This window comes from Picosynechococcus sp. PCC 8807, assembly GCF_001693295.1.
Classification (GTDB): domain Bacteria; phylum Cyanobacteriota; class Cyanobacteriia; order Cyanobacteriales; family MRBY01; genus MRBY01.
In genome coordinates this window covers 2,450,426-2,507,686 of sequence record NZ_CP016483.1, presented here as the reverse complement: position 1 = coordinate 2,507,686, position 57,261 = coordinate 2,450,426, and the positions used below count along the sequence as shown (strand labels likewise).

Annotated in this window: 55 protein-coding genes and 1 pseudogene (2 of these 56 only partly in view); 24 read left to right on the top strand and 32 right to left on the bottom strand. The window is 49.8% G+C overall.

Annotated features, from left to right (window positions below; all coding sequences use genetic code 11):
• Window positions 1-575, bottom strand: partial view of a glutamate synthase large subunit gene (gltB, locus tag AWQ24_RS12200; protein WP_065716969.1) — the 5' portion only. 4,060 nt of this gene lie to the left of the window's left edge; only the first 575 of its 4,635 coding nucleotides appear in the window; its start codon is at window positions 573-575; the stop codon falls past the left edge of the window.
• A 439-nt stretch (window positions 576-1,014) separates the two neighbouring features.
• Between gltB and AWQ24_RS12195 the strand changes: the two genes are divergently transcribed.
• Window positions 1,015-2,802 carry a phosphodiester glycosidase family protein gene (locus AWQ24_RS12195; protein WP_065716968.1) on the top strand — a complete coding sequence of 596 codons (1,788 nt, stop codon included), beginning with the start codon at window positions 1,015-1,017 and terminating at the stop codon, window positions 2,800-2,802.
• Window positions 2,803-2,836: 34 nt separating this feature from the next.
• Complete coding sequence (locus tag AWQ24_RS12190; protein ID WP_065716967.1) at window positions 2,837-3,184, top strand: c-type cytochrome; 348 nt, start codon at window positions 2,837-2,839, stop codon at window positions 3,182-3,184.
• On the opposite strand, the gene AWQ24_RS12185 is transcribed toward AWQ24_RS12190, so the two are convergent.
• Window positions 3,181-4,683 (bottom strand): MBOAT family protein, encoded by a 1,503-nt coding sequence (locus AWQ24_RS12185; protein WP_065716966.1) that lies wholly within the window; start codon window positions 4,681-4,683, stop codon window positions 3,181-3,183. The two genes, AWQ24_RS12190 and AWQ24_RS12185, sit on opposite strands and share 4 nt — an antisense overlap.
• 49 nt (window positions 4,684-4,732) lie before the next feature.
• Entirely contained in the window at window positions 4,733-5,563 is an 831-nt protein-coding gene (locus tag AWQ24_RS12180) for a BMC domain-containing protein (protein WP_012307985.1), read from the bottom strand.
• A gap of 110 nt (window positions 5,564-5,673) precedes the next feature.
• Between AWQ24_RS12180 and AWQ24_RS12175 the strand changes: the two genes are divergently transcribed.
• Together AWQ24_RS12175 and AWQ24_RS12170 are read left to right on the top strand one after the other, a co-directional pair.
• Window positions 5,674-6,753: a RuBisCO accumulation factor 1 gene (locus AWQ24_RS12175; protein ID WP_065716965.1), complete on the top strand. Its 1,080-nt coding sequence runs from the start codon at window positions 5,674-5,676 to the stop codon at window positions 6,751-6,753.
• 152 nt (window positions 6,754-6,905) lie between these two features.
• On the top strand, window positions 6,906-7,106 hold the full coding sequence (locus tag AWQ24_RS12170; protein ID WP_065716964.1) for a hypothetical protein: 201 nt from the start codon (window positions 6,906-6,908) through the stop codon (window positions 7,104-7,106).
• Between the two features lie 89 nt (window positions 7,107-7,195).
• Here the strand turns inward: AWQ24_RS12170 and AWQ24_RS12165 are convergent, their stop codons facing one another.
• Complete coding sequence (locus AWQ24_RS12165) at window positions 7,196-7,867, bottom strand: pseudouridine synthase (RefSeq protein WP_065716963.1); 672 nt, start codon at window positions 7,865-7,867, stop codon at window positions 7,196-7,198.
• Here AWQ24_RS12165 and AWQ24_RS12160 point away from each other — a divergent pair.
• From AWQ24_RS12160 to AWQ24_RS12140, 5 genes are all read left to right on the top strand, one after another.
• Entirely contained in the window at window positions 7,855-8,169 is a 315-nt protein-coding gene (locus AWQ24_RS12160) for a hypothetical protein (RefSeq protein ID WP_065711231.1), read from the top strand. The genes AWQ24_RS12165 and AWQ24_RS12160 overlap by 13 nt on opposite strands.
• Before the next feature lie 350 nt (window positions 8,170-8,519).
• The gene (locus tag AWQ24_RS12155; protein WP_012307980.1) at window positions 8,520-9,860 is read left to right on the top strand and encodes an OB-fold nucleic acid binding domain-containing protein; all 1,341 of its coding nucleotides are present in this window, start codon (window positions 8,520-8,522) and stop codon (window positions 9,858-9,860) included.
• Between the two features lie 47 nt (window positions 9,861-9,907).
• The gene (locus AWQ24_RS12150; RefSeq protein WP_065716962.1) at window positions 9,908-10,600 is read left to right on the top strand and encodes an NrtR DNA-binding winged helix domain-containing protein; all 693 of its coding nucleotides are present in this window, start codon (window positions 9,908-9,910) and stop codon (window positions 10,598-10,600) included.
• A gap of 65 nt (window positions 10,601-10,665) precedes the next feature.
• Window positions 10,666-11,445: an ABC transporter permease gene (locus AWQ24_RS12145; protein WP_012307978.1), complete on the top strand. Its 780-nt coding sequence runs from the start codon at window positions 10,666-10,668 to the stop codon at window positions 11,443-11,445.
• A gap of 81 nt (window positions 11,446-11,526) precedes the next feature.
• Window positions 11,527-12,996 carry a TM0106 family RecB-like putative nuclease gene (locus tag AWQ24_RS12140; RefSeq protein WP_065716961.1) on the top strand — a complete coding sequence of 490 codons (1,470 nt, stop codon included), beginning with the start codon at window positions 11,527-11,529 and terminating at the stop codon, window positions 12,994-12,996.
• Window positions 12,997-13,005: 9 nt separating this feature from the next.
• Here AWQ24_RS12140 and AWQ24_RS12135 read toward each other — a convergent pair whose 3' ends face one another.
• The 10 genes from AWQ24_RS12135 to AWQ24_RS12090 form a co-directional block, all read right to left on the bottom strand.
• Window positions 13,006-13,668 (bottom strand): Na(+)/H(+) antiporter subunit B, encoded by a 663-nt coding sequence (locus AWQ24_RS12135; RefSeq protein WP_012307976.1) that lies wholly within the window; start codon window positions 13,666-13,668, stop codon window positions 13,006-13,008.
• Complete coding sequence (locus AWQ24_RS12130) at window positions 13,665-14,261, bottom strand: DUF4040 domain-containing protein (protein WP_012307975.1); 597 nt, start codon at window positions 14,259-14,261, stop codon at window positions 13,665-13,667. Before AWQ24_RS12130 ends, AWQ24_RS12135 begins: the two co-directional genes overlap by 4 nt.
• Window positions 14,248-14,532 (bottom strand): monovalent cation/H(+) antiporter subunit G, encoded by a 285-nt coding sequence (locus tag AWQ24_RS12125; protein ID WP_041443973.1) that lies wholly within the window; start codon window positions 14,530-14,532, stop codon window positions 14,248-14,250. Before AWQ24_RS12125 ends, AWQ24_RS12130 begins: the two co-directional genes overlap by 14 nt.
• Window positions 14,533-14,537: 5 nt before the next feature.
• Window positions 14,538-14,789 carry a hypothetical protein gene (locus AWQ24_RS12120; RefSeq protein WP_065716960.1) on the bottom strand — a complete coding sequence of 84 codons (252 nt, stop codon included), beginning with the start codon at window positions 14,787-14,789 and terminating at the stop codon, window positions 14,538-14,540.
• A complete protein-coding gene (locus AWQ24_RS12115; RefSeq protein ID WP_030006875.1) occupies window positions 14,786-15,175 on the bottom strand; it encodes a cation:proton antiporter in 390 nt (129 codons plus the stop codon). Before AWQ24_RS12115 ends, AWQ24_RS12120 begins: the two co-directional genes overlap by 4 nt.
• Window positions 15,172-16,608, bottom strand: a complete 1,437-nt coding sequence (locus tag AWQ24_RS12110) for a cation:proton antiporter (protein ID WP_065716959.1) — start codon at window positions 16,606-16,608, stop codon at window positions 15,172-15,174. Before AWQ24_RS12110 ends, AWQ24_RS12115 begins: the two co-directional genes overlap by 4 nt.
• A 41-nt stretch (window positions 16,609-16,649) precedes the next feature.
• A complete protein-coding gene (locus tag AWQ24_RS12105; protein WP_065717375.1) occupies window positions 16,650-18,083 on the bottom strand; it encodes a cation:proton antiporter in 1,434 nt (477 codons plus the stop codon).
• Entirely contained in the window at window positions 18,083-18,433 is a 351-nt protein-coding gene (locus tag AWQ24_RS12100) for a cation:proton antiporter subunit C (RefSeq protein WP_315862306.1), read from the bottom strand. The genes AWQ24_RS12105 and AWQ24_RS12100 overlap by 1 nt, the downstream gene beginning before the upstream one ends.
• 62 nt (window positions 18,434-18,495) lie before the next feature.
• A complete protein-coding gene (locus AWQ24_RS12095) occupies window positions 18,496-19,914 on the bottom strand; it encodes a cation:proton antiporter (protein WP_012307968.1) in 1,419 nt (472 codons plus the stop codon).
• A 178-nt stretch (window positions 19,915-20,092) separates the two neighbouring features.
• Window positions 20,093-21,793 (bottom strand): SulP family inorganic anion transporter, encoded by a 1,701-nt coding sequence (locus tag AWQ24_RS12090; protein WP_065716957.1) that lies wholly within the window; start codon window positions 21,791-21,793, stop codon window positions 20,093-20,095.
• Between the two features lie 331 nt (window positions 21,794-22,124).
• Here AWQ24_RS12090 and AWQ24_RS12085 point away from each other — a divergent pair, with 331 nt between their 5' ends.
• The gene (locus AWQ24_RS12085) at window positions 22,125-23,273 is read left to right on the top strand and encodes a murein transglycosylase A (RefSeq protein WP_065716956.1); all 1,149 of its coding nucleotides are present in this window, start codon (window positions 22,125-22,127) and stop codon (window positions 23,271-23,273) included.
• 79 nt (window positions 23,274-23,352) lie between these two features.
• On the opposite strand, the gene AWQ24_RS12080 is transcribed toward AWQ24_RS12085, so the two are convergent.
• Window positions 23,353-23,916 carry a hypothetical protein gene (locus AWQ24_RS12080; protein ID WP_065716955.1) on the bottom strand — a complete coding sequence of 188 codons (564 nt, stop codon included), beginning with the start codon at window positions 23,914-23,916 and terminating at the stop codon, window positions 23,353-23,355.
• Between the two features lie 309 nt (window positions 23,917-24,225).
• On the bottom strand, window positions 24,226-24,549 hold the full coding sequence (locus AWQ24_RS12075; RefSeq protein WP_012307964.1) for a co-chaperone YbbN: 324 nt from the start codon (window positions 24,547-24,549) through the stop codon (window positions 24,226-24,228).
• 109 nt (window positions 24,550-24,658) lie between these two features.
• On the opposite strand from AWQ24_RS12075, the gene fabG reads away from it, so the two are divergent.
• The gene (gene fabG / locus AWQ24_RS12070; RefSeq protein ID WP_012307963.1) at window positions 24,659-25,423 is read left to right on the top strand and encodes a 3-oxoacyl-[acyl-carrier-protein] reductase; all 765 of its coding nucleotides are present in this window, start codon (window positions 24,659-24,661) and stop codon (window positions 25,421-25,423) included.
• A gap of 14 nt (window positions 25,424-25,437) precedes the next feature.
• On the opposite strand, the gene AWQ24_RS12065 is transcribed toward fabG, so the two are convergent.
• Complete coding sequence (locus tag AWQ24_RS12065) at window positions 25,438-26,037, bottom strand: methyltransferase domain-containing protein (protein ID WP_065716954.1); 600 nt, start codon at window positions 26,035-26,037, stop codon at window positions 25,438-25,440.
• A gap of 179 nt (window positions 26,038-26,216) precedes the next feature.
• Between AWQ24_RS12065 and AWQ24_RS12060 the strand changes: the two genes are divergently transcribed.
• The 3 genes from AWQ24_RS12060 (at window position 26,217) to AWQ24_RS12050 (ending at window position 30,154) form a co-directional block, all read left to right on the top strand.
• A complete protein-coding gene (locus AWQ24_RS12060; RefSeq protein ID WP_065716953.1) occupies window positions 26,217-27,335 on the top strand; it encodes a HAMP domain-containing sensor histidine kinase in 1,119 nt (372 codons plus the stop codon).
• Window positions 27,336-27,368: 33 nt separating this feature from the next.
• Complete coding sequence (locus tag AWQ24_RS12055) at window positions 27,369-29,177, top strand: bifunctional diguanylate cyclase/phosphodiesterase (RefSeq protein ID WP_012307960.1); 1,809 nt, start codon at window positions 27,369-27,371, stop codon at window positions 29,175-29,177.
• An 86-nt stretch (window positions 29,178-29,263) separates the two neighbouring features.
• The gene (locus AWQ24_RS12050) at window positions 29,264-30,154 is read left to right on the top strand and encodes a S1 RNA-binding domain-containing protein (RefSeq protein WP_065716952.1); all 891 of its coding nucleotides are present in this window, start codon (window positions 29,264-29,266) and stop codon (window positions 30,152-30,154) included.
• A gap of 109 nt (window positions 30,155-30,263) precedes the next feature.
• Here the strand turns inward: AWQ24_RS12050 and AWQ24_RS12045 are convergent, their stop codons facing one another.
• Window positions 30,264-30,608, bottom strand: coding sequence for a DUF760 domain-containing protein (locus AWQ24_RS12045; protein WP_012307958.1), 345 nt, complete (start codon window positions 30,606-30,608; stop codon window positions 30,264-30,266).
• A 204-nt stretch (window positions 30,609-30,812) separates the two neighbouring features.
• Between AWQ24_RS12045 and AWQ24_RS12040 the strand changes: the two genes are divergently transcribed.
• Genes AWQ24_RS12040 through rsmI form a run of 3 tightly spaced genes read left to right on the top strand, consistent with a single transcriptional unit; the run spans window position 30,813 to window position 33,723 of the window.
• Window positions 30,813-31,736: a class I SAM-dependent methyltransferase gene (locus AWQ24_RS12040; protein WP_065716951.1), complete on the top strand. Its 924-nt coding sequence runs from the start codon at window positions 30,813-30,815 to the stop codon at window positions 31,734-31,736.
• 3 nt (window positions 31,737-31,739) lie between these two features.
• Window positions 31,740-32,843 (top strand): FAD-binding oxidoreductase, encoded by a 1,104-nt coding sequence (locus AWQ24_RS12035; protein WP_065716950.1) that lies wholly within the window; start codon window positions 31,740-31,742, stop codon window positions 32,841-32,843.
• Between the two features lie 34 nt (window positions 32,844-32,877).
• Window positions 32,878-33,723 (top strand): 16S rRNA (cytidine(1402)-2'-O)-methyltransferase, encoded by an 846-nt coding sequence (gene rsmI, locus AWQ24_RS12030; protein ID WP_065716949.1) that lies wholly within the window; start codon window positions 32,878-32,880, stop codon window positions 33,721-33,723.
• A gap of 2 nt (window positions 33,724-33,725) precedes the next feature.
• On the opposite strand, the gene AWQ24_RS12025 is transcribed toward rsmI, so the two are convergent.
• The 5 genes from AWQ24_RS12025 to AWQ24_RS12005 all read right to left on the bottom strand — a co-directional run bounded on the left by AWQ24_RS12025 (window position 33,726) and on the right by AWQ24_RS12005 (window position 38,550).
• Window positions 33,726-34,559, bottom strand: coding sequence for a RodZ domain-containing protein (locus tag AWQ24_RS12025; protein ID WP_065716948.1), 834 nt, complete (start codon window positions 34,557-34,559; stop codon window positions 33,726-33,728).
• Window positions 34,556-35,335, bottom strand: coding sequence for a pseudouridine synthase (locus AWQ24_RS12020; protein ID WP_012307953.1), 780 nt, complete (start codon window positions 35,333-35,335; stop codon window positions 34,556-34,558). The genes AWQ24_RS12025 and AWQ24_RS12020 overlap by 4 nt, the downstream gene beginning before the upstream one ends.
• Before the next feature lie 191 nt (window positions 35,336-35,526).
• A complete protein-coding gene (locus AWQ24_RS12015) occupies window positions 35,527-37,011 on the bottom strand; it encodes a TldD/PmbA family protein (protein ID WP_065716947.1) in 1,485 nt (494 codons plus the stop codon).
• Window positions 37,012-37,041: 30 nt separating this feature from the next.
• A complete protein-coding gene (locus tag AWQ24_RS12010) occupies window positions 37,042-38,274 on the bottom strand; it encodes an NAD(P)/FAD-dependent oxidoreductase (RefSeq protein WP_012307951.1) in 1,233 nt (410 codons plus the stop codon).
• A 6-nt stretch (window positions 38,275-38,280) separates the two neighbouring features.
• The gene (locus AWQ24_RS12005) at window positions 38,281-38,550 is read right to left on the bottom strand and encodes a hypothetical protein (RefSeq protein ID WP_198158652.1); all 270 of its coding nucleotides are present in this window, start codon (window positions 38,548-38,550) and stop codon (window positions 38,281-38,283) included.
• Window positions 38,551-38,586: 36 nt separating this feature from the next.
• Here AWQ24_RS12005 and leuB point away from each other — a divergent pair, with 36 nt between their 5' ends.
• Window positions 38,587-39,672: a 3-isopropylmalate dehydrogenase gene (gene leuB, locus AWQ24_RS12000; RefSeq protein WP_012307950.1), complete on the top strand. Its 1,086-nt coding sequence runs from the start codon at window positions 38,587-38,589 to the stop codon at window positions 39,670-39,672.
• Between the two features lie 205 nt (window positions 39,673-39,877).
• On the top strand, window positions 39,878-42,472 hold the full coding sequence (gene clpB, locus AWQ24_RS11995) for an ATP-dependent chaperone ClpB (RefSeq protein WP_065716946.1): 2,595 nt from the start codon (window positions 39,878-39,880) through the stop codon (window positions 42,470-42,472).
• 112 nt (window positions 42,473-42,584) lie between these two features.
• On the opposite strand, the gene AWQ24_RS11990 is transcribed toward clpB, so the two are convergent.
• Window positions 42,585-43,961 carry a choice-of-anchor I domain-containing protein gene (locus AWQ24_RS11990; RefSeq protein WP_157094622.1) on the bottom strand — a complete coding sequence of 459 codons (1,377 nt, stop codon included), beginning with the start codon at window positions 43,959-43,961 and terminating at the stop codon, window positions 42,585-42,587.
• Between the two features lie 442 nt (window positions 43,962-44,403).
• Here AWQ24_RS11990 and AWQ24_RS11985 point away from each other — a divergent pair, with 442 nt between their 5' ends.
• Window positions 44,404-45,237: a DUF3598 family protein gene (locus AWQ24_RS11985; RefSeq protein WP_065716944.1), complete on the top strand. Its 834-nt coding sequence runs from the start codon at window positions 44,404-44,406 to the stop codon at window positions 45,235-45,237.
• On the opposite strand, the gene AWQ24_RS11980 is transcribed toward AWQ24_RS11985, so the two are convergent.
• Window positions 45,200-46,174: a CHAD domain-containing protein gene (locus AWQ24_RS11980; protein WP_030006850.1), complete on the bottom strand. Its 975-nt coding sequence runs from the start codon at window positions 46,172-46,174 to the stop codon at window positions 45,200-45,202. The genes AWQ24_RS11985 and AWQ24_RS11980 overlap by 38 nt on opposite strands.
• Window positions 46,175-46,304: 130 nt before the next feature.
• A complete protein-coding gene (locus tag AWQ24_RS11975; protein WP_030006849.1) occupies window positions 46,305-46,709 on the bottom strand; it encodes a DUF4332 domain-containing protein in 405 nt (134 codons plus the stop codon).
• Window positions 46,710-46,781: 72 nt separating this feature from the next.
• On the opposite strand from AWQ24_RS11975, the gene def reads away from it, so the two are divergent.
• The 4 genes from def (at window position 46,782) to AWQ24_RS11955 (ending at window position 50,887) form a co-directional block, all read left to right on the top strand.
• On the top strand, window positions 46,782-47,345 hold the full coding sequence (def, locus tag AWQ24_RS11970) for a peptide deformylase (RefSeq protein WP_065711210.1): 564 nt from the start codon (window positions 46,782-46,784) through the stop codon (window positions 47,343-47,345).
• Window positions 47,346-47,947: 602 nt separating this feature from the next.
• Entirely contained in the window at window positions 47,948-48,814 is an 867-nt protein-coding gene (gene bchL, locus AWQ24_RS11965; RefSeq protein ID WP_012307943.1) for a ferredoxin:protochlorophyllide reductase (ATP-dependent) iron-sulfur ATP-binding protein, read from the top strand.
• Between the two features lie 183 nt (window positions 48,815-48,997).
• Window positions 48,998-49,351, top strand: coding sequence for a DUF5331 domain-containing protein (locus AWQ24_RS11960; RefSeq protein ID WP_012307942.1), 354 nt, complete (start codon window positions 48,998-49,000; stop codon window positions 49,349-49,351).
• A gap of 117 nt (window positions 49,352-49,468) precedes the next feature.
• Window positions 49,469-50,887, top strand: coding sequence for a ferredoxin:protochlorophyllide reductase (ATP-dependent) subunit N (locus tag AWQ24_RS11955; RefSeq protein WP_065716943.1), 1,419 nt, complete (start codon window positions 49,469-49,471; stop codon window positions 50,885-50,887).
• A gap of 58 nt (window positions 50,888-50,945) precedes the next feature.
• Here AWQ24_RS11955 and AWQ24_RS16765 read toward each other — a convergent pair.
• The 6 genes and pseudogenes from AWQ24_RS16765 to AWQ24_RS11930 all read right to left on the bottom strand — a co-directional run.
• Window positions 50,946-51,017 (bottom strand): annotated as a pseudogene (locus AWQ24_RS16765) (DUF3370 family protein); the annotation flags it as partial.
• Between the two features lie 23 nt (window positions 51,018-51,040).
• Window positions 51,041-53,911, bottom strand: a complete 2,871-nt coding sequence (locus AWQ24_RS11950; protein WP_071932324.1) for a type I restriction endonuclease subunit R — start codon at window positions 53,909-53,911, stop codon at window positions 51,041-51,043.
• Window positions 53,908-54,237 (bottom strand): DUF86 domain-containing protein, encoded by a 330-nt coding sequence (locus tag AWQ24_RS11945; RefSeq protein WP_065716942.1) that lies wholly within the window; start codon window positions 54,235-54,237, stop codon window positions 53,908-53,910. Before AWQ24_RS11945 ends, AWQ24_RS11950 begins: the two co-directional genes overlap by 4 nt.
• Window positions 54,234-54,527 carry a nucleotidyltransferase family protein gene (locus tag AWQ24_RS11940; RefSeq protein ID WP_065716941.1) on the bottom strand — a complete coding sequence of 98 codons (294 nt, stop codon included), beginning with the start codon at window positions 54,525-54,527 and terminating at the stop codon, window positions 54,234-54,236. The genes AWQ24_RS11945 and AWQ24_RS11940 overlap by 4 nt, the downstream gene beginning before the upstream one ends.
• Window positions 54,528-54,616: 89 nt before the next feature.
• Complete coding sequence (locus AWQ24_RS11935) at window positions 54,617-55,855, bottom strand: restriction endonuclease subunit S (protein WP_065716940.1); 1,239 nt, start codon at window positions 55,853-55,855, stop codon at window positions 54,617-54,619.
• A 15-nt stretch (window positions 55,856-55,870) separates the two neighbouring features.
• On the bottom strand, window positions 55,871-57,261 hold the 3' portion of the coding sequence (locus AWQ24_RS11930; RefSeq protein ID WP_065716939.1) for a type I restriction-modification system subunit M. Its footprint extends 214 nt past the window's final position; only the last 1,391 of its 1,605 coding nucleotides appear in the window; its start codon lies beyond the right edge, outside the window; the stop codon is at window positions 55,871-55,873.

Sequence of the window (57,261 nt, the reverse complement as noted above, 5' to 3'; positions counted from 1 at the left end):
TCGGTGAGGTGCTTCCCAATTTCCGAGCGGGCAATGTAAAGGGCTTTATCCAGTTCATCGCCAGTCAATCCCTGTTCCGAGACCACAAACACCTGCTTCATCTGGGGTTGGTTTTCCCGGGCCTGAATACCTAGGGTTTCTGGGGCCACAGGTACATCCCGCCACCCTAAAATTTTGAATTGACGACGGGTTAGCACATCTTCAACTAACGCTTTTGCCGCTGCACATTCTGCTTCAGCCTGGGGGAGGAACACCATCCCAACGCCGTAGGTTTCGGGGGCTGGCTGGGTAATCCCTTCCGCTTGGAACCATTCAGCAAATAATTCGTGGGGCAATGCCGTCATCACCCCTGCACCATCACCGGATTCACGGTCGGCGGTACAGCCCCCCCGGTGCTCCATGCAGCCGAGGGCTGTCAGGGTTTGTTCAATTAATTTATGGGTTTTGCGACCATCTTTATAGGCCAAAAAGCCAACACCACAGGCATCCCGTTCTTCCACAAGCCAACGGGGACCGGTGTAGTAGTTTGTTGTTTCTTGATGATTGTTTTGGGAGAAGGTGCCTTGATGGTTCATTATGTCTCGGTCCATAGGTTAGGAATTTTAGGGTAGAAAAAACCTGGTGTGCTGTGGGGAGGGGACGTATTTTTGGGGACGACTGGCCTCTACACGAACCCACTGGAAATGCTTGACTAGAAATCTCCGTTGGGCTTATTTAGAATAGCGATATTTTGTCGGACGTCAAGTTTTGGGGACGATGATCTCTATCAACTGCTGATCATTCGTGGCTTTGGGCAGGATTTTAGCGACTGCATTTCCCCAGGGGATGACGTTAACGCTCTTTAATTTTTAACTTGACAAAATCTGCGCTAAAGACAGCGTAGCAATATTATAGGAAATAAATTCATTTAACAATAGGGAATACCGTTAAAGGACAGTCGTTTGGGGGGCGTGAAACATTTCCCCTGGGATAAAGTCAGTGTTTGTTGATGTTGTAAGGAAAGAGTAGGCTTTGATGGGATTACGTCGTTGGCAATGGTTCTTGGGGACAGTGGGTTGTTTTGGGCTGAGTTTTGGGACACCTAATTTGCTGGTGGGAGACTTGGCAAGTCCGCGGGCGATCGCCAATCCCGTGAGCCTTAATACCCAAATCCAAGCCAAGGGTAGTCAAATTCGCCTCAATGGTCAAACCCTCCGGGGAGCCTGGGCTCAGTGGTCAGAAAATGGCACGGTGCGTCTGGGGATTGAGTCAATGACCTTGGAAAAAACCCTGGGGATGGAATTGGGGAATGGCCTCGATTTGGGACAACAACCAGTCACCTGGTTTGACAATACTCCCTACCAATTGCCGATTCGCTTTGCCGCTCCCTACCGTTACCTCGATGTGACCGCTTTGGCTGCAGCGCAACGGTGGCAGGCCAGGCCCAACGGCAATGTCCTTGAGCTGACGACGCCCAAGGGGCAAATTTTGAATGTCCGTCAGGGGCAACAGACCTGGGGCACGCGCTTGGTCATTGATCTAGACCGGCCTGTGCTCTGGCAAAAGGTGAGCCCCACAAAACTGCGGCTCCAGAGTGATTATGGAGTGACGGCCCAACGGCTTAGGGCGCAATTAACGGCGAATGCACTGCCGTTTACCCTCAACGATAGCAACGGTTTAACGGAACTTGTCTTTAAAGCGGGGGCCCCAGAGATCCAGGTCTTTAGTTTGGCGAACCCACCCCGCCTAGTGGTCGATTTACGATCACAACCAGAAAATCAAAATCGGTCTGTGCAATGGCTCCCTGGGGTGCAGTGGCGACAGGAAAATTTTGCGGCCAGTTCTGGGCCTGTGCGGGTGACTTGGCTCGAAATTGACCCCACCCAACGGCAACTCCAGCTTAAGCCGATCACCCCGGATAACAACACAATTGTGGGGTTAGCGCCCCTGTTGATCCAGGCAGACACCAATCAGGCGATCGCCGCCATTAATGCGGGCTTTTTTAACCGCAATAACCAATATCCCCTGGGGATTGTCCAAGGCAATCGAGCTTTACGTTCGGGGCCGATTCTCAATCGGGGGGCGGTGGCCTGGGATAATGCGGGCCGCTGGGAATTTGACCGCCTCAAGGTCGAAACCGATATTGTTGCGGGCAATGGCGAACAGGTTGGGGTTGAACTGATCAATAGCGGCTATGTGAAAGCCGGGGCCGCCCTGTATGACCGCGCCTGGGGCAGTCGTTACACCACAGCCGTTGATAATGAAATTGTGCTGACGGTGATGACCTCCGGGGGCCGTGACCAGGTCATTCGCCAGGAAACAGCGGGGAAAGCGGGCCAAAATAGCTATGAAATTCCCCAGGGTGGTTATTTGTTGGTCTTCCGCTCCTTTCGCACTGGGGCAGCCAAATTTCCCGTGGGGGTGACCCTAGAACGGCGACCCAGATTTACCCCCAATAGTTTTGCGACGTTACCGAATATTGTCGGTGGTGGGCCGCTCCTCCTGAAGAATGGTCAGGTTGTTCTCAATGGCCAAGCAGAACAGTTTAGTACGGCCTTCAATATCCAGTCAGCTTCCCGCAGTGCGATCGCCAGAACCCGAGACAACAAAATATTGCTGGTGACCCTCCATGGGGCAGCAGAAGAAACGGCCGGGGCAACCCTCAACGAATGGGCGAATATTCTCCGCCGTCTGGGGGCCACGGATGCCTTGAATTTGGATGGGGGCGGATCTTCGGCCCTTGCCCTTGGTGCTAATTTAAGCGATCGCCACCCCACTACCGCCGGACGGGTTAACAACGGCATCGGCTTGTTTTTAGAATAGAATCGACGCACACTAATCCCTGCCCGAATTACCGATGAATAAACGCCTTGTCCAAGTCATTGTCTTTGTGATGATCGTTCTGTTGCTGGTGCCCCTCCTGGCAACCCCCGCTTTCGGTGCTGATCTCGACCAGGGAGCCCAGATCTTTGAAGCCCATTGTGCCGGCTGTCATCTCAACGGTGGCAATATCGTCCGGCGCGGCAAAAATCTTAAAAAACGGACCATGGCGAAAAATGGTTATACCTCTGTAGAGGCGATCGCCAACCTTGTTACCCAGGGGAAAGGCAATATGTCCGCCTACGGTGACAAACTCAGCTCCGAAGAAATCCAAGCAGTTGCTCAATACGTTCTCCAGCAATCCCAAACCGACTGGAAATCCTAAAAATCAAAGTAAATGTAAGGAATATTCCCCTCTGGCCCAAAAATCAAAATACCGTAGAAACAGAGGGGAATCAGCGCCACTTTAAGGCCCCAATTCAGTTGCAGTTGCCATTGGCGCTGCACTAGATATGCGCCTCCCATGCCCAATAGGAGCAAACTCAACAGCACCAAAAAATCAGGTCTTGCTAAGCCAAGCCCCTCCAAATAAATTTTTTGGGTAAATTGCAAATCCCCCGGATAATGCCACAGATGTCGCAAAAGCAAGACAGCACGGGGGCCATCTGGTAAACGGAAGGGAATCCAACTCAAAAACACGAACGCCTGGGTCAAGAGCCATGCCCCCAGTATTCCCGGCAGCGACGCCCAGAAATTCTCTAACCACAGCCAACGATTCGCAAACCATTGTCCCAATCGATGAATCCCTAGGCCCAAACCATGGAGACAACCCCAGAGGACATAACCCCAGGCGGCCCCATGCCACAATCCGGCCAAAAACATCACCACAAAAAGATTGGCACAGGTGCGCCCCAAACCTCGCCGAGAGCCTCCCAGGGGGAAATACAGATAGTTGCGTAGCCAATCGCCTAGGCTGATGTGCCAACGTCGCCAAAATTCTGCCAAACTCGTTGAAAAGTAAGGGAAATCAAAATTTTCGGGGAGCTGAAAACCGAGCAACTTAGCACTGCCGAGGGCCAGATCCACATAGCCGCTAAAGTCAAAGTAAAGCTGGAGGCCATAGGCCAGGACAAAAAGCCACAGATCGCCGCTGCCTGCCCGTTCGAGGTTATTGGCACAAAGTTCCACAAAAACCCCCAGATTGTCGGCGATGAGGACTTTTTTTACCGCCCCGCTGGCGATGAGCCATAATCCTTCGACCCCTTCGTCGAGTAATAAGCCTGCGGTTCTACGGCTTTGCCCAGAAAAGATATGAAAGCGAGTAATCGGCCCCGACAGGAGTTTAGGAAAAAATAATTTATAGCTGCTGAATGTCAATAGGGACTGGGCCGCGGGAGCCCCCCGGTACACATCTACCAGATAGGCGATACATTCGAAGGTAAAAAAGGAAATCCCCAGGGGCGCGATCAGAGTTTCTGGGAAGGCGATCGCCCATTGTTCTAGTCCAGGCCAGGGCCAGAGCCACGCTAGATTCTCCAGGGTAAAAGGAATATATTTAAACCCAAAGAGCACCGCCAGATTTAGAAAAATACCTAAGCCCAGCCAATACCCAGGCTGCCATTGCCACAATCGAAAAGCTTGCCGCAAAGACTGGGGGCGATCGCCCGATGGGCCTTGGCGCACGAGGAGTTTACCCCAAAAAAAGTTCAAGACCGTCAGACCTACCAGCAATGGTAAAAATTGCGGTTGTAGCAGGCTATAAAACAAGACACTAGCCAGTAGCAGCAGCCAGCGTTGCAAAGGTGGCCAAAACCATCCCAAACCCCAATAGCTCACCACTGTTCCCAGGAGGAAACAGCCATAGCCGAAGGATACCAGCCTCATTGGTTCGTCAAAAAAACATCAGGGTCACCATAGCAGCCCTGTCTCAGAATTAATAGCCCTGGCCCGGATCAAAAGGTTCTACAATTTCGACTTCAACGGCCTTTTCAATTTCTGGTTCCGCCTCAATGACCAAAGGAGCCGACACGGGTTCTAGTTCCGGTAAGGCGATGCGCTGGGGTGCTTTTTCTTTCACAAGGTCTGGCATTGGTTCTGCCTTATCTAGCCAGTATTCCGCCACCGGTAACGTGTGCTCTAGATCCTCTAGCAGTCGCGGAATAATCATCACCGCGTGGAGCTCACCGATCCGTTCTGCTTCGTGCATCCCCGCATCAATGGCCATCGCTACGTTGGAAACAGTCCCGCGAATAATCGCCGTACAAAGCCCATCACCAATGGTTTCATAGGAGGCCAGTTGTACATCAGCGGACTTTAACATCGCGTCGGCGGCCCCCACCATCGCCGGAAAACCACGGGTTTCTAGGAGACCGATAGAACGATTACTCAGGCGACTATAACCCCGTTGCTGCTGGGCAATTTCTGCCAAGTGACTGCCAATGGGAAAAATGGCTTCGAGGTTTGGCAACGGTCGGGGAATGACTAATTTAGAAACGTATTGATCAAACTGAGCAGCGGTGCGTGCCCCCTCTTCGACGGCCAGGCGGACATCTGCTGTTTTCCCCCGAACCACGGCTGTACAGTAGCCGCCCCCAGTTTTTTCATAGCCGACAAGGGTAACTGCCGCTGACTTGAGCATCATGTCCGCAGTGCCCACAATTGCCGGAAAGCTCTTAGTGGAAACGAGTCCCAAGGCACAATCTTGAAACGGATGCGCACGGTGGGGTGCTTGGCGGAGGGGTTGCCGACGGGCAGGAAAATTCATAGGAACTGGGGGAAGGATCGGTTTAGAACAGTCTCGCTTTATGATTAAGTTTATCGGGCAAATACTGATTTACCTATCATTTTACGTTATTCCACTTTTGATTCGGCTTTATGATTGGACAACCGCAATCTCCAGAATACAAACTCTCCCCTGAAGAAACGGACGCTTTATTCCGGTCACTACTCCACAAGGAAGGGACTTGGGTCGAGTGGGGCGTCGGTTGCCAACAACTCCAGCAGTCAGGCCATAGCGCCCAGGAAATTTTTGAGCAGACAGGTTTCCAGACGGCCCAGCAAAATATGATCATTGTGGCGGCCCAGGTGTACCAAAGCATCGCAAGTAGTGGTGTGCCCGAAGATCTGCTGGCCTATTGCCGTGGCCCCCGTTCTGATGTGCTGTATGAGCTACGGATCTTGAGTCATAGCCAAAGGGCGATCGCCGCCCAGGTGTGCCAGGCCAAAAGCCTTGAATTTGATGGAGCAAAGGAACTGGCCCGGGCGATGCAAGAGTTTGCCCGCTTACCCCAAATTCCCGATGGTTTCACGGAACACCCTGGGGATGCCGTTGCCTACCAAGCCTGGCGCTCCGCCAAGCAAAAAAAAGATTTACAAGACCGCACCCGCCTCATCGCCAAGGGATTAAAATTTGCCCATTCTGCCACCGCCCGGCAAAAAATCGAGCAACTCCTCAGTGACCTCACCACCAGCCCCACCAAGGCGGCTCCACTCCTCCCCCTCTACCGTTACGACGAAGATACCAATGTTCCCCTGCTAATTCCGGTAGCGGGATCTTTACCGTTAGAAAGCGATCGCCTGTTGAGCGTGCCTCCCCTCAAGCAAGCGTCTCCTTTTAATCTCGTGACAGTTGCCGCAGCGACAAGTCTGGTGCCGCTACCCAGTTGGCAAAATGTACTGACAGCGGGAGATCCGGTAGTGATCTTCCACCAAACCGATCAACTGCCCCAGCCCATTCCCGGTAAGCCAGAACCCGTTTTGATTTTGCTTGATCGTCAACAAACTGTTTGGAATGACAACAGCTATTTTGCGGTGGATGCCGACGGCAAGGTGGAATTGGGTTGGTTTGCCGAAGCACCGATCGCCAAAATTTTAGGCCAAGTCCTCTTGGTGATGCGCCCGAAAAAAATTCTCGATGAGAATAACCTCCGGGAACCCTGGCAAATGGACGATTAAGCGCAAAAAATGCTGCTTTTGCCCGAATTCCTCTCTATTTAGCGCCAAAATTTTTATCGGGAAATTTCCCCTAACGGTGTACTAGATAGCATTACTTTTCTGGGCGATTGCGTTACAGTATGAAATACAGAGCGTTATTCCTGAGGTGAAAAATGCCGCACTCGACCACTGCCTACACTGAAGCATCCCCAGATCACGCCATTTGGGATAGCCTGAAGCAGGCGATCGCCCGCAGTTCTGGTTTCAAGCGCTGGTATGCAAACCATTGCGAAATCCTCCCCCTTGAGAACCTCAGCGTCGATCAGCAAGTCACCATTTACCTCAAGGAAACCCTAGAGACCCTCGCTTATTAAGCGCCCCTCTCAATGGGGATCTGGTGGGAAACTACCAGCAAATCTTCAAGTTTCGTTTTCGTTCCAAATATCTTTCAAGATCAAAATAGTCAGTAGCGTTTTCCCTTCGGTTTGCGGCTGGCTGTTTTTTTGTGGGGCGATCGCTGGTTTGGCTTGGCTTTTTTTACCAGGTTTTGTAAGGCTCCAATTTCCGCCGTCGTTAAATGCCGCCATTCCCCCGGCCCTAGACCAGTGAGGGTTAATTTCGCTGGCCCTGTACCTATGGCGACGCGCATAAGGCGTAATGTGGGATGCCCCACTGCGGCGGTCATCCGGCGCACCTGACGATTTCGCCCTTCCGTTAGGGTCAGTTCTAACCAGGCTGTCGGGACATTTTTCCGGAAGCGGATCGGGGGTTCTCGTGCGGGGACGGTTGGCTCAGGGATCAAGAGATTGGCGATCGCCGGCCGCGTTTTTTTCCCTTGCACCATTACCCCCTGGCGCAACTGTTCTAACGCCTGCCCGTCCGGAATATTTTCCACCTGTACCCAATAGGTGCGGGGGTGGGCAAATTTCGGTTCGCAAAGATAATGCTTCAAAGGAGCATCATTGGTCAATAATAAAAGCCCTTCGCTATCCAAATCTAAACGACCTACAGAATAAATATCTGGCACAGGCACAAAATCCTTCAACGTTTGCCGCTGTGACCCTTGGGGGCTATTATCAGTAAACTGACAAAGGACGTTATAAGGCTTGTGGAGCAAAACGTATGAGTGCTGCATTAGAACAAGAGATGACTACTAACATCATGCCCGAAGTCACCTCCCAGACACCAGAAAAAATCCAACTTCAGGAAACCCAACCCAGCCCCCTTGCGACTGCCCCGGCGGTGGTTCCTGAAACAAAAGCAGGGGAAAGTCCTCTCCTTGGCTTACTTTTGCTAGTGCCCTTTATTTTTCTGATTTTGATTGCAGCCGTTGTCGTTGAGCGCCTGATTAAATGGGGTTTGCGAAAATTCTTTGCGCCCCAAACCTCTCCAGCAACTTCAATGCCGTCGTCTCCCTTTGCCATCTCCCGTGGCTGACCCCCATTTTTGTTAAAAACGAAAAGTTTTCATGGAGTCACCCTCTCTCTTTTTTAAAGATTAGAAAAAGTTTGTTTATGATGTCGCCATAGCAATGCTTAAAATTTAAAGCCAAACTATCGAAAAAGGGAATTTTTTATTGCCTTGTGGCTTGCGCAAACTAAAAAATAGAACAATTGGCCCTTTGTCCTCTGTGACTCCGTGAAAATGCGGAGACTTACTTTACAAAAAAGATGAAGTAACGGGATCAAGTGGGTCGCTGTCGGCTGAAAGTGTGCCAGGACAAAACTGAAAAATATGACTTTTTTTATATAGAATAGGGTTGATCTCGACCTAAGGTTCTCGCAGTTTTGGTTAAAATCATTCGCCGTAAGTTCATTGGCCATGCGCCGACCTATGATATTGGACTCAGTCAAGACCATAATTTCTTATTGGGTCAGGGTCTTATTGCGGCTAACTGTTTTAATAAATCCCACTCAACGGCCTATGCCTACGTCACTTACCAGACTGCTTACCTGAAGGCAAACTATCCCGTTGAATACATGACGGCACTGCTCAGTGCCAGCAGTGGAAATAAGGATAAAGTCCGCAAGTACCGGGAAAATGCCGAGCGCATGGGTATCCTGGTCTTGCCACCGGATATTAACGAGTCAGACCTGGATTTTAAGCCCGTAGGTCAAGGGATTCGTTTTGGTTTGTCAGCGGTTCAAAACCTTGGTGAAAATGCGATCAATGCCATTTTAGCGGCCCGGGAAGCGGGGCCTTTTTTAAGTTTGTCTGACCTTTGTTCTCGGTTAGATTTGCGTGTTGTGAACCGCCGCGCCCTAGAAACTTTAATTACCTGTGGTGGACTGGATTCACTCCATGATAATCGCCAGGCAATGCTGAAGGGTCTGGATTTAATGATGGATTGGGCACAGTTGAAAGCGAAAGAAAAGGCCAGTGGTCAAACGAATTTATTTGAAAGTCTGGGAGATACGGCAGCGGCATTTGATGAAGCCCCTGTGTTACCCAAGGTGGCTGATTTAACCTTAGAAGAAAAGCTCCGGCAAGAAAAAGAATTGCTGGGATTTTATGTCTCTGAACATCCTTTAGAAAAGCTGCGGTCAACGATTTCGCCGATTTTATCGCCCATTAGCCTTACGGCGATCGCCAATCACATCAATAAAAAAGTCAGCGCCGTGGCGATCCTCACGGACATGCGCAAGATTTTTACGAAGGCCAACAATGAACCTATGGCCTTTATTCAATTAGAAGATATTTCGGGTCAAGTAGAAGGGATTGTCTTTCCCCGCACTTATCAGAAAGTTGAGCAACTCTTACAGCTTGATAGCCGTGTCATTGTGTGGGGCAAAGTGCAACAAAAAGAGGATCGAACGCAACTGATTGTGGACGATCTCGAACCCATTGAAGAGGTGCGAATGTTGATGATTCGCCTCTCTCCGAGTGAGCTTCATCACACCCAAAGTCAGCAGCGACTGAAGCAAATTTTGTCACAGCAGGCTGGGGATAAGAAGAAGCGGGGGCGGATCCCGGTGATCGTGATCGTTGGGAGGGGTGGCGATCGCACCTTTATTCGCCTTGGGCAAGACTATTGGGTCGAGGACGATCACCAGGCCCTCTTGGCACTCCGACAGGGGGGCTTCCATGTCTACCGCGAAAACCTGATTCCCCAGGCCCAAGCGAGCTAACCATTACTTCTACTTTTTAAAAGAAACCCATAAAACCCATAAATCCTATGTCTTACACTTACGAATATCCAAAACCGAGCGTTACCGTTGACTGTGTTGTTTTCGGCCTCGACGCCACCCATACCCTGAAAATGATGCTGATTCAGCGGGGCGTTGAACCCTTTAAAGGGGAATGGGCCTTACCGGGGGGTTTTGTACGCCTTGATGAATCCCTCGAAGAAGCGGCCATGCGCGAACTCCGGGAAGAAACGGGCGTCGAAAAAATATTTCTAGAGCAGCTCTATACCTTCGGTGCTCCGGATCGTGACCCCCGCGATCGGGTGATTACCGTGGCCTACTATGCTTTGATTAACCTAGAGGATCACCCAATTCATGCCCAAACGGATGCCGATGCTGTGGCTTGGTTCTCGCTGGATGAACTGCCCAATGTTGCTTTTGATCACCAGCAAATCATTGATGTGGCGACCCGACGGCTCCAGGGTAAACTCCGCTATGAACCCATTGGCTTTGAGCTGCTGCCCCGCAAATTTACCTTGACCCAACTCCAAAAACTCTACGAGCAGATTTTAGGAACCCAATTGGATAAGCGGAACTTCCGGCGCAAAATCCTTAAAATGGATCTCTTGATTAAATTAGATGAGTTGCAAACTGGGGTCGCCCACCGTGCGGCACGGCTTTACTCCTTTGATGAGGCTAAATATCAACGGCTCAAGGAGGCTGGCTTTAATTTCGAGCTTTAAGGCAGGTTTGGAGATCGTTCAGTTTGTCAGAGTCGCATCATTTTGAAGGCGATCGCCAAAAGTAGATGGAACCCATCGAGGAAAAACGCGATCCGAGTCTCTGGTATCGGCTTTACTGCGCAGGCTTAATGCTGGGCCAGGTGCTATGGCGTCTCCTGCGCGGGAAACTCCGGCGTGACCAGATCACGGAACAAATGCTAACGGCGGGACCGAAGGCGTTGGTGCCAGTGTTGCTGGTCGCTTTTTTTGGGGGCATGATCTTTACGATCCAAACTGCAAGGGAACTCACTACCTTTGGGGCCGAAAGTTTTGTCGGGGGGGCGTTTGCGATCGCCTTTTGTCGAGAACTGGCCCCGATTTTGACCGCGAGTATCATTGCGGGTCAGGTGGGGTCGGCCTTTGCGGCGGAATTAGGCTCGATGAAAATTACCGAACAGATCGATGCTCTGTATATGCTCCGGTCTAATCCCGTTGATTATCTGGTGATGCCCCGGGTGGTGGCTTGCTGTTTGATGTTGCCGATTTTAACGGTCTTTGCCTTGGTGGTGGGGGTGATCGGGGGTACCGGAGCCGCCTATCAGTTCTATGATCTTGCCCCCATTAATTTTTTAACGTCCGTACAAACTTTTCTTCAGCCCCGAGACCTGATTAATGTCGGCGTCAAAGGGATTCTGTTTGGGCTATTGGTGGGGATTATCGGCTGCAGTTGGGGTCTGACAACCGTCGGCAGTACGCAGCAGGTGGGTCGCTCTGCCACTTCAGCGGTGGTGACGACTTGGATCGGTATTTTTATGTTGGATTTCTTTTTATCGCTCCTGTTGTTTCACCAATCTCCCCTGGGTTAAGGGAGTCCGCAAAGATTTACTCAGCCTGAGGTCAGGGGGATATGTTATTTTCCAAGGAGATTCTTTTATTCCGAGTGCTACATGTTACTGAGCGATGATCTGTTGTTGAATTTTAAGCGGTGTGAACGTCGGGCTTTTTTAGACCTGTATGGCGATCGCACTGAGCAGACATCGGAAAAAGATTTTCTCCAAAAATTACGTAAAGAAAACCAGCGCCAAATTCAGGAATATCTGGGTCAACGCCCTTACCACGAACCCGCCGCCGCCGATTGGGAAACCTGTGCCGCCGAAACAGAAGCCCTGATGGCCGCAGGGGTCGAATGCATTTATCGGGGGGTCTTACTCTATCACTTCGACCAATGGCCCGGTACCCCTGTTGAACAGTTAACCCTGGTGGGGAAACCCACGGTTCTCTTGCGACAGGCTGGCCCTTCCCGCTGGGGCAAGTGGCATTATCGACCGATCAGCGTCAAATTAGGCCAAAAACCAAAGCCAGAATACAAGCTGGTGGCGATGTTCCACACTTTTCTATTAGAGGCCATCCAAGGGCGATCGCCTCGGTTAACCCAACTCATTTTGCGGGCTCGCCGTCCCCACCGGGTTGATGTAGACCTCTGGAGCGACAAACTCCAGGAGACGATTACCGACTGCATCAACCTTTTATTACCCGAATTAGAGCCGGAAGTTTTTATTTCCCGGCAACGCTGTCACCTCTGCTCTTGGCACAAGCATTGCTATGCGATCGCCCAAGCCGATAATCATTTATCCCTCGTGCCCGGCGTCACCCCCAACCGCTACGAATCCCTCCAGGGCATCGGTGTTAATACCCTCGAATCCCTCGCCCAAACCTCCCCCAAACACCTGGGCCAACACCTAGGCGCCGATATCGCCATGCAACTCCAACAACAGGCGCGGGCCATTGTCCACCAAGAAGTCGTCTGGCGCATCAATCGTCCCAACAAAACCCAACCCATTCCCCAGGGAACCGTCGAACTTTTTTTTGATATCGAAGCAGAACCCGACCGCAACGTTGATTATCTCCTGGGGGTGTATTTGGTCGATCACCAAAACCAACGGGAAAAATTTTATGGTTTTGTGGCAGAAACGCTAGAGGAAGAAGGCAAAATTTGGCAAGAATTTGTGGAATTTGTCACGCAATTTCCCGAAGCACCGATTTTCCATTTTTCTCCCTACGAACGGGATACCCTCAATCGCCTAGGGAAAAAATATGGCACACCGCCCCAGCAACTGCAAAAAATTGTGGGTCGCCTGATGGATATTCACCAATGGGTGACAAAATATCTCGTGTTTCCCGTAGAAAGTTATTCCCTCAAGGCCCTGGCCAATTGCCTCGGCTACCAATGGCGCGAAAAGGGGGTCAGCGGCGATCAAACCGTGTGCTGGTATGACCAATGGTTAGAAACGGGCGATCGCCAATTATTAGAGGCCATTGTCCGCTACAACGAAGATGATTGTCGGGCAACCCATCACCTCAAACAATGGATCACCAGCTTTCTAGAATCCCAGCAAAAAACCATGGTTTTACGTTGATCCCGTGGGCTACAGTAAACCGCGATAGCGAATAAACATTAAAATCGCCGCCCAGGAACCCAGGGCAACCTTGACCGCCACGATGATATTGAGGATCGTGATCCAACCACCACTAAATAACGTGCCAAATTCACCGTGGGGGAGCTGGAAGCCCATCAGGGACAATGCTGCTAAGAGGAAAAAGACCAGTACCGAAATTTTTTCGAGAATCGCTGCATTCCACTTTTTATAAATGGCATCCATCCATTGGGGCGAAGAGACGATCGCCACCAAACCAATGGCCGTCCCCCCCGCAACACCAGCGGCAAAACCACCCCCAGGGCTGAGGTGTCCCCGAATGGCCAGTTCAATCCCAATCAGGGCCGCAATGGTCGCCCCCAACCGCGCCAGGACAATGGAAGGGGAATCGGTAAATTGCTTAACTTCCTTCGAGGGGTGTTCGTCGGCCAGTAAAAAACGCACGCCCATGATCGCCAGGGTAAAAACCATCACTTCAAAGCCGGTGTCGTAGAGGCGATTGCGCAAAATAATCCCCGATACAGCATTGGGTACCCCCGCTTCGGCGGCCACCACTTCGGCGATCGCCCCAATCTCCCCTTCCATCGCAAAATTCGGGAAGACGAGCATTTTCACAAATAAAGAAATACCAAAGGCAAGGTAAACCCACTTCATGATTGATGATTCTCCATAAGGGATTGCGGCGACGATGGCCCAACGACTTCAGGGGTAGGCTGTGGCTCTAGCAGTTGCAGTTCGATCACATCCGTCAGGGCTGAGGTTTTAAAGATTTCATAGAGCCGTGGTACACGGGTTTTCAGGACATGAAGGTGCCCATCGCCATCCACCTGCAAAATACAGTGCACATTTTTCTGCGCCAGGGCTTGACCCAGGGCTTGGGTATCTTCAAATACCACGGGTTCCAGGCGTAAATGATATTTGCCCAGTACCTGCTTGAGCAGCGGGTTGATTTTTTGGATGAGATTAACGGTATCTGTGCCAGTGGCCAAAACCCCTAAACGCATACTCATCGAAGAACGCACGGCCACCGCATAGAGGGTAATGGACAGCATCGTCCCCACCAACGCTTCGGTTAAAGCCACATCCGCCGCCCCGAACATTGCATAAAGGAGCGCGGCGATCGCCCCCAGGATCCCCCGAATCACCAACGCATAGTAAGGATTTTTTTGGGCGACTAATAATCCCCCCGTCACGGGCAATAACAAGGCGATCGCCCCCACAAACCAGTCAAAATTAGATCCGTTCATCACCGCCTCCACGACTCGAACAATAGGCCAGCACATACCCCAGTACCGTATTCCAAATGGCGAGGGCAATAATCGCCAAAATCAGCAGGGGCCATTCCCTGGGGATTTTTAGCAGTAGTCCCGCCATAATCGCCATCGAACCCAAGGTGTCAGAGACCGACAGAGTATGCAATTTAAACAACACAGAACGATTACCCAGTAGCGGCGCAGTGCCCCAAAACCAGAAAATCACCCCCACAATGATGCAGCCGTAGCTGAGAATATTGATCAAAGTGCTCATGGTAAATTCACCCGCCTCAAAATGTGAGCTAGCAGCATTAACGCCGCATTGCCGACGCACAAAATTAGGACACCGACAACCCCGATCGTCCAGTCATCCCGCAGTACCGAAATCACCAAAATCATCACCGAGGTTTTACTGGCAATGCTGGCGAAGGCCAGGAGCTTTTGCCAAATATCTTGATCCTGTATTGCTTCATAAATTGGCAGCAGTAACGCGCCGATCATCGCCCCAAAAATCCAGGTCATTTGAGTTTCCTCCTTTGCACACGGTGAACTTCGTACCAACCGTCTTTGTGATAATGCAGCACAATCGTTTTCGGGGTAAAGGTAATCAGAAAAATATCGAGAAAAATTAAGCCTGGAGTCCGATTTGGCTTCACCCGCTCCATGGTGACGGTTTCATAGAGATGGGGGCGAAAAATCATTTCAAAGGCTTCAAAATAGGCCTGGGGAATCGCAATGATAATTTCCCAAAACACATGGAGCCAATCTTTGATCTGAGCCGCATCAAAGCGTTTACCGGGCATCAAGATCGCAATAATCACGCCGATGAGAATATTGGCGGCACTCAGGTCTGCCGTGAGCAGAAACCAGATCATTAAAATCAAAAAAATATCGAGAATGCCGATCATAGGGTCACCATCCAAAATAATCCAGTTAAGACAACGCTCATGCCGCCGATCAACTGCTCAAATTCTTCAAAGATCCGGGGCAGCTTGAATTCGAGACGTTTCATAATCAGCCAGTACAACACCCAGCCAAGGGCAATTTTGATCAAGGCCTTGGGGATATTAGAAAATTCATAGGCTTCGAGATAAAAACCATTGCCTAGGATGACACCGCTTAATAAAAAGGCGATCGCCCCCCAAAAGGTCACACTTTTTGCAGTAAATTTCGTCGCGGCATCATGGGGAATAAACAAGAATTTGGCGAAGGCCAGGGCTGTCCCCACGGCGGCAATGTTTAAACCGATTTCCTGCCAGGGCGCAATATTTTTAAGCAGTAGGGCTTTTGAGCTAAAGCCAATCAGCAACGGCATGCTCACCATTGACAGGCAGGCGATCGCCAAGGGCAGCCACAGACTGCTCGCGATTTTAGTTTGGCGCAGTTCCTGAAAATTGCGGGTGGGCAATTGCCCCGCCATCAAAAATAAAGAAGATTTCACTAAACCATGGGAGAGGGCCGCCAAACCCGCCACCGCCGGTGCTGAGAGCAACAACCCTAATTTTGAGATGGTACTAAAAGCCAGTAAACGTTTGGCATCGGTTTCGAGAATGGCAAAGGTAATCCCCAACAGAGCAGTGGCCAGACCGAATAGTCTCAGCCACAGATCCAGGTCTGACACCAAAATGCCGCACCGCAGGAGGGGGAAAATTCCCGCTTTAACCACGACACCGGACAACATCGCCGATACGGGGGTTTCTGCTTCGGAGTGGGTTAGGGGCAACCAAAATCCCGATATAAAGACGCCTCCCTTGGTGAGTAGGCCCAAGAAAATCAGGGCGATCGCCTCGCTGGGGGCTTCGGCCAGACCCGCAAAAGCGAAGGATTTTGTTGCTTGGTAAACTAGCACCGCCCCAATGAGATAGAACAGCATCGCCGTATTGCTGAGGAATAAATACCTGAGACCAATCCAAATGGAACGGTCGGTGCGCTGGTAGGTCATCAACAGAAAAGCCGCAATGCTAATGGCTTCTAGGGCAACATAGAGGCTAATCAGATCGGCGCAGACAAAAACGGCATTGAGGGCCCCTTGTAAAACCACCAACTGGGTAAAGAAAAAAGCACTTTTGTTACTTTTCCAGCAGTACACCGTCACGGCGATCGCCACCGCCGCGTTGGTCAAAATAAAATAGCCGCTCTGGTCATCCACCAGTAGATCTACCCCATACATCCCCAGGAGCTTGAGGCTGTAGGGTTCCGGCTGAAAAATTTGGACAAGGCCAAAGATCAACGAACAAATAGAAACGAAAATCGCCAGATAACGATCAATCTTGGGCAGTAAATAAATACTAAAGCCCACCACAAAGGGAAAAATTACCCAGCCAATGGTCAATTCATTCATGGTTATCATCCTCCCTAAACTAACGACCACTGAGAGTTGTCCTAAGCCAACACCAGCCAAAACAAACCCGTCAACACCAGACTCATCACCCCCACCAGATGTTCAAATTGCTCCACGACCCGGGGCAGCTTGACCGTAATCCGCTGGAAAATCAGCCCATAGGCCAGCCAACCGATGCCGATGGTGACTAACGCCTTGAGGATATTACTGGGTTGATAGGCTTCCAGGTAAAAGCTGTTGGTTATAAACAACCCACCCAGGAGCAGCACAATCGCGCCATAAAAATTCGGCAAAATTTTGAGGCTGGGGTCTGTTTTTTTCGGGAGGAAAATGAATTTCGCAAAGGAAATCGCTGTCCCCACCGCCGCCACATTGAGGGCGAAGCTTTGCCAAGGCAGAATATTTTTCATCGTCAGAATTTTAGAACTGTAGCCCGCCAAAAAGGGCAAGCCAGAGATCGAAGCACAGGCTAACACCAAGACCCACCAGTAGGCCCGGGGAATCGACTGTTCGCGTAAAACTTTAAAATTGCGACTGGATAACTGTCCCGCCGTGAGAAAAAGCGCGCCTTTAACGAGGCCATGGGTAAGGGCATAAAACCCACCCACCGCTGGCGCGGCCAACACAAAACCCAATTGGGAAACGGTGTGAAAAGCCAACATTCGTTTTGTATCTTTCTCAAAAACCGCATAGCCAACCCCCAACAGAGCCGTACCCACACCAAATAATCGCACCACAGGATCAAGCTCTGGCACTAATAGGGCGCAGCGGGCCAGGGGAAAAACACCAGCTTTAACCACAACCCCTGATAAAAGGGCGGATACGGGGGTTTCTGATTCCCCATGGGTGAGGGGGAGCCACAGACCAGAGACAAAAATGCCCCCCTTGGTCAGTAAGCCGAGGAAGATTAAGGCGATCGCCTCCTTGGGGGCCACTGCCAAACCCGAAAAAGCAAAGGAATTACTCGCTTGGTAGACCAATACCGCACCAATGAGATAAAACAACATCGCGGTATTGCTAATGAAGAGATAGCGCAGGCCGACCCAGAGGGAGCGATCGCTCCGGGAATAGGTGATTAACAAAAATGCGGCAATCCCAATGCACTCTAGGGCGACATACAGACTGATCAGATCGGCACAGCAAAACGTCGCGTTTACCGCCCCATGGAGGATCACCAGTTGGGTATAGAAAAAGGGTGATTTCTGTTTATCAAAGCAATAAAGGAGTACAGCCCCCGTCACCAGCCCATTCATCAAAATGAAATAGCCGCTCAGTTCATCGAACATCAGGGTGACGCCGAAGCTATCCAAGAGTTCTAGGGTAAAAGGCTCTAGACTCCAAAGCAGACCGATACTATAGACCACCGATAGAGCGGCGATCGCCAAAGCAAAGTAACGGTTCCAGCGGGGCAAGAGATAAATACTGAACCCCACAACAAACGGCAACAAAATCCAAATAATTGTGATGTCGTCGATCATGGCGTGTGGCTTTTCTCGATTTCGCTGGTTTCTAAGGTCGGATTATCCCGTGACAACTTCATCACGCCCACGAGCATCAAGGCCTGAATCGAAAAGCCAATCACAATTGCCGTCAAAATCACGGCCTGGGGCACCGGATCGGCATAGGCGATCGCCCCCTGGTCAGCATCCACAATGGGGGCAAAAATCCCCCCCCGGGCTGCCACAAGAATGTAATACGCAATCACCCCCGTACTCATCACATCCATGGCCAGGATTTTCATAATCAGATTTCTTTTGAAAATGATGCCGAAAAACCCAATGAAGATTACTGCAAACACACAGGCTTCGAGCATAGACATCGACATGGCTGAATTCCCTCCGTCCGAGTGGGGAATGTCCCTGACGACAATCCCCCATTAACGATTTCCTACACCGACAAACTTTTCTCAAGGGCTTCCCGGTCGGCAGGCACATCCGGATCCTGGGGCTTATTTAAAACAGCCTGGAGGAGCGGCGGTGCCAAGAAAGTGGTCAAGATCACCATCACAATGATGGCTGCTTCTAGGGGCTTATCTAACACACCACTAGCAGAACCAATGCCCGCAAAAACGAGGCCCACTTCTCCCCGGGGAATCATGCCAAAACCAATGGCCAAGCGATTCACCCCCGGTTGACCAAAGACGGCCCAGCCCGTGATTACCTTCCCGACAATCGCCACAACGATGAGGAACGCAGCAATCACTAATCCGGCGCGGTTGGCAGACTCGAAGGGGTTCAGAACACCAAGGTCTGCTTTTGCTCCCACGGTTACAAAAAAGATCGGCACTAAAAAGTCGGCAATGGGCATTACCTGACGGTCTAACTCTTTACGGAGATCCGTTTCATCCAACACAAGACCCGCTGCGAAGGCCCCTAAAATGGCTTCTAAATGGATGAGGTTCGCAATAATCGCCATCACCAACGCAAAGGCAAAGGCCGGAATCAACAGCGCGCCCCGGGTTTTTAGTTTGGCGGCGATCGCCTCAAAACCTTGGTTAAAGAATTTACCGAGCAGAATCGAACCCAACAGAAAAGCACTGGCCCCAATAATCAGATAGACCACATTCAGGAGATCCACTTCCCCGGTCTTGGCCAAACTCGCGACGACCGCTAAAACAATAATCCCCAGCACATCGTCAATCACCGCCGCACCAACGATAATTTTGCCTTCGGTGGACTTTAGCTGACCCAAGTCCGACAGTACCTTCGAGGTAATGCCAATACTCGTGGCCGTGAGGGCGGCCCCCGCAAAAATAGCAGGGATAATCGGCGTATGGAACAACGTCACTAGGCCCACCGTCCCCAAAAGGAAAGGTGCCACCACCCCGACAATCGCGACCACCGCAGCCTGGGAACCCACTTTACTCAGCTCCCGGAGATCTGACTCAAGGCCAATCTCAAATAACAGCACAATGACCCCAAGCTCTGCCAATACCGAGATCACTTCGCTTTGGCTGGCAAAAATATGCTCAAGGGCAGTGCCATCTAAACCACCAAGCTGCTGCAAAAACAGCATTAAACTTGAGTCGGCCGCCGTGGCCCCTGTTTCCGGAAAGACGATGAGGTGGAGCGCCGAGACCCCGACTAGAACACCTCCGACCAGTTCCCCTAATACAGGGGGTAAACCGACTCGTTTGGAGAGTTCTCCCCCCAACTTACTCATGGCATAGATCACAACCAGGGTCATTAAAACGCCGGTTAAAACAAATGAACCATAGTCAGCTTCCGGGGTTGTCGCCAGGGACAGGGAAGGAACGAAATCCGTCAATCCTGGCAGACTACCAGAAAAGATTGTGGGACTTAGCATAGAATTTTTGCCTCAAACGTTGTGGTAAAAAGCGATCGCAAATATTGCAGGGATGGGACAAAAGTGAAAAGGGATAGGTTGCATCGAACCCGGAGAGGGCTATCTGCCGACCATACCGTCCTGAGATAAGCCGGAAGGTTAGACCAAGATAGCCAGGAACCCACCGCAGATCAGGGCCTTAACCCATCTCTGAACTGGGAGCCGTCACACCATCCGCCAAATGGGGATAGATTCCGAGCACGGCATTCTTGAGGGCTTCTTCCCGCGACATTAAACATTTATCGGGGGGAACCCGCTTAAAGAGCTTGAGTTTTTCCAGACGGCGACGGGTTTGGCCCGCAGCACCGACAATATAAACCTGACGTTCTTTGTCGAGGGCCTCTTCAATGGCATTTTCTAGGGCTAGGGAAGCGGTCACCCCCATGTGGGGCACTTCACCGATATCAAAGACGAGGGCGTCACAGTCACCCATAGCATTGTGTTCCCTGGCGATCGCCTTTGCGACCCCAAAGATCATCGGCCCACTGAGTTGGAACAAAAGAACGCGGCCTTGGCCTTCATCCAACCAGCGTTTTTCAGTATTCGTCAGGCGGATATTATCGTCAGCATCACTGACCGTTTGGACTTTTTCGGACTGGAGATTACTCATCCGTTCGATGGTGAGCACGTTAGCCACAAAGACACCCACACCCACGGCAACAATCAAGTCAACCAAGACCGTTAACAAAATGACGCCGTACATAATAAAGGCTCCCTTGGGGGAGATTTCGTGGGCCCGTTTCAGGAAACTCCAGTCAATAATGTCAACCCCAACCTTGAAGGCAATCCCTGCTAACACAGCCAGGGGAATGGTTGCCGTCAAACTCGCAGCCCCCAGGATCACAACCAACAGGACAAAGGCCCGCACCAATCCAGACAGTGCAGATCGACCACCGGACTGGATATTCACCACAGTCCCCATGGTGGCCCCAGCCCCGGCAATCCCGCCAAACAAGCCAGAAAAGAGGTTCCCTAGACCCTGACCAATTAATTCTTTATTGGAATTATGTTCTGTCCGGGTCAAGCTATCGGCAACCACAGAAGTCAAGAGGGCATCGATACAACCAAGCATCCCTAGCACTGCCGCATCGAGAATCATCCTCTGGAATCCACCTACACTGAAGCTCGGTCTGACCAGCTCTGGGAACCCGGCTCGAATTTCACCGATGCGACGGAGATCGCTTACTTCTGGCGGGAAAACGAAAAAGGCGATTACCGTCCCCAGGACAAGAGCGACCAATTGGGGCGGGATTACCTTTTTAAACTTCTCTGGCATAAACCAGATGATCGCCACGGTGCCTAAAGCTAAGGCTGTTTCGCCCGGTTGAATATTACTCAGCAGTGTGGGTAAATTTTGGAGCGTGCCGATGACGCCGCCCCCCGGACTCGCCTGTCCTAGGAAGGGCGCTAATTGCAAAATGACCAGGATAATCCCGATCCCTGACATGAAGCCAGAAATCACGGTGTAGGGCATCATGGTGACGTATTTGCCGAGTTTGAGGGCGCCAAAAATAATTTGGAACACCCCGGCCATCATCACGACGGTAAAGGCGATCGCCAAACCTTCTTCTGGAGTAGCGGCGCTGGCCGTGAAATGGGCAATCACAGCGGTCATAACCACCGTCATCGGCCCTGTGGGTTCGGAAATGAGGGTGGGGGTTCCCCCAAAGAGGGCGGCAAAGAAGCCCACAAGCACAGCACCCCAAAGACCGGCTTCTGCCCCGGCACCGGATGCCACCCCGAAGGCGAGGGCCATGGGCAACGCAATGACCGCCGCCGTTAGCCCGCCAAAAATATCGCCGCGGATATTCCTAAAGTGAATTTTGTTGGTTATCTGCATGGTTACGCATTTTTCAGATCAGTAGTGAGCAAAGCACTTAAACAAACCATAAAGGATTCGTTGCTTAGCCTGTTGGGTGTGAGTTAAGTTGTCAGTGCAACAGGAGCATAGTTTAATATCTATGAAAATTTTATTTTGTATTGATTAACATCTAACCATAGCCCCCTACCAATTGTCTCCATTGGGAAAACTATCTTTTTGATGAATTGAATAAGTTTTTTTTATCTAAAACATAGGAGGCGATCGCCCATGGCCGGACGCAATCGGGAGATTTCTAGGCTTCAAGTTACAATGGCAAGATTCTGTGGGGCGTCTAAGGAAAGAAGATGTTATGAAAATTTTTTGGTCAAGTCTAACCATTGCCACCCTGGGAGCCAGCGCAAGTTTAGTTAGTCAGCCGGGCCTCACCCAGGTGCTTCAACCGACCACAACACCAGGGGCGATCGCCTTACCGGATTACGGTCTGTGGCAAAACCAAGAACGCCAAAAGTTACTCAACGCCATTGACCATAGCCTGCGCTACATCGATACCAATACTGCCCAAGCGGATTATGCAGCGGTACAAGTCCCCGGCTTCAGTCGAGAAAAGGTGCGGCGATCGCTGGTGCGGTTTCGGCAGTTGGTGCAACAATATCCCGATCCCCGCCAATTACACCAAGCGATCCAGCGGGAATTTGTCTTCTATCGCTCTGTGGGTAAAGATGGCACGGGCCAGGTGGACTTTACCGCTTATTTTGAACCAGCCTACGTCGCCAGCCCCGTTAAAACTAACGAATTCCAATATCCTCTCTATCGTCAGCCCCCCGGTTTTAAAACTTGGTCACAACCCCACCCCCGCCGTGTAGCCTTAGAAGGCCGTGATGGTATTCCGCCGAGCGATAGTCCCTTGCGGGGGCATGAATTGGTTTGGTTAAAAAGTCGCCTCGAAGCCTATCTGATCCAGGTGCAAGGTTCCGCCCGGTTGCAACTGACCAATGGCCGCACCATGTCCATTGGTTTTGATGGCAGTACCGATTATGAATATGTCAGCTTGGGCAAGGAGTTGATTAACGAGGGCATTTTTCAGCCAGAAGAATTGAGCCTCCCCAAATTAATTGACTATTTTGAGGCGAATCCCACAGAACTCAGTAATTACATTCCCCGCAATAATCGCTTTATCTTTTTCCGGGAAACCTTCGGGTCGCCGCCCATCGGTAGTATTGGGGTGCCCGTATTGGCAGAGCGATCAATTGCCACCGACAAAAGTATTTTCCCCCCAGGGGCGATCGCCTTTATTGCGACCCAGCTTCCTTACCAGCGGGCCAATGGAGACTGGTTAAAACTCCCCGTTAGTCGTTATGTCCTCGATCAAGACACAGGCAGCGCGATCAAAGGGGCTGGCCGGGTTGATATTTTCCTCGGTACTGGGCCAAACACCCAAACCCGCGCTGGTCTCGTCAACGATCCGGGTAATCTTTACTATCTCCTCCTCAAGGATTAAGCCTCGCCTAATTTCTCGATCAAAAATCCCCCTAAATTTTTTCATCTAGGGGGACTGAATCTTAAGGTTCAAAAGCGTGTTAAATATCAACAACGGCCTTAGTTGGCGTCTGGAAATCGGCACATTCTTTGAGCAGGGCATAATCTAGCTCACTAGGAACATTGATCGGTTGGAAACCCGCCGGAACCATTTGCAACGTCGGGCGATCGCCACCAGCAGCGACAAACCCCTTGGCCACATAATCCAATTGGTAATCGTAGGCCACCTGTTCGTAGGGATCGAGGACGGCTAAATCTAACTTACCGTTGTTAATCGCGCCTGAAAAGCAAGCATATTCCGAATTCACTTGGTAAAAGACCCCTTGCACCCGGTTGTTGTCATTCACCTGGAGCACCATGTAGTCCTGGCCTAATTGTTGGGCAACGGGAGAAGTTCCATAAACGAAAACGGCACTTTGCTGCTGGGCAATCAAGCGGGTATTTAGGGATGCAAAAAAGTTTTCACTCCGACTCAGGGCACGGTGTTCGAGGGTCGCTCCCTGGGCTAAATTTGGGGCGATCGCCGTCAGACCTAAACCCAGCAGCAGCGCCACTGGCCGCGCCACGAAATGACCTGCGAATTTTCTTAACTTTTGCCACACCATATTGCGCTCCCTAAATCTCTATCAACTGCCAAAAATCTCGATTATGTCCCGAAAAATTCCCCAATTTTTGGATTACTGGCAAAAATTTTTCTGTGACTTTATTTGATTTCCTTATCTCTGACTGTAACGTAAATCGAAACCCTAATGGAAGGGGAAAAAAGCCTTTCTTCTCATAAGTTTACGATGTGATTTTTTGCTCACAAAAAAAGACCCGGCCGGGTCAAGAAATGTAAATATTCCCTGGGATTTAGATTGAATATTTTGAGCAGTAACCGTTAAGCTCGCCACCAGGGGAGTGATGTTGAAGGCTTAATTTTGGAGGGCGCGGCGGATTTGTTGCATCAGTTGTGGCGCGGCAACGGCCCCTTCGATGCGGGAAACTAATTGTCCTTTGTTGTAGAGCACGAGGGTGGGATAGGCATGGACACCGTGGTGGGAGGCAAGGGCCGGATAGCGATCGCCGTCTACTTTAACGATTTGAATTTCATTGGCCATTTGGGGGCTGATTTCTTCGAGGGTTTTGCCCATAATTTGGCAGGGGCCACACCAAGTTGCATAAAAATCGACTAAAACAGGCTTTTCGGCAGCCTGTAACATTGCTTCAAAACTGGAAAATTGTTTTTTGACAGCCATGGAAAATAGCTCCGAAACGAGATTGCGAAGGGAATTGTTGCGATCGCACGACCCTAACTCCTATGATAACCCAGTCATCAAAACGCAAAGACTTTTGGAGAGATAGGCAATGGAGCTTTTACCCGCCGCGCAACAACGTCTGAAGGATCAAGTGGCCATCGTCACCGGGGCCTCTCGGGGGATTGGTAAAGCCACGGCGATCACCCTCGCCACAGAAGGTGCAAAGGTGGTGATCAACTACGCCCGTTCCAGTGCTGCTGCCGAGGCATTGGTCGCGGAAATTCAGGCCGCCGGAGGTGAGGCGATCGCCCTCCAAGCCGATGTGTCCCAGGAAGATCAAGTCAACGATCTCGTCGAAAAAACCCTCGCCCAATGGGACCAAATTGATATCCTCGTCAACAACGCCGGGATCACAAAAGATACCCTACTGATGCGCATGAAGCTCGATGCCTGGCAAGCTGTCATTGACCTCAACCTCACCGGCGTCTTTCTCTGCACCAAAGCCGTCACCAAACCGATGATGAAAAAACGCCGGGGCCGGATCATCAACATCACCTCTGTGGCCGGACTAATGGGGAACCCTGGTCAAGCTAACTACAGCGCCGCCAAAGCCGGGGTGATTGGTTTTACGAAGACTGTCGCTAAGGAACTGGCTAGTCGAAACATTGTGGTTAATGCCGTGGCCCCTGGTTTTATTACCACTGACATGACCGAAGGCCTCGAAGCCGATGAAATTCTCAAGTACATTCCCCTGGGCCGCTATGGTCAACCGGAAGAAATTGCTGGGATGATTCGTTTCCTCGCCGCTGATCCTGCTGCTGCTTACATTACAGGTCAAACGTTTAATGTAGATGGCGGGATGGTGATGCATTAAATTAAAGCGATCGCCTATTTCTTTTGCAAGATCCCCCAATGTTCATCCCCTTGCCGACTCGGCACAGAATTTTGAATCGGATCGAGGGCAAGAATCTTAAATCGTGGGGAAAACAACTGAATTACTTCCTGGGGGGTTGTGCCAAAGGGCGGGCCTCCCGTTTTGTTGTGGGTATAGAAAATGCCGTAGAGTTTGGCCCCTGGCTTCAGGATTGTGGCCGCCAAGGTAACGTAGTCGGGACGCTGCTCTGGGGCGATCGCACAGAAACAGGTATGCTCGAACAGATAATCAAAGTGACTTTTATGACTTTTTTTGAGATCAAAAATATTTTCTTCGAGTAAAGTAAGGGTAACACCATGCTCTTGGCTTAATGCTTTCGCGGCGGCGATCGCCGCTGGGGCAAAATCAACCCCCGTTACTGAGAACCCCTGTTTTGCTAAAAACACAGCATCATGGCCCTGGCCACAACCCAAAACCCCCCATTTCCCTTGGGGTAATGGTGCTGTCTTTGCGAAAAAATCCTGGAGCGGTGGCGCTGCTTGGCCGAGATCCCAGCGATGTTGAGCCCTTTGATATTTGTCTTCCCAAAAAGTTGAATCCCGTACCATCACCATTGCCCAACCTTAAAGCTTAGTTGCAAAGCATAAATGAGTTTATTTAATCAGTATTACACTAATTTCCAGAGGCTTTCTTATCAAACTTTTCAGATTGATGGCCGTTTCGCCAGCAGTAATCCTCCGTAACTTTTGTCCTAGTTCTCCTTTGCTTCCGTGCGTCTCATCCCCTCTTGCCCATGCAATATAATCCCGCTCTAATTCAAGCCCTTGGCGACATCGTTTATGAACGCTGTTTAACCTCAGGCGAAATGCTTTGGTACGGAGATTTTACGAGGGTTTTGGGGTATGCGGCGGCGGAAATGGGTAACGATTGTCAAACCTGGCTAGAGCGGATCTATCCAGAAGACCAAACCAAAGTCTTGGCTACCCTCGAACAAGCCTTTGCCCAACAGCAAGCCTACGAGTTGGACTATCGATTCCAGCACCATGACGGTTCCTATGTTTGGATCCAAGACCGGGGAGTTCCTAAGGATATTACTGCGCAAGATTCGGATCAGTTTTGGGTGATTGGGGTGATGCGTGACATTAGCGATCGCAAACAGGTAGAGCTAGATATGCACAATGCCCTGATGCGCGAAAAAGAACTCAATCAACTGAAAACCCGTTTCATTGACATTGCCTCCCATGAATTCCGCACCCCTTTGACCTCGATTTTGGGCTTTACTGAACTCCTCGAACAATACGCCCATAAATTCAACCCAGAAGCGCAACGGCGGCATCTACAGCGAATTAAAGGGGCGGCCCAACGGCTCCAAACCCTCGTTGACGATGTCCTTTCGGTCAGTCGCGTCGATGCAGGACAACTCACCCTAGAGCCAGCGCCCGTGCATTTTGAAGGGCTGTGCCAGGACATTATCGAAGAGTTGCAAGTGGTGTTTGGCCATACCCACCCGATCCAGTTTGATTTCGTTCCCCAATACCAAGGCGATCGCCGCCTCTTACCCGTCCTAGACGCCAAGATTATTCGCCACATTCTGTCTAATTTACTCTCGAATGCCCTCAAATACTCTTTTCCCGGTGAAGCCGTCAGCCTAGTAGTTTGTTGTGGCGATCGCCAAATCAGCATCACCATCACTGACCGGGGAATTGGCATTCCCCAAGCCGATTTACCACATTTATTTGAACCCTTTCACCGGGCTCAAAATGTTGGCAAAATTCCAGGCACAGGCTTAGGACTACACATTGTGAAACGTTACATTGACTTACACAATGGTACGATTATGGTCGCAAGTCTCGTGAATTCTGGCACCACATTCCGCGTTAAAATTCCCTGCTCTTTCGTGAGTAAACCCTGACTGACGCATCAAGTCCCATGAGAAACATCTACTATGGTTGCCTCCTCACTTTCCCCCACCATTCTCGTCATTGAAGACGAAGATTCGATCCGAGAGCTCATCGTCACCTTGCTCATCGCCGAAGATTATCAGGTTCTAGAAGCAGAAAATGGGCAGATTGGCGTCGGCATTGCCATTGAAAATCGTCCAGATCTAATTATTTGTGACATCATGATGCCGGGCATGGACGGTTATGGTGTCTTAGAAATTCTCCAAGCAGATCCAGAAACCGAAACGATTCCATTCATTTTTTTAACGGCCAAAGGTACGAAAGAAAATATTCGCCAAGGGATGAACTTGGGGGCCGATGATTACCTCACAAAGCCCTTTACCACCTACGAGTTACTTGACGCCATTAAAACACGTTTGCGGAAACATCGCTCCTGGCAGGGGTATTTTCAGCAAAAGAAACAGGCTGGCGATCGCCAACAAATCAACTACGCCGTTACCCACGATCCCATTACCCAGCTTCCCAATCAACTCGCCCTCCGGGATGACCTCAACCGCCTCCTAAAACAGTGGGAACCGTTCGTTCAGCAGCAACTCCAACCCCATGAGTCGTGGCAGATTCCCATTTTCTATCTGAGCGTTGATCGCTTTGAAAAAATCAACGAATTATTTGGCTATCAATTTGGTAATGCTGTCCTCAAGCATATCGTGCGCCAGTTGGTGACGGTGGTGGCCGAGGAGGCCTATTTAGCCTGTTTAAATTACACAGATTTTGTGGTGATTTATCCCCCCAATTGTGCGGTGCATGAGGCCGAACTCAATCAAATGGCAGAGCAGATCCTAGAAGCCTTTGGCAGCCCCCTGACGGTCAATGGACAAAAGATCTTGATCAATTGGTACATCGGGATGATTACCATGCCCTACCGGGAATACAACTTCGATAAGTATCTCAACCAAGCAAAAGAGGCGATGGAGACGGCGCGGCAACGGGGCAGCACGAACTATTATTTCCATTTCCAAGAAGCGCAAATTAATGCCAATCACCAAAATCTACTGCTTGATGCGGATCTCTACGACGCGATCCAAAACAATCAACTGACCCTGTATTACCAACCTAAAATTAGTACGACGACGGGCAAAATTGTTGGTGCAGAAGCGCTCATTCGCTGGTTTCATCCCACCTTAGGTATGGTCTCACCGGCGAAGTTTATTCCCCTTGCTGAAAAAAATGGTTTGATCGCCAGCATTGGAGAATGGGTGTTTCGGGCTGCTTGTCACCAGGCTCAACAATGGATGCAAAGGGGCATGAGCGATCTTAGGATCGCTGTTAATCTTTCTGGACGGCAATTTTATCAAGCTCAACTGGTGGAAAATCTGGTCGAAATTACCCAGCAATATGGGATTAATCCGGCCCAAATCGAACTGGAAGTGACCGAAAGTATTTTGATCTCGGATGTGGAGTTGGCGATCGCCCATCTGCAAGCCCTAAAAAACTCCGGTTTTCCCATTGCCATTGATGATTTTGGGACAGGCTACTCCTCCCTGAGTTATCTCCAAAATTTCCCCTTCGATATCCTCAAAATAGACCGCTGCTTTGTCCGCAACGTCGCTCACAATATCACCAACTCCACCATCGTCAAACACATCATCATGATGGCGAAACAACTCGAACTGACCACCGTCGCCGAGGGGGTCGAAACCATGGCCGAATTAGAATTCCTTAAGACGCAACATTGTGACGAGATCCAGGGGTTTTTGTTTAGTCCGCCGGTGCCCGCCGAAAAATTTACAGCCATGCTCCAGGCCGACCAAAATTTTTACGAACCATGTCCCATCTCGCCTAATCCCGCCTAGCTTCCGACCCTGACGCTACGAAAGAACCGGAGTACGATAGGATTAAGCCTATTCCAAACTTTTTTCGTATCAGACATTTATTCACAATGACTGCAGAGCCTAATCCCGCGATCGCCTTTTCCATGGACGACTTTGAGCATGCCCTCACCGAACATGACTACCATTTCGAACAGGGACAAGTGATCACAGGAAAAATTTTTGAACATCTATCCGATGGCGTCCTCGTGGATATTGGTGGAAAATCACCTGGGTTTTCTCCCCTCCGGGACGCACTCCTGGCAGGTGAGACAGATGCCCACACAGCTCTGCCCGTGGGCGAAACCGTTGAATTTTTGATTGTCCGGGGCCAAAATGCCGAAGGCCAAGTCACCCTGTCCCGCCGCAAATTAGCCGAACAACGGGTATGGGAAGATCTCGCCCAGGCCGCCGAAGCAGGCAACTCCGTCCAAATGCGGGTTACAGGTAGCAATCGGGGCGGCGTCACTGGTGATGTCCAAGGCCTGCGGGGCTTTATTCCCAACTCCCACCTAGTCGATAAAAATATTGATAATCTGATGGGGCAACTCCTGACGGTTAATTTCCTGGAGTTTGACCAAGAGCGTCGCAAATTGGTTCTGTCCCAGCGCTATGCCGCCCAAGCCGAAGTGATGCGTCGCCTGTCGATTGGGTCTTTAGTCAGTGGCACCGTGGTGAACATTAAACCCTACGGCGTTTTTATTGAACTCGATGGGATGACCGGGCTGCTCCACCGCAGTCAAATTAGCGCCAAGCCCGTTGACCAACTCGAAGCCCTTTTTAGTATTGGCCAAACGGTGCGGGTGCTGATCACGGACATCGAAGAAAATAATAGTCGCATTTCCCTTTCCCTCCAGGCCCTCGAAAAATTCCCCGGTGAAGTGATTGAACAGTTTGACGCAGTACAAACCAATGCCGAGGAACGGGTAGAGGCAGCCCGCAAAAAACTCAATCTGGTTTAAGGCATAAAAAATAAGGGAAAAGTTTCCCTTGTGAACCGGAATCAAACAATTTGATTATTTGAGGTGGTTTTTTTAGACCATCTTTTTTTTGGACAAATTTTGCCAGCGACTATTCAAAATCCAAGTCCGTATGGAGAGAACCTGATTCCACTAAGCTCGATTCTAGGTTCATACGTTGTTCCATCTGACCGAGGAAATAGCCCGTCATCATGGCGGACGCAAGGAGATTTGCTAAATTTTCGCGGTCGGTGGTGATGCTCACTTGAAAATCGTCTGGGGGTAAGACACCGATTAAGCCTCTGACATTGTGGGCGATGATATCTTTTATCTCCGAGCTAGCGGACTGGGCCACCCGTGCAAGTACGTCCGGATTTTGCTGTTGCAAGTATTCCATTAAATTGTTTGCGGCTTGTTCGTCAACGTCGGCGGAAAAGAAGTCAGAGTTAAAAATCATTCCTTAGTCCGAAAATATTTACTGCTCACCCCCCACTTTAGCTTTTATTTATCGGACTGTACATGGTGGGTAACCGGAGAGCCCAGAGAGAGTGCTAGGGGCCAATGGTGTGAATCACGAAGGCGATCGCCCCCAAAAATTCCCCAGGGAAGATCACCTGTAAAATAGATTACGCCCACAAACCCTGTTGTATTCATTTCGACGATGACCGTAAGCCCGCCTCGCCAACCCACTGATTTCCGTGTCAAGCTAGTCAACGGCCTTTTAGCGATCCGACCAATCGCCGCCCTGGCAAAAAACCGTGCTAGGGCAATGATGATTCAACGGGCCGAAAAGTTAGGGGTGCCCTGGCGAGAAACTGTGGCGACCCTACAAAAACGAGATTGGCAAGCAGATCTCGCGGCGGTTGAAAATCCAGATTTAACTTATCCCGAATACTACCTGCGTTCCTTCCATGCCTATGAGTCCGGAAATTTGGGTTGGGAGCCGGCCCTAGAGGTCGAGTCGGCGGCCTATTCTGTCCATTCAACCTTGTTTGGGGAACCGAATGTCCAAGGGGATGCGTTGTTGCGGGACAGTTATCACCAAATTTTGAAATTCAACATCGATATTACCCCGGAAAAAATTGTTGATATTGGCTGTAGTGTGGGCATGAGCACGGAGGCGCTACAGCAGGTTTTCCCCAATGCTCAGTTAACAGGGGTGGATTTGTCGCCCTATTTTCTGGCAGTGGCAAAATATCGCACCGCTCATCACGCAGATCAGTTTACCTGGTGCCATGCGCCCGGAGAGGACACCAAACTGCCTGGGCAATCGTTTGATTTAGTCTCCTGCTCTTTGATTTTCCATGAGCTTCCCCAAACAGCGGCGATCGCCATTTTCCGGGAAGCGAAACGACTCCTTAAGCCCGGCGGTTACTTCGCGCTGATGGACATGAACCCCCAGGCGGAAGTTTATAAAAAAATGCCCCCCTATATTTTGACGTTGCTCAAAAGTACAGAACCCTATTTGGATCAGTATTTCAGCCTCGATGTGGCCGAGGAGTTGCAGCGGGCTGGGTTTGAAGCACCCTTCATCCAAGAAAATACCGTCCGTCACCGCACGGTCATTGCCAAGGTCAGGGATTAAGCGATGGTAAAACGGGTTGTGATTTTAGGGGCGGGGGTCGTTGGGGCGGCGATCGCCTATGAGTTAAGTCAACTAGATCAGTTCGAGATTACAGTTTTGGACACAGCCCAACCCGCCAGGGGCTCGACGGGGGCGGCCTTGGGGGTGCTGATGGGGATCATCAGTCGCAAAACGAAGGGACGCGCTTGGACTTTACGCCGCCGCAGTATGGAACGCTTTCCAGGGCTTTTAGAAGAGCTTGCCGCTGCGGATCAGCCAGTACCCCACAATCCCCACGGGATTTTGAAATTATTGCGAGAACCAGAGGAACTGGAAAAAGACGATCGCCTCCGGGAATTGCGCCAAGCATCAGGCTGGGATTTAGCGATCTGGGATCAAGACACCATTCAACAACATTGTCCCCACCTCCAAGCCAAGGAAGCCGCTGGCGGCATTTTTTCGCCCCAGGATTTCCAGGTGCAGCCCGTCCCCTTCACCAAAGCCTTACTAGCCGTCGCCCAACAGAATGGTGCGCACTGCTACTTTGGAATTTCCCAACCCAAGTTGGAGATCACAGATCAACATTGTCAAAAAATTAGCACAGATCAAAACAGCTATCCTTGCGATTGGCTCATTGTTTCAGCGGGTCTGGGTTCCCTGGAGGTTACTAAACATCTAAGCGAAAGCCTGTCCCTGGGGCCAGTATTGGGGCAAGCCTTTCACCTGCGCGTGCCAAAAAAGCTTGAACCGCAAACCCCTTTTCAACCCGTGGTTAGCTTTGAAGATATCCATGTGGTACCCCTGGGCCAAGGGGAATATTGGGTAGGGGCGACGGTGGAATTTCCTGCTGAAACAGGTGGAATCACTCCAGACATCACCCTCGCCGATCAAGTGCTCCAAAAGGCGATCGCCTTCTATCCGCTTTTAAAAAATGCAGAAATTCTCCGGCATTGGTCAGGGAAACGGCCCCGGCCCAACGGTCAAGGTGCTCCCGTTCTCAAAGGGTTAGCGGGTTACGACAATATCCTCCTGGCCACAGGCCACTACCGCAATGGCGTCCTCCTGGCCCCAGCGACGGCCCTAACGATTCGCGATTGGCTCCTGGCCCCAGAAACCATTCCTTTTTAGTTTGTCCCAGTCCCTAATTTTTCTCACGTAAACCATGACGACCTCCGGCACCCTTTATTTGGTGGGCACCCCCATCGGCAATCTCGATGACATGACTTTCCGGGCGATCGCCACCCTCAAAAACGTCGATCTGATCGCCGCCGAAGACACCCGACACACCGGCAAACTTCTCAAGCATTTTCAAATTGCCACCCCCCAAATTAGCTACCACGACCACAACCGTCATCAACGGCAGGCGCAACTCCTCGAAAAATTACGCAGTGGGCTAAATATTGCCCTCGTGAGTGATGCCGGATTACCGGGGATCAGCGATCCGGGCTTTGAGTTGGTCGCCAGTGCGATCGAAGCAGAAATTACGGTGGTACCCATTCCTGGGGTCAGTGCCGGACTCACGGGCTTAATTGCCTCTGGGCTATCATCGGAAAAATTTGTCTTTGAAGGTTTTTTACCCCCAAAAAAGAAGGATCGCCATCAACTACTAAAGCAACTGTGTCAGGAACCCCGCACCCTAATTTTCTATGAAGCACCCCATCGATTGGTGAAAACCCTGACGGATTTACTGGAACATTTTGAAGGCGATCGCCCCCTTGTCTGTGCCAGGGAACTGACAAAACTCCACGAAGAATTTTGGCGCGGCACCCTCGAAACAGCCCTCACCCATTACCAACAGCACAATCCCAAGGGTGAATTCACCCTGGTCTTGGCCGGAGCGATCCCACAAACTGACCAAGAGGCACTGACCGATGCCGAAATTTTGGCTCAACTTGAGGCGTTAATGCAACAGGGCATGAGCCGCTCCGGGGCCAGTCGCACCCTGGCCCAACAACTCAACCTCTCCCGCCGCCACGTCTACCAACTCAGCACCGATCTAGAGGGTTAATTCTAGGAAGACGCTTGGGTTTTGGGTTTGTTGTTGTCTGCTTTTGCTTGGTAAGTAAATTCTTCGACGGCACCGGGTTCCCCTAAACGATGGGGTTGTTGATTATTAATGGTGATATAAACGGCCCCGGCATTACCGGAACGGACACGCACACTTTCATCGGCGATCCATTGTTTTTGGGTGCCCTTGGGGAGAGTTCCTTCAAAGGCAGTTTGACCGTCGATTTCGACGCGCATCCAGGCCATTTCCTGGGCACGAATATCTACCACTACGGACTCTGGTGTATCTGCCCCATTGTTGTCGGAGGCAATAGGGGAGGTAACTGATGGGGATAGTGCTGTGGTTTGGGCTGTGTTACTGTCTTGACGGGCTGGGGTTGTACTCTCCAGGAGGGCTGGATCGAGTTGGGGAGTCAGGCTTGGGTTTTGGTTACGGACAATATTGCCCAAGGATTGCACCGTGGCGACAATGATCAACAAGTAAGCAAGGTACAGATGACTAGGCCGCAACTGGAAATGGTAGATAAATTGGCTCCAGCGGGGAATATGCCAACGGTTCTGGGTTTCGGCTTGGGGAAATTCCTGGGCGATCGCCGTTCCATCGAGGCCAAGACATTCCGCATAGCAGCGCAGGAGACCTTGGAGATAAACCGGTTCTGGGAGTTGCTCTAGGCGACCCGCTTCAATATTTTCAAGGAGTGCCCGACGAATGTTCGTTTTACGGGACACAAAGGCGAGGGACCAGTCTTTGGCGAGGCGTTGTTGCTGCAACTGGACACCAATTTGGGCGAGGTATTCTTGCTGGGGGATGGGGGAATGGATCGCTGTCTCCTTCATGCTTGGTACTCCCGGACTGGGGCGGATGAATGGAATGGGAAATTAGAATTATATTGGGATCGGAGCTGTTTGATCTCCGCTTTCGTTAGGGGACGGGCTTGGCCCCGTTGCAGATCGCCCAGGTGTAGGTTACCAATGGCGAGACGATGGAGTTTTACCACAGGAAAACCGAGCTGTTCAGCGACCCGACGGATCTGGCGGTTGCGCCCTTCGGTAAGCATGATATCAATACAGGTTTTATCTTGGGTAATGGTTTTGAGGTGAATTTGGGTGGGCAAGGTACGGCGATCGCCCAACATTACCCCCTGACGCCACTGGTCGAGGACATGCTCTGGCACTTTCCCCTTGAGCCAAACGCGATAGGTTTTGGGAATGTGGTAACGGGGGTGGGTCAGGGCCAGGGTGAAATTACCGTCATTGGTCAGCAGCAACGCCCCTGTGGATTGGGCATCGAGGCGGCCAATGGGGTGAATGCCCTTTCCCTGTCGGAGCGGTGGGGGCAGCAAATCTAAAACCGTCGATCGTCCCTTGGGATCTGCGCAGGTGGAAACCACCCCCTTGGGTTTGTGGATCAAGTAATAGTAATGTCGCGGGCGTTCGGTCGCCTTGAGGGGTTTACCGTCAACACAGAGGCGATCGCCTTCTGGATCCGCTTGATCACCCAATTGAACAGGTTTGCCATTGAGGGTCACCCGTCCAGCGAGAATGAGTTTTTCTGCTCCCCGCCGTGACGCGATGCCCCAACGGGCGAGAATTTTTTGCACCCTTTCAGCCATAGATTATGGAGTGCTGGTTTCTAAAAAGCCAGGAAAATTGCAAGTCATATTTTACAAATCTTAGCAGGTGTTGTTTCCCCGCATAAATACCTAAAATCAAAGGCAGATGTCGAAATTCCTTGACAAAAGTAAGCCAAAGCGTGGGCTGACCTTGATCATTTACCCACGACGTCCGGCGTAATTTCGTCGGCTTAACGACCAATGGTGATGTTCCCCACCCGGATGGGGACGCAGGCGTGGGTCATTTGGGCAATCTGCATCGGTTCGCCTTTGCCGCACATATCGGTGCCCCGTTGTTCTAATTCTGAGGCCGGGGCGATCGCCTCGACTTTATTCCAAAATTCTGTGGTCATGCTCTGGTAGGTAAGATTTTTGACCATGCCTTGAAGCTGGCCATTTTTAATCCGCCAGACGCCATTGCCGCCAAACTGGAAATTCCGCCGTTGCTGGTCAATGGAAAAAGTATCATCTCCGTCGATGAGATAACCACCTTTGGTATCGGCGATCATTGCCGCGAGGGTTGCCGTGCGATCGCCCCCTGGTTCCCCAGGTTCGAGGCCCAGATTCGGAATCCGCACCATGGGAACACTGGCCCAACTATCGGCAAAGGCACAGCCATTACTCTCCGGGCGGCCAAGGCGATGGGCGGTTTCCCGGTCGGTGAGATAATCCGTCAAAATACCATCTTTAACCACGTACCATTCCTGGGCCTTGACCCCTTCGTCATCATAGCCAGCGGTGCTGCGGCCACCGGGTTGGGTGCGGTCGGCCTTGAAATTGACCCAAGGGGCTGCGTATTGCAGTTGATTGAGATGATTTGTTGTGGCGAAGCTCGTCCCGGCAAAATTTGCCTCATAGCCATAGACCCGGTCTAGCTCCGTGGGATGGCCGACAGATTCATGGATCGGCAACCAGAGATGACTCGGCTTGAGGATCAAGGTGGTTTCACCGCTGGGGGCTTCGGGGGCGTGGACTTTCTCAATAGCTTCCTGGGCGACGCGCGCGACATTGTTCCGGAGGGTTTCCGGTTCGATGTGTTCGTAGCCGAGGTTCAAAGGCGATCGCTCATATTTGCGACCCTGGGCGTCTCCATTGGCCACCGCCGTACAACCCATCCCGGCGCCACTGCGATAGAGCCGTTGTTCAATTAACGACCCTTCCGTCGATGCAAAAATTTTATCTTCTTGGGTAAAGCTCAAATAGGCATAGGCTTTTTTAATCTGGGGATCATGGCCTAAGAACCGATCCGTTAAATCGAGGAGGAGGTTTGTCTTTTCCGTGAGGGATACCGCAAAGGGATCAATTTGAATCGGCGTTTCGTAGCGATCGCGGTAGGCTGGCACTGGCACCAAGCGAATTGGTTCCCGTTGGCTGAGGCGACTGCCTTTAGCAATATCAATGGCCAACTGCACAACGCGCACAATTTCTGCGGTCGTCCGCCGGTGACTCGCGGCAAATCCCCAGGCCCCCTGCCATAGGACTCGCACCCCAAAACCAGCGCTCACATTATCACTGAGGCGTTTGAGGGAACGATCCTGGGCCCAGAGTCGCTGCTTGCGATAGGTACAAAGACGAATTTCGCCGTACTCACAACCCTGGTTTCGGATTAGCTGAATGGCGGCCTGGGCGAGGTCGCTAAACGTCACATGTTGGGGGTGAGGCGCGGCTTGAACCATGGTTTAAAAAAGAATGAGGTTGTTGTGATCTTAATGAATATTTTGGGCGATCGCCTGACCCGCGAGCCAACTGGTCGTCCAAGCACTCTGGAAATTGAAGCCCCCCGTAATCCCATCGATGTCGAGCACTTCCCCGGCGAAAAAGAGGCCAGGACAACGGCGACTTTCGAGGGTTTTGAAGTTCACTTCCTTGAGGGAAACACCGCCGCAGGTGACAAATTCTTCTTTGAAAACGCCCTTCCCTTGGATGTTGTATTGGCCCTGGGTTAATTCTTGACAGAGGATATTCAGTTGTTTTTTCGCGAGATCCGCCCAATTTTGATCGGGGCTGATCCCCGCAGCTTGGGTCAAACTTTGCCATAGACGCTTGGGAAGGTCTACTGGAGCAAGGGTCGTAATTTTCTTTTTGGGATGTTGGGTCTTAAAAGTTTGGATGTCTTGACGGAGGGTTTCTGGATTAATGTCGGGGAGCCAATTCACCGTGAGGGACATTGTGTAGCGGTGTTCGGCTAACGTGCGCGCCCCCCAAGCCGAGAGTTTTAAAACCGCTGGCCCACTGAGGCCCCAATGGGTAATCAGCAGTGGCCCCATTTGTTCGAGCTTTTTCTTTTTATCTAACTTGATGCTGACGGTCGCCTCAGACACACTCACTCCCGCTAAACCCTGAAGACGGGGATCATTAATCTGGAACGTAAATAACGATGGTTGCGGCGGAATAATCTTGTGGCCCAAGGTGGCGGCCAATCGATGCCCGGAAGGATGACTTCCCGTCGCCAACAAAATGAAATCAGCCAAAAGGCGATCGCCCCCCTTGAGATTCACCTGAAATTGTCCTGTTTCATCTTGAATAATGCTTTGCACAACAGCCCCGGTGCGACATTGGATTTTTGCCTGGGTTGCTGCTGCGAGAAAAGCCCGGATAATCGTTTCGGAATCGTCTGTCACCGGGAACATTCGTCCGTCGACTTCGGTTTTGAGCTTGACCCCTTCGGCCTTGAGCCAAGCAATCATGTCCTGGGGTTGAAACTGACTGAAGGCCCCCCGTAATTCCCGCTGGCCCCTCGGATAGGCCTTGACTAATTCCACGGGATCAAAGCAATGGTGGGTAACATTACAGCGGCCGCCCCCAGAGATTTTCACTTTGCTCAAAAATGTTTTACCCGCTTCGAGGATAATCACCTCTAACTTTGGGTTCGTCCGGGCAGCGGCGATCGCCCCAAAAAAACCCGCCGCACCGCCCCCAACGACGATTAATCTTGCCATGGTTTGTTAGTAATTCTTTGTCCACTCCAGCCCATAGAGGATCCCAGAAAGGAGCGTCAGGAGCAACATGATATTGATGATGCCCCCCGGCAGTAGCGTAAAGGGCGGCACCCCAAACCCTCGCAAAATCCAGAGCAACAAAAAGCAGACGAGACAAGTAATAAAGAGGTAGAGAACACCGGAAGAATTGGAGCGATTCACAGGGCGACACACCGGGTCAAATAACGTCTCTAGTTTAACATTTGCCCCTTGGGGCCGCCCAAAACCCGCTATCATAAACAGTTGCAAAAATATCTAGATCAACACCCTCCTATGACCCAGCAATACCGGATCACCCTCCTCCCTGGCGATGGCATTGGCCCCGAGATTTTGGCCGTGGCAGTGGACGTTTTAAAAACCATTGGCCAACAATTTGATCTAGAGTTTGTTTTTACCGAAGCTTTGATGGGGGGCGCAGCCATTGATGCCACTGGGGAACCCCTCCCCCAAGCGACCCTAGATGCTTGTAAAGCCAGCGATGCGGTATTGTTTGCGGCCATTGGTGGCTACAAATGGGATAACCTGCCCCGGGCGCAACGGCCAGAAACCGGTTTATTGGGTTTGCGGGCGGGCCTCGGTCTGTTTGCAAATTTGCGTCCGGCCACGATTTTGCCCCAGCTCATTGATGCCTCTACCCTGAAGCGGGACGTGGTCGAAGGGGTAGACATTATGGTAGTGCGGGAACTTACTGGCGGTATTTATTTCGGGAAGCCCAAAGGCAGCGTCACTTTAGAAACGGGCGAGAAACGGGGCTTTAACACCATGGTCTATGACGAATCGGAAGTGGATCGCATTGCGAAAGTCGCCTTTGACATTGCCCAAAAACGGGGTAAACGTCTCTGTTCTGTGGATAAAGCAAACGTTCTGGATGTGTCGCAACTGTGGCGCGATCGCCTCAATTTGATGGCCGAAAATTATCCCGATGTGGAACTGTCCCATCTCTATGTGGATAATGCCGCCATGCAGCTCATCCGCGCCCCCAAGCAGTTTGACACCATTGTTACGGGAAATTTGTTTGGGGACATTCTTTCCGACGCCGCCGCCATGCTCACGGGGAGTATCGGGATGTTGCCCTCGGCTAGTTTGGGGGCGGATGGCCCAGGAGTTTACGAGCCCGTCCATGGGTCTGCGCCGGATATTGCTGGCCAGGATAAGGCGAATCCTCTGGCGATGGTGCTCAGTGCGGCGATGATGTTGCGCTATTCTTTTGACCAACCAGAAGCAGCAGCCAAAATCGAACAAGCGGTACAAACGGTCCTCGATCAAGGCTTCCGCACCGGCGACATCATGTCCGAGGGCATGACTCTCCTGGGCTGTAAAGGCATGGGCGAAAAACTCTTGGCGGCCCTCAATGCTTAGGTCTCACCTTGGAGGTTGATGCGGGTAAAAAATTCGGCGGGCTATTTTTTTGAAAACACTTTTTGGCCATGGGGAACCTGAACTTTTCGAGACGGATTCCCCTACTGTCAAATTCTCCAGACAAAAATACAATAAATGGGTAAGTTCTAGGGTTTCTTTTCGGAGAAGCGATGGGACTTTATCTTAATATTTATTGTTCTGTCCTATGCAACCCACTAACCCGAATCAATTTACCGAAAAAGCCTGGCAGGCGATCGCCCAAACGCCGGACATTGCCAAACAAAATCAGCAGCAGCAGATCGAATCTGAACATCTGCTACAGGCACTGTTAGAGCAAGACGGCCTCGCGAAAAGTATTTTTACCAAAGCGGAGATTCCCCTGGCCAAATTGCGAGACCGCACCGCAACCTTTATTGCCCAGCAACCGAAAATATCCCAACCGAGCGAATCGGTTTATTTAGGCCGGAGTTTAGACCTCCTTTTAGACCGCGCCGATCAACACCGAAAATCCTTTGGGGATGACTTTATTTCCGTTGAACATTTAATCTTGAGCTATGCCAAAGATGACCGTTTTGGCAAAAATCTCTACAAAGAATTTGACCTCACAGAAAATAAATTAAAGACGATCATTACGCAAATTCGAGGTAATCAAAAGGTGACCGACCAAAACCCGGAAGGGAAATACGAATCCTTAGAAAAATATGGCCGTGATTTAACGAGTCTCGCCCGCAACGGCAAACTAGACCCGGTCATTGGTCGCGATGATGAAATTCGCCGCACGATTCAAATTCTCTCCCGCCGCACGAAAAATAATCCGGTTTTGATCGGGGAACCAGGGGTCGGGAAAACGGCGATCGCCGAAGGATTAGCCCAGCGGATCGTTAACCGTGATGTCCCCGAATCCCTAAAAGATCGCACCCTAATCGCCTTGGATATGGGGTCGCTCATTGCTGGGGCAAAATATCGTGGTGAATTTGAAGAACGCCTCAAAGCTGTTTTAAAGGAAGTCACCGACTCCGAAGGGCAGATCATTCTCTTTATTGACGAAATCCACACCGTTGTCGGCGCTGGGGCGACCCAGGGGGCAATGGATGCTGGGAACCTGCTTAAACCCATGCTCGCCCGGGGTGAACTGCGCTGTATTGGCGCGACGACCCTCGATGAATACCGTAAATACATCGAAAAAGATGCCGCCCTGGAACGGCGCTTCCAGTCGGTGATGGTCAACGAACCCAATGTGGTCGATACCATCTCGATTCTGCGGGGTCTGAAGGAACGCTACGAAGTGCACCACGGGGTCAAAATCGCCGATACAGCCCTCGTTGCTGCCGCGATGCTCTCCAACCGTTACATTAGCGATCGCTTTTTACCGGACAAGGCAATTGATCTGGTGGACGAAGCTGCAGCCAAACTGAAGATGGAGATCACCTCCAAGCCAGAAGAACTCGATGAAATTGACCGGAAAATTCTCCAGTTGGAAATGGAAAAACTCTCCATCCAAAAGGAAAAAGATGAAGTTTCTCTCGAGCGACTCGCCAAGCTGGAAAAAGAACTGGCCAATTTCAAGGAAGAGCAGTCCCAACTCAACGCCCAGTGGCAATCGGAAAAAGAATTTATCGACAAAATTCGCTTTCTCAAGGAGGAAATCGATAAAACCAACCTAGAAATTCAACAGGCCGAACGCAATTATGACCTCAATAAGGCGGCAGAGTTGCGCTACGGGAAGTTGACGGAACTGCAACAGAAAATCAAAGATATCGAGAGCAATCTTGCGGCCCAACAGGTGACCGGAGAATCTCTGTTGCGCGAAGAAGTGATCGAGTCGGATATCGCTGAAATCATTTCAAAATGGACAGGTATCCCGATTAGTAAATTAATCGAATCGGAAAAAGAAAAGCTGCTCCACCTCGAAGCAGAACTCCACCGTCGGGTTGTCGGCCAAGAAGAAGCCGTTACCGCCGTTGCCGAAGCGATCCAGCGATCGCGCGCCGGACTCGCCGATCCCAACCGTCCCACGGCTAGCTTTATTTTCCTGGGGCCGACGGGGGTCGGGAAAACAGAACTCGCCAAAGCCCTCGCCCAATTTCTCTTTGATACCGAAGAAGCCCTCGTGCGGATCGATATGTCCGAATACATGGAGAAACACGCCGTTTCCCGTTTAATGGGAGCGCCTCCAGGCTATGTGGGCTATGAAGAAGGGGGCCAGTTAACGGAAGCAATTCGCCGCCGTCCCTACTCGGTGATTCTCTTTGATGAAATTGAAAAGGCCCATGCCGATGTGTTTAATGTGATGCTGCAAATCCTGGATGATGGCCGTTTGACCGATTCCCAGGGGCGGACAGTGGACTTTAAAAACACGGTGATCATCATGACCAGTAATATCGGTTCCCAATTCATTTTGGATATTGCCGGCGATGATGCCCGTTATGAGGAAATGCGCAATCGGGTAATGGAGGCGATGAATGCGAACTTCCGGCCGGAATTTCTCAACCGCATCGATGAACTGATTATTTTCCATGGTCTACAAAAGGATCAACTGCGCTCCATTGTTCAACTTCAGGTGAATCGCCTTGCCGAACGCCTCGCCGAACAGAAGATCAGCATTCAACTCACCCCAGAAGCCTATGATTTCATTGCCGAGGTGGGCTATAACCCGGTCTATGGTGCGAGACCCCTCAAGCGGGCCGTCCAGAAATATGTCGAAACGGCGATCGCCAAAGGGATCCTCAAGGGTGAATTTAAAGCAGGCAGTGCCATTACAGTCGATGTGAAAGATGAACGTTTGACTTTTAGTGTTTAAACGCCTTTGAAATTCATCTTCATCAACAAACCCTGTGTTAGAGGCTTAGAAGCTAACACAGGGTCTTGAGTTTCTAAATATTTATTTGTTTAAACTCAACGCAAGAAAAAGCCTAGCGTGGCATCACATTGATGTTTACCAAGCTCATGGCGTTGCCTTCTGGGTTGGAGACAATCACTTGATTCGTTGCAGGAATAAATTCAATCCCTTCTGGCTCAAACCCAGCCTCTTGATCGGCCCGAACAACATCAGGGTTGAGAACGACAGTATCGAGCAGCTGAACATTTCTGGGGTTGGAAATGTCATGGATTGTGATCGCATCTGAACGCTCGATCGCCACGAATGCCAGGGTACGACCATTTACAACACCAACAGAAACAACCTCAGGTTCCGGGCCTTTGCTGTTACAGCGCTGGGGCAAGCCGAGGGCAATGATGCTTTCTTCGATGGAATTGCCGCTATCTCCCAAAAGTTCACCCGTGGTTGCGTCAAAGACACTAATACTGCGGGTACCATGGGGACTTAAGGGAATTCCTTCGTAGGACTGGTTATTGACATTGGTCAAATTATCTTCATCGGCGGTGACAAAGTAGCGACCATCTGGGGTAATGGCAATGCCATCGGGTTCACGGGCAGAGGTGAATTCTTGTCTGAGGGATAGGTCATAGCTGCCAGAACGACAGCTTCCTTCTCCAACTTTATCTTGAACTAAACCGAAACCCGTACGAACGCCGACATCAAAGTTTTGCACCGAAAAGATATCAGGGGTTAGACGTCTGGGCAAAGGAGAGGGAATTTCAATGCGAGCGACAGCATTATTTTCTTGTAGTGTGGCGACAATAAAAGAGCTATCAGCCGCAATGCGAACCGTCTCAGGCTGTGGGTCGTGGGGGAAAAAGGGAATATTGTCGGGGGGAATGGGCACCTCGACCTGGGTCATGCGATTGGGGCCACGTCGGAGATCAATGATCGAAACGGTTCCAGCGCCGTTTTCTAGGTTCGTCAGATCTTCTTCGTTTTCTTCATCTTCATTGGCGACGGCAGCAAACTGACCATTCGGGGCGATCGCCACGGAGTCTGGGCCGCGACCTACAGTTACGTGCCCAAGGGGTTCTAGATCGGGGAGAGAGAGGGCCACGACCTTGCCTGGCATTTCGTCAAAGGTATCCAGATTTGCGTCATCTGCGTCTTTGACCCCGATGAGTGCGAAGGCCCCGTCTGGGCTAATGGAAACTCCAGTGAGTTCGGCGTCCGCAGAACCTGCGGGCAAAAATTCGTCCGTTAGGGTCCAAGTCCCTTCGACGGTTAAGGCATTATCTTCGATCGCCACTAAGGTCGCTGTTTTTGCGCCGACCACAAGGGCGTGGCGACCATCTTTTGTGACAGCGAGCATTTCTGCACCGGCGAGATCCGTTAATGTGAAAACAACTTCACCTCGAATGGTTGCGTTTTGGGCGATCGCTTGGGGCGGAAAGATTAGCGTGCCCAATGGAAGGCCGGCAAGAGTCGATAAGAGAGCTAACTTGAAACTAGCTTGTAGCTTGGGCTTCACCATTGATGCCACTAAGCTTTTCACACCACTATTTAAGTTCATTACCTAATATTTATCTGATTAATACCACGACCCCAACGATACAATGGAAAGAGAATTGATTGAGTTAAAAAGAAACTAAGCAAAGTTTAATTTTAGATTTTGTAAAGACTATTTTTTGTGATTTTATTATTGTTTTTTAGTCAAATATTTTTTAGTTAAGGTGCAACTAAAAGTAATTAAATCAAGGGGATAATGTCTTAATTAGGCGAAGGAATTAGAGCCATGCTGAAGCATTGTTAACCTTGACCTTCCCGCATGGATCCATGATGGAGTTGCTTTCCCTTTTCTTTCTCCGGCACAATAGAAGACCGTGCAGTTTAGTCAGGGAAACATAACGATGGCCAGTCAGTGGGAAAATTTTCTAAAAAATCTGGGGAACTGGCGCGGTTCCTTTGCGGGGGTCAATCTAGATGGCGAGATCACCACGGAAGTCCCCTCTATTTTGACTCTATCACTCATCGACGGGAACCGGGATAAGGTGCTGTTTACCCTGCGGCGCTTTGAAAATGGCGTCTATGACAGCGAACCCACCAGCAATATGTCCCAGGAATTTACCGGATTGGGGCGGCACACGATGTTTTTCGATACGGGGTCTTTCTCGAAAGGTTCCATGTGTCTCTCGTCCATCTCATCGTTCATCGCCGAATATGGATTTATCAAAGGCGATCGCCGGATGCGGATGGTGCAAATGTATGGCGATGCCTTTACCTTCAATAAATTGGTCTTTATCCGAGAATTTCGTGAGGGAAGCAATGCCCAGGAACGACCACCACTGACTGTGGAACAACTTTTGGGTACCTGGGAAGCGGAATACTACGTTTACACCCCCGATCTCGATCCCCCCAAGGTGCACCAGAGCCGCTTAACCCTCAGCAAAGAAGGCGATTATCTCCACCAGACCCTCGAATTAGAACACCAAACCATCGCCTCTAAAGGACAGATCCAAGGCAAGACGATTCGCTTCACGGAAGGCAGTACGCCCCGCAATCTGGTGCTATTACCCGATGGGGCTTCGATGAATGTGCCGCCCCAATTGGCCCAGCGGCAAGCTTTTTTTGTGGAAGCAGGTTGGCTCGTCAGCGACAACGAACGACAACGGATCATGCGCAATTACAATGACCGGGGTGAATGGGTTAGTTCGACGTTGATTTTTGAGCGACGGGTGGCCTAGGCTGCGGTTGGCAGAGAGTTTGGTGTAGTTGATAGCGGTATTCGGCGTCGAGAAATTGGTGCTGGAGTTTTGTCCACTGGTGCCAAGTCTGGTGGCGATTATCGTGGAAAATCTCACAGAGGGTAGGTAACTCCTGATCAAACGTTTTACCGAGGGCTTTTTCTAGAAATGCTTGCAGCACTGCATCATCCTGGAGCAAACCGATGAGGGTTTGGACTTTCTTAATCGCCTGGAGCTGATCGGCATAATCTTCGCCATAAAAAGGCGCAAAAATTTCCATGGTGTAGCGCGATCGCTTGGCGGCCTTGCGGAGGTCATGGAGAATTGGGCTGTCGGTCGCAAAAAGCGTTTCTAATTGTTTTTTCGAGAGCTTCTTCGGACTGTAACCGACCCACCAACCGGGATGGAGCAACAGTTCGCTGAGTTGGGGCAATAGTAAATCCGGCAAGATCAGTTGAATGTCCACCGAGGCGATCGCCTGATATTGGGGTTGATCTAACCAAGCCTGGGTCGCCCCTTTGAATTCCCCATAACGGGCCGAGTTGAGAAATTTCCGCACCTTAGTCAGTTGTTTTTGACGACGCTTGGCTAATTTTTTGAGGGCAATTTCGAGAATTGTGACTTCAACGGTCGGCAGTTGGGGCAGATATCGCTCCCGAAAAGTCAGGGTCATCACATCCACATCCCGCAACTTCCCCAGAACCCGACCATAACGACCCACCTGTTTCGGGGTCAAAGCCTCCGGTAAAACCAGGGCAGGGGCAAACCCCAATAACACACTGCGCAAGCGCCGCATCCCCACCCGCATTTGGTGCAATTCTTCTGGATCACGGTCGGCTAAAACCCCCGCTTCGTGGCTGAGGATTTTTTTGTAATGCTTGGCGATCGCCTTATGTGCCCAATCGCCAAAACTTTGTGTTTGGGGTGGCTGCATCATTTATGCCCAAATCAATCTCACCACCTCGATCTTAAGAGGTGCAATTTTAAAACCCGATTAAGAACACACAAGGCTTAATGATTCTGGGTTGCAGTGTTTTTCCTCCCAGAGCAAATCCCTAGTCCAATGTCTAAAGGAACTGTCGTGCTTCTGTCACCCATTGCTTGACCAACCCCAGGGGCGGCGCCAGATCCTTACGCTGGAGATTCGCCACCTGTAACTTCATAATATTTTGGTGGAGTCGCGAAAAGGATGTTTGGGCAAGCTGATTTACCGATGCCACGCCACTGTGCAATACTAGGCCGCAATATTGTGTGCCAATACTCGGTACTCTCGCCAGATCCGCCAGGGCCACCCATTTCAAAACGTAATTGGGATGAATTTTGAGGCGACGGGCTAACTGTTGTTTTGCCTGGGGTGTGCGAGTAGCTAACAAAAGCTGATGGGTGGTGCGAATCCCTTGGGCGGCGAGTTGGGTCTGTTGTTCTTTGCTCAGACCGGGTAACTCCGCAATCCGCCAATTACAGGAAGCCATAGGAATCCTTGTTAAAATGGAAGCACATGATATCAAGAAAAATTGTCGTTACCCTAAAACTTTAGAAAATTTATGACTGTTGGTATATCTGTCGAAAAAGGAAAGCAAGATACTCCTCCCTTAGAACTCCATTACCTCGGCGACAAAGTGCTACGCCAAAAAGCAAAACGCATCGCCAAAGTAGATGACGAAATCCGCACCCTGGCGAAGGAAATGCTGCAAACCATGTATTCTTCCCAGGGAATCGGTCTGGCTGCGCCCCAAGTCGGTGTTAACAAACGCATCATTGTCATTGATACCGATCCAGAAAATCCGGCCAATGCACCACTGGTTTTAATCAACCCTGAAATTAAAAAAACAGGTAAACAGCTTTGTTCTATGGAAGAAGGTTGCCTGAGCATTCCAGGAGTCTACCTTGGGGTGATCCGCCCGGACGAAATTGAAGTGAGCTATCGGGATGAGCAGGGTAAACCCAAACGTATCAAAGCTTCTGGCCTGTTGTCCCGGGTGATTCAGCATGAAATTGACCATCTCGATGGGGTGATGTTCGTCGATCGCGTCGAAAATGAAATTGCCCTCAGTAGCCAATTAAAACAACGGGGATTTGCCCTGAAATCGGTACAGCGCATCGCCTAAATTTTTTTTGGCCTTTTCCACGTTTCAACATGACGGCAACTTAGTACTCTATGACGTTTGTGTGAGGTGATCGCCGTCCAGTGAAATAGACGTTCTGCCCTATGAGGTGGTCGTCTTTTTTATTGCCTAATATTGGGCAAGGTTGCGTTTTGTATCAAACAGCGAAAAATTTACGTTTCGTTAGCAAATTCTTGAGGTCGCTCGGCAGTACCGTTGCAGCAAGTATTGTTTTGAATCTCAGATTTTACAAAAGACAGAAGCTGGTTTTCGTCTATGGAGGGCTGTTGGCCTGCTGCGGGTGTTATGTAGGGGCATCAAATTTGGCGATCGCCTTTTTGGATAGAACCCGCATTTATACTCAGGTTTATTTGTAAATCTATTTTTTGTGTATTGTCTTTATTTATATAAACCAAAGACATAAATATTATCTTTGTAAAATATTTAGAGATTTTTACTGATTTTTAAACTTTTGAATGTCTATAAAAGCTTCCAAGTCTCTATAAGTCTATTTGAATGCTAGATCCCAAACCGTTGCACCTTTCAATTCCCCCAAGGATTGCCAATAATGCAGCTAACGGAATTTTTTAGGAGCACGCAATCCCATGACAATGACCCTCGCGGTTTACGGCAAAGGTGGCATCGGCAAATCTACCACCAGTTGTAATATTTCCGTCGCCCTCGCCAAACGCGGTAAAAAGGTTCTCCAAATTGGCTGTGACCCCAAGCACGACAGCACCTTTACCTTGACGGGCTTTTTGATCCCGACGATCATCGATACTCTCCAGGAAAAAGATTTTCACTACGAAGACATTTGGCCGGAGGATGTTATTTACAAAGGCTATGGCGGCGTTGATTGCGTGGAAGCAGGCGGGCCTCCGGCTGGGGCAGGCTGCGGCGGTTATGTGGTCGGGGAAACGGTCAAACTCCTCAAAGAACTCAATGCATTCGATGAATACGATGTGATTTTGTTCGATGTGTTGGGAGACGTAGTTTGTGGAGGCTTTGCAGCACCACTCAATTATGCAGACTACTGTTTGATCGTGACGGACAATGGCTTTGATGCGTTATTTGCGGCGAATCGCATTGCGGCTTCTGTGCGAGAAAAAGCGCGGACGCACCCCCTCCGGCTGGCTGGTTTAATTGGGAACCGCACCTCGAAGCGGGATTTGATCGAAAAATATGTGAGCCATGTGCCGATGCCTGTGCTGGAAGTGTTGCCCCTGATCGAAGATATCCGGGTGTCGCGGGTGAAGGGAAAGACCCTCTTTGAGATGGCAGAAGGGGACTCGATGTTGGATTATGTCTGTGATTTTTATCTCAATATTGCTGATCAAGTATTAGCGGCTCCAGAGGGAGTTGTGCCCAGCGAAGCTTCGGATCGAGAATTGTTTAGTTTGCTCTCGGATTATTATCTCAATCCGCCCGTCGAAAAGACCCAGGAGGATGAGCTGGATCTGATGATGGTCTAGGCCAGAGGATGCTGGGCTTGGTCTCGAAATCGCTGATCCGACAATCGCTCACCTGGATCGTCCTCATGGGTTAAATTTTGCTTCAAAATAGAGGCGATCGCCCGAAACGGCACTAATGATCAAAAAAGGCGATCGCCAATGTCAAACAACCCTTGCAGTGGATTTACGAGGAGAGTAAATATTGTGAGCTTTTTCGAGCAAATTAAACCCAGCATCAAAACCAAATGGCTAGATTACTTTGAAAATAACCAAGACTGGCTAAATATCCTGATGGATCGTGGCGAATCTGTGGCGACCCCCGACGGTGGCCGCCGCCCCCAAGGTTCCGTGATTCTCGGTGCCATCAGCGCCAAGGAACCCCGCCTCGCCGAAAGTCTTTATCTGTTTTCTTTAGTTGAAGCGAATTTTGACACGATTGTTGATGTTTTAGGGCTAAACTTTGACCCACTCTTGGAACTCCGAAACCTAGAGGAAAAAGGAGCGGCCGCAAAGCCAATGATTACGCCCCCAAGTCCAACCGTTTTACCCACCGAATAATTTCTCACCGTTTGCCCTTCATTTCTTTGGAGGGCATTCCCTGAGCAACAATCGTGTCACCCCATTTCTAATTCACCATTGCCAAAGCTATTTGCAAATCTATTTAGGAAAATTTTTATGACCGTTGCTCAAGAAACCCCGAACTTAACCTTTGATTGCGAAACAGGCAATTACCACACCTTTTGTCCGATCAGTTGTGTCGCTTGGCTTTATCAGAAAATTGAAGATAGCTTTTTCCTAGTCATCGGCACCAAAACCTGCGGCTATTTTTTGCAAAATGCCATGGGCGTGATGATCTTCGCCGAACCCCGCTACGCCATGGCCGAACTTGAAGAGGGTGATATTTCTGCCCAACTCAACGATTACGACGAACTCAAACGGCTCTGTCTACAAATTAAACGCGATCGCAACCCCAGCGTGATTGTCTTTATCGGTACCTGCACCACCGAGATTATCAAAATGGATCTCGAAGGCTTTTCGCCGCGCCTCGAAGAAGAAATCGGCATTCCCATCGTGGTCGCCCGTGCCAATGGCCTAGATTACGCTTTCACCCAAGGCGAAGATACCGTCCTCGCAGCAATGGCGAACCGTTGTCCCAGCGAACCCCCGTCCCCAGCAAAAGAAAAAGAAGAAGATGCTGCTGCCGCCACTCGCTTCCAAAAACTTTTGAATTTGGGCCTCAAGAAAAAAGAAGACGCGCCCCCTGTGCAAACGGAACAAAAAGAGCATCATCCCTTAATTTTGTTTGGCTCTTTACCCGATCCCGTGGCGGCAAACCTAGAACACGAACTGAAGAAGCAGGGCGTTAAAGTCTCTGGTTGGCTCCCCACCAAGCTCTATACAGAATTACCCGTTGTGCAAGAAGGCTATTATGTGGCGGGAGTGAATCCATTTCTCAGCCGCACTGCCACTACCCTGATGCGTCGCCGTAAATGTAAGCTCGTTGGTGCTCCTTTCCCCATTGGCCCCGACGGCACCAGAGCCTGGGTTGAAAAAATCTGCTCCGTGCTGGACATCGAACCCCAGGGCTTGGCAGAACGGGAAGCACAAATCTGGGAGAGTTTAGAAGACTATCTCCAGCTCATTCGCGGTAAATCGGTCTTTTTTATGGGGGACAACTTACTCGAAATTTCCCTCGCCCGGTTCCTGATCCGCTGTGGTATGACCGTCGCTGAAATTGGCATTCCCTACATGGACAAGCGTTACCAAAAGGCGGAACTGGATTTCCTCGCCCGCACCTGCCAAGAAATGGGAACGCCGATCCCCAAAATTGTCGAAAAACCCGACAATTACAACCAAATTCAACGGATTAACGCCCTACAGCCGGATTTGGTGATTACGGGCATGGCCCATGCGAATCCCTTGGAAGCGCGGGGAATCAATACGAAGTGGTCAGTGGAATTTACCTTTGCCCAGATTCACGGCTTTACCAATGCGCGGGATATTCTCGAACTAGTGACGCGCCCCCTACGCCGTAATACGAACCTCAAGGATTTGGGCTGGGATAAGTTAGTCCGCGAAGAAGTGCTCACCTGAATAGCACCCACAATTTGAGTGCTAAACAAGGAGAATCATCAAGACGATGGTTCTTTTTTTATTGGGTTTTAACGGTTAAAACTTGGGGCGGTGTCGCATCGGGAGGATAGCACAGTTGGATATTCACTAAACGGCGATCGCCTCATCAAAGTTTTAGGCAGTGTCATCTATATTGCCTAAGTCATCATCAAACTTATGGATGATATCAAGTAGTCGGGAGACGACCCGTTTATAAATACGCTTGCGTTCAAGAAGTTTAGGCTTTGTATTGCAAGCACTAATCACGGTGTCCCGTAAGGGTTCTTTATTGGTGAACCGATAGTCTCGAATCATTTGATTCACGGTATCTTCATTGAGGTCTTCATCAGCACAGAGTTCACGCACTGCGGCAATCCGTTCTTCGTCCCAGAATTCATTGAAGACTGATCCTAATTTTTGGTCTGGAGTAACCTGAATCATGCGAGTTTCGATAAATTTCTCAATGAGATCCCGCTTATTCCGTAGTTTGGTTTCTTTACCTACCAGCTCTAAAATTTCGGCTTTGCGCTGCTGGTAATCTTCTGGGGTGGTTTTTTCTTCATGTCGTAATTTACCCAATAGTTCCAGAATATACGCCACATTGATTTCGTCTCGTTGGATAAGTTCTAGCTCAAAATCAACCTCTTCAAGTTCTGTTTCTGGTTCTTCCTCACTACGGGATTTCACTTGGTCGTGGATGTCTAAATATTTGCTCTTGAAGTCTTCAAAGGTTTGTTCGTCTAGGTTGAGGTCAGTAAAGCTAAATTCGGTAAAGGATTTACTGACATTGAGGGCACGAATTAGTTTACGGAAGGTTTTGACGAAATTGAGTTTGTCATCTTCGCTAATGAGTTTATTGACATCATTGGGAATGGCGGCGATCGCCCTGAGTTCTGCTACGGCTTGGTTCAATTCGTCAACGTAATGCTCATAGGGTTCGATAAAAATCGTCTCGTTGGCGTTTTCATCGGAGAAGAGGCGAATGGCTTCGTCAGTATTGTCCTTGAGGTTACGGAAACAGACGATATTTCCTTGGGATTTGAGTTCGCCGAGGATGCGATTCGTGCGGGAATAGGCTTGGATTAACCCATGATATTTAAGGTTTTTATCGACGTAGAGGGTATTGATTTTTTTGACATCAAACCCTGTTAGGAACATATTGACCACCAATAAAATATCGGCTCTCTCGGCTTCGTCAAAGTTCTCTCTATCCCGGTCTTTCATCCGTTGGGAGATATTTTTGTAATAGGCATAAAAGGCTTGGCTATCTCTGACGGAATGGTTGGTTTTGTAGAGTTCGTTGTAGTCGTCGATAAATTTGGCGAGTTGGTCGCGGCTATGAAGGCTGGTGGTGCTGGTTCTGAGGTCAAAGTCTGGTTCGCCAATTAAGCCGTTTGCGTCTTCGTCATCTTCGTTAACGGTGGGGGTAAAGATGGTCACTACCCGCAGATCATGTAAGCCTTGGTTTTGTTTGGTTTTAAAGGCTTCGTAATAGGTGATAAGGGTTTTCACGCTACTTACGCAGAGCATGGCAGAGAATTTGCGGTTGTGGGTCTTGCGGTTGTGGTGCTCGATAATCCAATCAACGATGAGATCAATGCGGTCGGGATTTTCAAAAAATTCTTTGTCGGTCTTGGGTTCGGTGATTAAACTACCGTCCTTGCGCTTAATTTTGCCCCAATATTCAACGGAGAACTTGAGGACATTTTGATCGGCGATCGCATTGGTGATGACGTATCTATGGAGGCATTCGGTAAAGAGGTCTTTGGTGGTGCGTTTGCCGTGTTGGTTACTGGCGGCATTATCGGCAAAGATGGGGGTTCCGGTAAAGCCGAAGAGTTGGGCTTTGGTGAAGAAATTAACGATATTTTTGTGGGTTTCGCCAAACTGGGAACGGTGACATTCATCGAAAATAAAGACAATCCGCTTATCCCGTAATGCTTCCATTGCCGCTTCGTGTTTGGGCTTTTTGATAGCGGTATTGAGTTTTTGGATTGTGGTGACAATGAGGTTACTATCCCCTGCCATTTGCTCGACCAGTTGGCGGGTGTTGTCGGTGGTATCGACACAATCGGGACTGAAGTAATTAAATTCTTTGCTGGTCTGGTAATCGAGGTCGGCACGATCCACCACAAACAGGACTTTATGGACTTTGGGAATGGTGGTCAGAATTTGGGCGGCTTTAAAGCTGGTGAGGGTCTTGCCTGATCCGGTGGTGTGCCAGATATAACCATTTTTCCGTCCTTCTTCGACTCGCTCAATGATGGCTTCGACGGCGTAATACTGGTAAGGACGCAATACCATCAGTACTTTGTCGGATTGGTGCAGGACGGTGTACCGACAAATCATTTTAGAAATGTGGCATTTCTCCAGAAAGTTCTCGGCAAAGTCATCGAGGTTGGTGATTAGCTCGTTATTTTTGTCTGCCCAGTAGAAGGTTTGTTTAAATTCTTGTTTGCGGTTGTTGGCGTAGTAACGAGTATTTACGCCATTGGAAATGACAAAAATTTGGACATAGTTAAATAAGCCAAATTCGGCATCATAGGAATGGCGTTGGTAGCGGTTAATTTGATTAAAGGCTTCTTTTAAGGCAAGTCCGCGACGTTTGAGTTCGATTTGGACAAGGGGTAAACCGTTAATGAGTAGGGTTACGTCGTAGCGGTTTTTATATTTGCCTTGTTGCGTGACTTGGTTAGTGACTTGGTATTGGTTCTGACACCAGTGTTCTGTGTTGAGGAATTCTAGATAAATGGTACTGCCATCATCCCGACTGAGTTCCATTTTGTCGCGGAGACGCTCGGATCGGTCGAAAATACTGCCTTTGTCGAGATGGTTAAGGACTTTTTTGAACTCGTCGTCGCTGAGGGTCGTTTGGTTATGGCATTCTAGTTGGGTTTTGAGGTTGGCGCGCAATTCTTTGGCGTTACGGATGGTAACGGGTTCGTAGCCTAAGCCTGTGAGGCGTTGGATTAGGTTTTGTTCAAGTTGGGCTTCGGTTTGGGTCATGGGGAAAGAATGTTATCTATTTGGGTTTTGAGTCGTGGTATTTGGTTTTCTACGATCTGCCACACAATTTCTAGGTCTACTCGAAAGTATTCATGCACCAGCAAGTTCCGAAAGTCGATGATGTCTCGCCAGTCTACTTCGGGATATTGGGCATGGGTTTCTGGTTTCATTGCTCTGGCGGCTTCGCCAATGGTTTGCAGTTGCAGAAGTATCCAACTTTGGATTAGCTCATTTGCACGGAATTCTTGTTTCCCTTGGACTGCATATTTTTCAATTCTATTTATCGCTTCTTGAATATCTTTTAGTCGCTCTAGATCGCTTCTCATAGGGTTTGGGCTTCTTGTAGGACTTCTTGGCGGATACGGTCTTTTAAGCCTGCGGGGGTAACAACATCAACTTTGATGCTGAGGAGGTTTTCTAGGTCGCGGATCAGGCGCACGGGAAACCAAGGGCTGATTTTTTGAATGTCGTAGTCCACCAGCAGATCAAGATCGCTGTTTTGGTCGGCTTGTCCTCTGGCAACGGAACCGAATACTCGCACGTTATAGGCTCCGTGTTGGGCTGCGATCGCCTTTATTAATTCTTTGGTGTCTGGGGTTAGCTCGTTAAGTTTCATCGGTTTACTTCACCCCATAGGTCTTTGCTAATGTCTTCAAGGGTTAGCATAGATCGCTCCTTGGTTAGTTTTGGTACTATTTTAAAGATTTACACAAACATTTTTTGCAGTAAACCTTTCTTGAATTGCTCCATTCTCTCAATCTGTTGCCCCACTGCTTCGATTTTTTGATCAATGGCAGTCAGGAAATTAGCTATTTTTTCTTGTTCTTTTAAGTGAGGAAAATCAATTTTTAAAAGACTTAAATCGTAAATTGTAAATCCTTTTATCGATGTACCTTGTGCAATTGAAAGCAACTTTTTTTTATAAGCTAAAAACCAATACGCAAGAAAATAAATATTTCCTTTATTAGGCGTAAAATTAGAAAAATCTTGACTTGTACAAAGTTCTTGCTCTGATACGGCTATTTTTCCTACTCCTACCCTTGAGACAATTAATATACTCTTAGGTGGAATTATCTTAGTTGCTGATTCTTTAATAGCTGCTTCATTGATAAATCTTGTGATAGAAACTTTATATATTGAATCTTCTTCAATATCAGAACTAGAAATCCAAGGAATATTCCCAATCCAATGATTGCTTTGGGATGTTCTAGGAGTTCCTCCACCTAGAAGACTCCCTAGTTCCCCTAGTTTTTTCTTTTGCCAGTCGGGGAAGTCTGAACCGTCATCCTGTTTGAAGCGAATTTCTTGGGAGAATATTTTTTGCATTACGCCCCGTTTGTAGGTTTGTAATAGTTCTTGTTTGCGGTGAAGTTGGGTTAGGCGTGTGGCGATCGCCCCCAAAAAACTAGCAATCTTTTCCTGCTCTTTAATTGTTGGTATGTTGATTTTCCAGCGATACCATTGTGCTACTTTAAAAAGCATTTTCTCAACATGAACACCAATACTTGAATGAAAACAAATTTGCTGAAAATAAACTGTTTCTTTAAGAAGATCTAGAAATCCTGGCAGAATAATATCCGTACAATTCAAAACTAAATATTCATTAGATACTATTGCTCCATCTAATTCTTTGGGGACAAATCCACAAGCTCCATGTACAATCTGTCGTTTTGAAATCAGAAAATCGCCTTCTCGAATATAAAATTGACTTTTGACAGCAATATCTTTTCCCTTCAGATTTTCTCTTTTAACAATTCCCCCTCTAGAACGTTTTGCTGTTACAAGAGTATATATTTCCTCATCCTTCATTTCGACAGGTCGATTTATTTCTGTAACAAGATCACCTATTTTTACTGTTCTCCATCCTTCTTTTAAAGGAGATAAGCGAGGTTTTCCATGTTGTACAGAAGCAGGATATTTATTATGAGCTATATTATTAACCATCTTTTTTACCCCTACCTAAAATGGCGTATCAATGCCAAGCTCATCACAAAAGCCTTTGATCGTCGCATCAATCCCCACCAAATCTTGATCTATCTGCCGCAACTCCTGAGACACAGCCCCTAGATCAATCGGCTTCTCCTCCTCAAACGTATCCACATAACGGGGAATATTTAAGTTGTAATCATTCTCCGCAATCTCCTCCAGCGTCGCCACATAACTAAACTTCTCAATTTCCTTACGTTCCTGATAAGTCGAGACAATCCGCTCTACATCCTCGTCCCGTAGATAATTCTGGTTTTTCGCCTTCTCAAAATAAGCACTCGCATCAATAAACAGCACATTATCCGGCTGCTCCCGACACTTCTTAAACACCAGCACACAAGTCGGGATACTTGTCCCATAGAAAATATTCGCAGGCAAACCGATCACCGCATCCAACCAATTCCGCTCCTTGATCAAATACTTGCGGATCGTCCCCTCCGCCGCCCCCCGAAACAGAACCCCGTGGGGTAACACCACCGCCATCGTGCCACTGTCATCCAGATGATGGAGCATATGCTGCACAAACGCGAAATCCGCCTTAGAACTGGGGGCGAGCTTCCCATACTGACTAAAACGATCATCCGACTCAAACAACTTATTCGCCGACCACTTCGCCGAAAACGGAGGATTCGCTACCACCGCCTCAAACCGTAACCCCTCATGCTGGGGACGTTCTAGCGTGTCCTCCTGCTTAATATCAAAATTCCGATAATGCACCCCATGCAAAATCATATTCATCCGCGCAAGGTTGTAGGTCGTGCGGTTCATCTCCTGCCCATAGAAATGCCCTACCTCGTTCACCTCCCGCGCTACCCGCAACAACAGCGAACCAGAACCACAGGTCGGGTCATAAACCGACTTCAGGCGATCTTTTCCTAAGGTCACAATCTGCGCCAAGACCTTGGAAACCTGAGACGGCGTATAAAATTCCCCTGCCTTTTTCCCTGCCCCACTAGCAAACTCACCAATGAGATACTCATAGGCATCCCCCAGTACATCACTTTCCGTATCCCCCAAGCGGAAATCAATCTTATTGAGATGCACCAAAATTTTCGCAATCAGCGCATTCTTATCCTTGGGAGTCCGTCCTAACTTCGTTGAAGTCAGATCTAAATCTTCAAACAAATGATCAAAATCTTCTTCACTCTCCTTTCCCATCGTGGAGCGTTCAATACTGTTGAGTACCTGCATAAGGTCATCAAGGATAAACGTCGATTGAGAAAAATCTAGACTCTCGAAATCCTCCTCCTCAATCGTTTTCGCCCCCAATGCCCTCGTCGCCAGAGACTCAAATAACTCCGCAGGCTTCAGGAAATAACCCAGTTGCTCAATGGACTCCTCAGCGATCGCCGCTAGATATTCCT

Coding starts and splice junctions, on each gene's coding strand:
- AWQ24_RS12195 (WP_065716968.1), top strand. CDS start 1,015: ATGGGATTACGTCGTTGGCAATGGTTCTTGGGGACAGTGGGTTGTTTT.
- AWQ24_RS12190 (WP_065716967.1), top strand. CDS start 2,837: ATGAATAAACGCCTTGTCCAAGTCATTGTCTTTGTGATGATCGTTCTG.
- AWQ24_RS12185 (WP_065716966.1), bottom strand. CDS start 4,683: ATGAGGCTGGTATCCTTCGGCTATGGCTGTTTCCTCCTGGGAACAGTG.
- AWQ24_RS12180 (WP_012307985.1), bottom strand. CDS start 5,563: ATGAATTTTCCTGCCCGTCGGCAACCCCTCCGCCAAGCACCCCACCGT.
- AWQ24_RS12175 (WP_065716965.1), top strand. CDS start 5,674: ATGATTGGACAACCGCAATCTCCAGAATACAAACTCTCCCCTGAAGAA.
- AWQ24_RS12170 (WP_065716964.1), top strand. CDS start 6,906: ATGCCGCACTCGACCACTGCCTACACTGAAGCATCCCCAGATCACGCC.
- AWQ24_RS12160 (WP_065711231.1), top strand. CDS start 7,855: ATGAGTGCTGCATTAGAACAAGAGATGACTACTAACATCATGCCCGAA.
- AWQ24_RS12165 (WP_065716963.1), bottom strand. CDS start 7,867: ATGCAGCACTCATACGTTTTGCTCCACAAGCCTTATAACGTCCTTTGT.
- AWQ24_RS12150 (WP_065716962.1), top strand. CDS start 9,908: ATGTCTTACACTTACGAATATCCAAAACCGAGCGTTACCGTTGACTGT.
- AWQ24_RS12145 (WP_012307978.1), top strand. CDS start 10,666: ATGGAACCCATCGAGGAAAAACGCGATCCGAGTCTCTGGTATCGGCTT.
- AWQ24_RS12140 (WP_065716961.1), top strand. CDS start 11,527: ATGTTACTGAGCGATGATCTGTTGTTGAATTTTAAGCGGTGTGAACGT.
- AWQ24_RS12135 (WP_012307976.1), bottom strand. CDS start 13,668: ATGAAGTGGGTTTACCTTGCCTTTGGTATTTCTTTATTTGTGAAAATG.
- AWQ24_RS12130 (WP_012307975.1), bottom strand. CDS start 14,261: ATGAACGGATCTAATTTTGACTGGTTTGTGGGGGCGATCGCCTTGTTA.
- AWQ24_RS12120 (WP_065716960.1), bottom strand. CDS start 14,789: ATGACCTGGATTTTTGGGGCGATGATCGGCGCGTTACTGCTGCCAATT.
- AWQ24_RS12115 (WP_030006875.1), bottom strand. CDS start 15,175: ATGATCGGCATTCTCGATATTTTTTTGATTTTAATGATCTGGTTTCTG.
- AWQ24_RS12110 (WP_065716959.1), bottom strand. CDS start 16,608: ATGAATGAATTGACCATTGGCTGGGTAATTTTTCCCTTTGTGGTGGGC.
- AWQ24_RS12100 (WP_315862306.1), bottom strand. CDS start 18,433: ATGTCGATGTCTATGCTCGAAGCCTGTGTGTTTGCAGTAATCTTCATT.
- AWQ24_RS12095 (WP_012307968.1), bottom strand. CDS start 19,914: ATGCTAAGTCCCACAATCTTTTCTGGTAGTCTGCCAGGATTGACGGAT.
- AWQ24_RS12090 (WP_065716957.1), bottom strand. CDS start 21,793: ATGCAGATAACCAACAAAATTCACTTTAGGAATATCCGCGGCGATATT.
- AWQ24_RS12085 (WP_065716956.1), top strand. CDS start 22,125: ATGAAAATTTTTTGGTCAAGTCTAACCATTGCCACCCTGGGAGCCAGC.
- AWQ24_RS12080 (WP_065716955.1), bottom strand. CDS start 23,916: ATGGTGTGGCAAAAGTTAAGAAAATTCGCAGGTCATTTCGTGGCGCGG.
- AWQ24_RS12075 (WP_012307964.1), bottom strand. CDS start 24,549: ATGGCTGTCAAAAAACAATTTTCCAGTTTTGAAGCAATGTTACAGGCT.
- fabG (WP_012307963.1), top strand. CDS start 24,659: ATGGAGCTTTTACCCGCCGCGCAACAACGTCTGAAGGATCAAGTGGCC.
- AWQ24_RS12065 (WP_065716954.1), bottom strand. CDS start 26,037: ATGGTGATGGTACGGGATTCAACTTTTTGGGAAGACAAATATCAAAGG.
- AWQ24_RS12060 (WP_065716953.1), top strand. CDS start 26,217: ATGCAATATAATCCCGCTCTAATTCAAGCCCTTGGCGACATCGTTTAT.
- AWQ24_RS12055 (WP_012307960.1), top strand. CDS start 27,369: ATGGTTGCCTCCTCACTTTCCCCCACCATTCTCGTCATTGAAGACGAA.
- AWQ24_RS12050 (WP_065716952.1), top strand. CDS start 29,264: ATGACTGCAGAGCCTAATCCCGCGATCGCCTTTTCCATGGACGACTTT.
- AWQ24_RS12045 (WP_012307958.1), bottom strand. CDS start 30,608: ATGATTTTTAACTCTGACTTCTTTTCCGCCGACGTTGACGAACAAGCC.
- AWQ24_RS12040 (WP_065716951.1), top strand. CDS start 30,813: ATGACCGTAAGCCCGCCTCGCCAACCCACTGATTTCCGTGTCAAGCTA.
- AWQ24_RS12035 (WP_065716950.1), top strand. CDS start 31,740: ATGGTAAAACGGGTTGTGATTTTAGGGGCGGGGGTCGTTGGGGCGGCG.
- rsmI (WP_065716949.1), top strand. CDS start 32,878: ATGACGACCTCCGGCACCCTTTATTTGGTGGGCACCCCCATCGGCAAT.
- AWQ24_RS12025 (WP_065716948.1), bottom strand. CDS start 34,559: ATGAAGGAGACAGCGATCCATTCCCCCATCCCCCAGCAAGAATACCTC.
- AWQ24_RS12020 (WP_012307953.1), bottom strand. CDS start 35,335: ATGGCTGAAAGGGTGCAAAAAATTCTCGCCCGTTGGGGCATCGCGTCA.
- AWQ24_RS12015 (WP_065716947.1), bottom strand. CDS start 37,011: ATGGTTCAAGCCGCGCCTCACCCCCAACATGTGACGTTTAGCGACCTC.
- AWQ24_RS12010 (WP_012307951.1), bottom strand. CDS start 38,274: ATGGCAAGATTAATCGTCGTTGGGGGCGGTGCGGCGGGTTTTTTTGGG.
- AWQ24_RS12005 (WP_198158652.1), bottom strand. CDS start 38,550: ATGATAGCGGGTTTTGGGCGGCCCCAAGGGGCAAATGTTAAACTAGAG.
- leuB (WP_012307950.1), top strand. CDS start 38,587: ATGACCCAGCAATACCGGATCACCCTCCTCCCTGGCGATGGCATTGGC.
- clpB (WP_065716946.1), top strand. CDS start 39,878: ATGCAACCCACTAACCCGAATCAATTTACCGAAAAAGCCTGGCAGGCG.
- AWQ24_RS11985 (WP_065716944.1), top strand. CDS start 44,404: ATGGCCAGTCAGTGGGAAAATTTTCTAAAAAATCTGGGGAACTGGCGC.
- AWQ24_RS11980 (WP_030006850.1), bottom strand. CDS start 46,174: ATGATGCAGCCACCCCAAACACAAAGTTTTGGCGATTGGGCACATAAG.
- AWQ24_RS11975 (WP_030006849.1), bottom strand. CDS start 46,709: ATGGCTTCCTGTAATTGGCGGATTGCGGAGTTACCCGGTCTGAGCAAA.
- def (WP_065711210.1), top strand. CDS start 46,782: ATGACTGTTGGTATATCTGTCGAAAAAGGAAAGCAAGATACTCCTCCC.
- bchL (WP_012307943.1), top strand. CDS start 47,948: ATGACAATGACCCTCGCGGTTTACGGCAAAGGTGGCATCGGCAAATCT.
- AWQ24_RS11955 (WP_065716943.1), top strand. CDS start 49,469: ATGACCGTTGCTCAAGAAACCCCGAACTTAACCTTTGATTGCGAAACA.
- AWQ24_RS11950 (WP_071932324.1), bottom strand. CDS start 53,911: ATGACCCAAACCGAAGCCCAACTTGAACAAAACCTAATCCAACGCCTC.
- AWQ24_RS11945 (WP_065716942.1), bottom strand. CDS start 54,237: ATGAGAAGCGATCTAGAGCGACTAAAAGATATTCAAGAAGCGATAAAT.
- AWQ24_RS11940 (WP_065716941.1), bottom strand. CDS start 54,527: ATGAAACTTAACGAGCTAACCCCAGACACCAAAGAATTAATAAAGGCG.
- AWQ24_RS11935 (WP_065716940.1), bottom strand. CDS start 55,855: ATGGTTAATAATATAGCTCATAATAAATATCCTGCTTCTGTACAACAT.